Source organism: Desulfurobacterium crinifex (assembly GCF_054656775.1).
Genome location: NZ_BAAHXO010000001.1, coordinates 55,858 through 110,710, shown reverse-complemented (window position 1 = coordinate 110,710; position 54,853 = coordinate 55,858). Strand labels below are relative to the sequence as shown.

60 protein-coding genes (1 of these 60 cut by a window edge) are annotated in these 54,853 nt (G+C 38.7%); 28 read left to right on the top strand and 32 right to left on the bottom strand.

Features of this window, described 5'->3' with window-relative positions; translation table 11 throughout:
• Positions 1-179: 179 nt before the first annotated feature.
• The 4 genes from ACYQ3A_RS00635 to ACYQ3A_RS00620 all read right to left on the bottom strand — a co-directional run bounded on the left by ACYQ3A_RS00635 (position 180) and on the right by ACYQ3A_RS00620 (position 2,545).
• The gene (locus ACYQ3A_RS00635; RefSeq protein ID WP_459894542.1) at positions 180-764 is read right to left on the bottom strand and encodes a GTP-binding protein; all 585 of its coding nucleotides are present in this window, start codon (positions 762-764) and stop codon (positions 180-182) included.
• 8 nt (positions 765-772) lie between these two features.
• Positions 773-1,246, bottom strand: coding sequence for a roadblock/LC7 domain-containing protein (locus tag ACYQ3A_RS00630; RefSeq protein ID WP_459894539.1), 474 nt, complete (start codon positions 1,244-1,246; stop codon positions 773-775).
• 131 nt (positions 1,247-1,377) lie between these two features.
• Positions 1,378-2,364 carry a hypothetical protein gene (locus ACYQ3A_RS00625; protein ID WP_459894537.1) on the bottom strand — a complete coding sequence of 329 codons (987 nt, stop codon included), beginning with the start codon at positions 2,362-2,364 and terminating at the stop codon, positions 1,378-1,380.
• Positions 2,365-2,404: 40 nt separating this feature from the next.
• A complete protein-coding gene (locus ACYQ3A_RS00620; protein WP_459894535.1) occupies positions 2,405-2,545 on the bottom strand; it encodes a hypothetical protein in 141 nt (46 codons plus the stop codon).
• Positions 2,546-2,891: 346 nt separating this feature from the next.
• Between ACYQ3A_RS00620 and ACYQ3A_RS00615 the strand changes: the two genes are divergently transcribed.
• The 4 genes from ACYQ3A_RS00615 (at position 2,892) to ACYQ3A_RS00600 (ending at position 6,113) form a co-directional block, all read left to right on the top strand.
• The gene (locus ACYQ3A_RS00615; protein WP_459894533.1) at positions 2,892-3,173 is read left to right on the top strand and encodes an HU family DNA-binding protein; all 282 of its coding nucleotides are present in this window, start codon (positions 2,892-2,894) and stop codon (positions 3,171-3,173) included.
• A gap of 154 nt (positions 3,174-3,327) precedes the next feature.
• Positions 3,328-3,696 (top strand): DUF2283 domain-containing protein, encoded by a 369-nt coding sequence (locus tag ACYQ3A_RS00610; protein WP_459894531.1) that lies wholly within the window; start codon positions 3,328-3,330, stop codon positions 3,694-3,696.
• Positions 3,697-3,729: 33 nt separating this feature from the next.
• A complete protein-coding gene (locus ACYQ3A_RS00605; RefSeq protein WP_459894529.1) occupies positions 3,730-4,032 on the top strand; it encodes a hypothetical protein in 303 nt (100 codons plus the stop codon).
• A gap of 407 nt (positions 4,033-4,439) precedes the next feature.
• Positions 4,440-6,113: an oxygen-binding di-iron domain-containing protein gene (locus ACYQ3A_RS00600; RefSeq protein ID WP_459894527.1), complete on the top strand. Its 1,674-nt coding sequence runs from the start codon at positions 4,440-4,442 to the stop codon at positions 6,111-6,113.
• A 98-nt stretch (positions 6,114-6,211) separates the two neighbouring features.
• Here ACYQ3A_RS00600 and ACYQ3A_RS00595 read toward each other — a convergent pair whose 3' ends face one another.
• The 4 genes from ACYQ3A_RS00595 to ACYQ3A_RS00580 all read right to left on the bottom strand — a co-directional run bounded on the left by ACYQ3A_RS00595 (position 6,212) and on the right by ACYQ3A_RS00580 (position 9,407).
• Positions 6,212-6,739 carry a hypothetical protein gene (locus ACYQ3A_RS00595; RefSeq protein WP_459894525.1) on the bottom strand — a complete coding sequence of 176 codons (528 nt, stop codon included), beginning with the start codon at positions 6,737-6,739 and terminating at the stop codon, positions 6,212-6,214.
• Between the two features lie 454 nt (positions 6,740-7,193).
• The gene (locus ACYQ3A_RS00590; protein WP_459894523.1) at positions 7,194-7,976 is read right to left on the bottom strand and encodes a hypothetical protein; all 783 of its coding nucleotides are present in this window, start codon (positions 7,974-7,976) and stop codon (positions 7,194-7,196) included.
• On the bottom strand, positions 7,973-8,194 hold the full coding sequence (locus tag ACYQ3A_RS00585) for a hypothetical protein (protein WP_459894520.1): 222 nt from the start codon (positions 8,192-8,194) through the stop codon (positions 7,973-7,975). Before ACYQ3A_RS00585 ends, ACYQ3A_RS00590 begins: the two co-directional genes overlap by 4 nt.
• Before the next feature lie 100 nt (positions 8,195-8,294).
• Complete coding sequence (locus tag ACYQ3A_RS00580; protein WP_459894518.1) at positions 8,295-9,407, bottom strand: mechanosensitive ion channel; 1,113 nt, start codon at positions 9,405-9,407, stop codon at positions 8,295-8,297.
• A 295-nt stretch (positions 9,408-9,702) separates the two neighbouring features.
• On the opposite strand from ACYQ3A_RS00580, the gene ACYQ3A_RS00575 reads away from it, so the two are divergent.
• The 7 genes from ACYQ3A_RS00575 to ACYQ3A_RS00545 are packed head-to-tail and all read left to right on the top strand — an operon-like array spanning position 9,703 to position 14,922.
• Positions 9,703-10,395, top strand: a complete 693-nt coding sequence (locus ACYQ3A_RS00575) for a TIGR00703 family protein (RefSeq protein WP_459894516.1) — start codon at positions 9,703-9,705, stop codon at positions 10,393-10,395.
• Positions 10,396-10,410: 15 nt separating this feature from the next.
• Positions 10,411-11,130, top strand: coding sequence for a hypothetical protein (locus ACYQ3A_RS00570; RefSeq protein ID WP_459894513.1), 720 nt, complete (start codon positions 10,411-10,413; stop codon positions 11,128-11,130).
• 37 nt (positions 11,131-11,167) lie between these two features.
• Entirely contained in the window at positions 11,168-11,653 is a 486-nt protein-coding gene (pfdA, locus tag ACYQ3A_RS00565; protein ID WP_459894510.1) for a prefoldin subunit alpha, read from the top strand.
• Entirely contained in the window at positions 11,650-11,919 is a 270-nt protein-coding gene (locus ACYQ3A_RS00560) for a hypothetical protein (RefSeq protein ID WP_459894508.1), read from the top strand. Before pfdA ends, ACYQ3A_RS00560 begins: the two co-directional genes overlap by 4 nt.
• 54 nt (positions 11,920-11,973) lie before the next feature.
• Complete coding sequence (locus ACYQ3A_RS00555) at positions 11,974-12,474, top strand: hypothetical protein (protein WP_459894506.1); 501 nt, start codon at positions 11,974-11,976, stop codon at positions 12,472-12,474.
• Positions 12,467-13,006, top strand: a complete 540-nt coding sequence (locus ACYQ3A_RS00550; RefSeq protein ID WP_459894504.1) for a hypothetical protein — start codon at positions 12,467-12,469, stop codon at positions 13,004-13,006. The genes ACYQ3A_RS00555 and ACYQ3A_RS00550 overlap by 8 nt, the downstream gene beginning before the upstream one ends.
• Entirely contained in the window at positions 13,006-14,922 is a 1,917-nt protein-coding gene (locus ACYQ3A_RS00545) for a DUF505 domain-containing protein (protein ID WP_459894502.1), read from the top strand. Before ACYQ3A_RS00550 ends, ACYQ3A_RS00545 begins: the two co-directional genes overlap by 1 nt.
• 523 nt (positions 14,923-15,445) lie before the next feature.
• Here the strand turns inward: ACYQ3A_RS00545 and ACYQ3A_RS00540 are convergent.
• Positions 15,446-18,304, bottom strand: coding sequence for an EAL domain-containing protein (locus ACYQ3A_RS00540; protein ID WP_459894500.1), 2,859 nt, complete (start codon positions 18,302-18,304; stop codon positions 15,446-15,448).
• A 53-nt stretch (positions 18,305-18,357) separates the two neighbouring features.
• On the opposite strand from ACYQ3A_RS00540, the gene ACYQ3A_RS00535 reads away from it, so the two are divergent.
• Together ACYQ3A_RS00535 and ACYQ3A_RS00530 are read left to right on the top strand one after the other, a co-directional pair.
• Positions 18,358-18,939: a hypothetical protein gene (locus ACYQ3A_RS00535; RefSeq protein ID WP_459894498.1), complete on the top strand. Its 582-nt coding sequence runs from the start codon at positions 18,358-18,360 to the stop codon at positions 18,937-18,939.
• Between the two features lie 757 nt (positions 18,940-19,696).
• On the top strand, positions 19,697-19,921 hold the full coding sequence (locus ACYQ3A_RS00530; protein ID WP_459894496.1) for a hypothetical protein: 225 nt from the start codon (positions 19,697-19,699) through the stop codon (positions 19,919-19,921).
• A gap of 59 nt (positions 19,922-19,980) precedes the next feature.
• Here the strand turns inward: ACYQ3A_RS00530 and ACYQ3A_RS00525 are convergent, their stop codons facing one another.
• Both ACYQ3A_RS00525 and ACYQ3A_RS00520 read right to left on the bottom strand, forming a co-directional pair.
• A complete protein-coding gene (locus ACYQ3A_RS00525) occupies positions 19,981-21,147 on the bottom strand; it encodes an IS256 family transposase (RefSeq protein ID WP_459894494.1) in 1,167 nt (388 codons plus the stop codon).
• Between the two features lie 74 nt (positions 21,148-21,221).
• Entirely contained in the window at positions 21,222-22,919 is a 1,698-nt protein-coding gene (locus tag ACYQ3A_RS00520; protein ID WP_459894492.1) for a sensor domain-containing diguanylate cyclase, read from the bottom strand.
• A 201-nt stretch (positions 22,920-23,120) separates the two neighbouring features.
• On the opposite strand from ACYQ3A_RS00520, the gene ACYQ3A_RS00515 reads away from it, so the two are divergent.
• Entirely contained in the window at positions 23,121-23,705 is a 585-nt protein-coding gene (locus ACYQ3A_RS00515) for a GTP-binding protein (protein ID WP_459894489.1), read from the top strand.
• Positions 23,706-24,080: 375 nt separating this feature from the next.
• Here the strand turns inward: ACYQ3A_RS00515 and ACYQ3A_RS00510 are convergent, their stop codons facing one another.
• Complete coding sequence (locus ACYQ3A_RS00510; RefSeq protein ID WP_459894486.1) at positions 24,081-25,049, bottom strand: diguanylate cyclase; 969 nt, start codon at positions 25,047-25,049, stop codon at positions 24,081-24,083.
• Positions 25,050-25,248: 199 nt separating this feature from the next.
• Between ACYQ3A_RS00510 and ACYQ3A_RS00505 the strand changes: the two genes are divergently transcribed.
• Complete coding sequence (locus ACYQ3A_RS00505) at positions 25,249-26,226, top strand: c-type heme family protein (protein ID WP_459894484.1); 978 nt, start codon at positions 25,249-25,251, stop codon at positions 26,224-26,226.
• 271 nt (positions 26,227-26,497) lie between these two features.
• On the opposite strand, the gene ACYQ3A_RS00500 is transcribed toward ACYQ3A_RS00505, so the two are convergent.
• On the bottom strand, positions 26,498-27,007 hold the full coding sequence (locus tag ACYQ3A_RS00500) for a hypothetical protein (RefSeq protein ID WP_459894482.1): 510 nt from the start codon (positions 27,005-27,007) through the stop codon (positions 26,498-26,500).
• Between the two features lie 234 nt (positions 27,008-27,241).
• Here ACYQ3A_RS00500 and ACYQ3A_RS00495 point away from each other — a divergent pair, with 234 nt between their 5' ends.
• Positions 27,242-27,892: a hypothetical protein gene (locus ACYQ3A_RS00495; protein WP_459894480.1), complete on the top strand. Its 651-nt coding sequence runs from the start codon at positions 27,242-27,244 to the stop codon at positions 27,890-27,892.
• On the opposite strand, the gene ACYQ3A_RS00490 is transcribed toward ACYQ3A_RS00495, so the two are convergent.
• Positions 27,889-28,035, bottom strand: coding sequence for a hypothetical protein (locus ACYQ3A_RS00490; protein WP_459894478.1), 147 nt, complete (start codon positions 28,033-28,035; stop codon positions 27,889-27,891). The genes ACYQ3A_RS00495 and ACYQ3A_RS00490 overlap by 4 nt on opposite strands.
• Before the next feature lie 336 nt (positions 28,036-28,371).
• Here ACYQ3A_RS00490 and ACYQ3A_RS00485 point away from each other — a divergent pair, with 336 nt between their 5' ends.
• Positions 28,372-29,775, top strand: a complete 1,404-nt coding sequence (locus tag ACYQ3A_RS00485) for an endo alpha-1,4 polygalactosaminidase (protein ID WP_459894475.1) — start codon at positions 28,372-28,374, stop codon at positions 29,773-29,775.
• A 223-nt stretch (positions 29,776-29,998) separates the two neighbouring features.
• Here the strand turns inward: ACYQ3A_RS00485 and ACYQ3A_RS00480 are convergent, their stop codons facing one another.
• Genes ACYQ3A_RS00480 through ACYQ3A_RS00465 form a run of 4 tightly spaced genes read right to left on the bottom strand, consistent with a single transcriptional unit; the run spans position 29,999 to position 32,602 of the window.
• The gene (locus ACYQ3A_RS00480) at positions 29,999-30,781 is read right to left on the bottom strand and encodes a hypothetical protein (RefSeq protein WP_459894473.1); all 783 of its coding nucleotides are present in this window, start codon (positions 30,779-30,781) and stop codon (positions 29,999-30,001) included.
• A gap of 16 nt (positions 30,782-30,797) precedes the next feature.
• The gene (locus ACYQ3A_RS00475) at positions 30,798-31,355 is read right to left on the bottom strand and encodes a hypothetical protein (protein ID WP_459894471.1); all 558 of its coding nucleotides are present in this window, start codon (positions 31,353-31,355) and stop codon (positions 30,798-30,800) included.
• Between the two features lie 22 nt (positions 31,356-31,377).
• Positions 31,378-31,980: a purine nucleoside phosphorylase YfiH/LACC1 family protein gene (locus ACYQ3A_RS00470; protein ID WP_459894469.1), complete on the bottom strand. Its 603-nt coding sequence runs from the start codon at positions 31,978-31,980 to the stop codon at positions 31,378-31,380.
• A 13-nt stretch (positions 31,981-31,993) separates the two neighbouring features.
• Entirely contained in the window at positions 31,994-32,602 is a 609-nt protein-coding gene (locus tag ACYQ3A_RS00465) for a GTP-binding protein (protein WP_459894467.1), read from the bottom strand.
• Between the two features lie 120 nt (positions 32,603-32,722).
• Between ACYQ3A_RS00465 and ACYQ3A_RS00460 the strand changes: the two genes are divergently transcribed.
• On the top strand, positions 32,723-33,529 hold the full coding sequence (locus ACYQ3A_RS00460) for a motility protein A (protein ID WP_459894464.1): 807 nt from the start codon (positions 32,723-32,725) through the stop codon (positions 33,527-33,529).
• A gap of 222 nt (positions 33,530-33,751) precedes the next feature.
• On the opposite strand, the gene ACYQ3A_RS00455 is transcribed toward ACYQ3A_RS00460, so the two are convergent.
• Together ACYQ3A_RS00455 and ACYQ3A_RS00450 are read right to left on the bottom strand one after the other, a co-directional pair.
• The gene (locus ACYQ3A_RS00455; RefSeq protein ID WP_459894462.1) at positions 33,752-34,060 is read right to left on the bottom strand and encodes a hypothetical protein; all 309 of its coding nucleotides are present in this window, start codon (positions 34,058-34,060) and stop codon (positions 33,752-33,754) included.
• Between the two features lie 324 nt (positions 34,061-34,384).
• Positions 34,385-34,666, bottom strand: coding sequence for a 2TM domain-containing protein (locus tag ACYQ3A_RS00450; RefSeq protein ID WP_459894459.1), 282 nt, complete (start codon positions 34,664-34,666; stop codon positions 34,385-34,387).
• A 70-nt stretch (positions 34,667-34,736) separates the two neighbouring features.
• Here ACYQ3A_RS00450 and ACYQ3A_RS00445 point away from each other — a divergent pair, with 70 nt between their 5' ends.
• A complete protein-coding gene (locus ACYQ3A_RS00445; protein WP_459894457.1) occupies positions 34,737-34,871 on the top strand; it encodes a hypothetical protein in 135 nt (44 codons plus the stop codon).
• A gap of 194 nt (positions 34,872-35,065) precedes the next feature.
• On the opposite strand, the gene ACYQ3A_RS00440 is transcribed toward ACYQ3A_RS00445, so the two are convergent.
• From ACYQ3A_RS00440 to ACYQ3A_RS00430, 3 genes are all read right to left on the bottom strand, one after another.
• On the bottom strand, positions 35,066-35,692 hold the full coding sequence (locus tag ACYQ3A_RS00440) for a purine nucleoside phosphorylase YfiH/LACC1 family protein (RefSeq protein WP_459894455.1): 627 nt from the start codon (positions 35,690-35,692) through the stop codon (positions 35,066-35,068).
• Positions 35,692-36,327 (bottom strand): GTP-binding protein, encoded by a 636-nt coding sequence (locus tag ACYQ3A_RS00435; protein WP_459894453.1) that lies wholly within the window; start codon positions 36,325-36,327, stop codon positions 35,692-35,694. The genes ACYQ3A_RS00440 and ACYQ3A_RS00435 overlap by 1 nt, the downstream gene beginning before the upstream one ends.
• A gap of 124 nt (positions 36,328-36,451) precedes the next feature.
• The gene (locus ACYQ3A_RS00430; protein WP_459894451.1) at positions 36,452-37,372 is read right to left on the bottom strand and encodes a diguanylate cyclase; all 921 of its coding nucleotides are present in this window, start codon (positions 37,370-37,372) and stop codon (positions 36,452-36,454) included.
• Between the two features lie 248 nt (positions 37,373-37,620).
• Between ACYQ3A_RS00430 and ACYQ3A_RS00425 the strand changes: the two genes are divergently transcribed.
• Complete coding sequence (locus tag ACYQ3A_RS00425) at positions 37,621-37,992, top strand: hypothetical protein (protein ID WP_459894449.1); 372 nt, start codon at positions 37,621-37,623, stop codon at positions 37,990-37,992.
• 97 nt (positions 37,993-38,089) lie between these two features.
• On the opposite strand, the gene ACYQ3A_RS00420 is transcribed toward ACYQ3A_RS00425, so the two are convergent.
• The 3 genes from ACYQ3A_RS00420 to ACYQ3A_RS00410 all read right to left on the bottom strand — a co-directional run bounded on the left by ACYQ3A_RS00420 (position 38,090) and on the right by ACYQ3A_RS00410 (position 39,579).
• Positions 38,090-38,377 (bottom strand): hypothetical protein, encoded by a 288-nt coding sequence (locus ACYQ3A_RS00420; protein ID WP_459894447.1) that lies wholly within the window; start codon positions 38,375-38,377, stop codon positions 38,090-38,092.
• Positions 38,378-38,432: 55 nt separating this feature from the next.
• On the bottom strand, positions 38,433-38,945 hold the full coding sequence (locus tag ACYQ3A_RS00415; RefSeq protein WP_459894444.1) for a hypothetical protein: 513 nt from the start codon (positions 38,943-38,945) through the stop codon (positions 38,433-38,435).
• Between the two features lie 121 nt (positions 38,946-39,066).
• Positions 39,067-39,579 (bottom strand): hypothetical protein, encoded by a 513-nt coding sequence (locus ACYQ3A_RS00410; RefSeq protein ID WP_459894441.1) that lies wholly within the window; start codon positions 39,577-39,579, stop codon positions 39,067-39,069.
• 99 nt (positions 39,580-39,678) lie between these two features.
• Here ACYQ3A_RS00410 and ACYQ3A_RS00405 point away from each other — a divergent pair, with 99 nt between their 5' ends.
• From ACYQ3A_RS00405 to ACYQ3A_RS00390, 4 genes are all read left to right on the top strand, one after another.
• A complete protein-coding gene (locus tag ACYQ3A_RS00405; RefSeq protein WP_459894438.1) occupies positions 39,679-40,020 on the top strand; it encodes a helix-turn-helix domain-containing protein in 342 nt (113 codons plus the stop codon).
• 220 nt (positions 40,021-40,240) lie between these two features.
• Positions 40,241-40,726 (top strand): hypothetical protein, encoded by a 486-nt coding sequence (locus ACYQ3A_RS00400; protein ID WP_459894435.1) that lies wholly within the window; start codon positions 40,241-40,243, stop codon positions 40,724-40,726.
• On the top strand, positions 40,716-41,405 hold the full coding sequence (locus ACYQ3A_RS00395; protein WP_459894432.1) for a hypothetical protein: 690 nt from the start codon (positions 40,716-40,718) through the stop codon (positions 41,403-41,405). The genes ACYQ3A_RS00400 and ACYQ3A_RS00395 overlap by 11 nt, the downstream gene beginning before the upstream one ends.
• Positions 41,406-41,639: 234 nt before the next feature.
• Positions 41,640-41,915, top strand: coding sequence for a hypothetical protein (locus ACYQ3A_RS00390; protein WP_459894429.1), 276 nt, complete (start codon positions 41,640-41,642; stop codon positions 41,913-41,915).
• On the opposite strand, the gene ACYQ3A_RS00385 is transcribed toward ACYQ3A_RS00390, so the two are convergent.
• Complete coding sequence (locus tag ACYQ3A_RS00385; protein WP_459894426.1) at positions 41,905-42,111, bottom strand: hypothetical protein; 207 nt, start codon at positions 42,109-42,111, stop codon at positions 41,905-41,907. The two genes, ACYQ3A_RS00390 and ACYQ3A_RS00385, sit on opposite strands and share 11 nt — an antisense overlap.
• 107 nt (positions 42,112-42,218) lie before the next feature.
• Between ACYQ3A_RS00385 and ACYQ3A_RS00380 the strand changes: the two genes are divergently transcribed.
• The 4 genes from ACYQ3A_RS00380 to ACYQ3A_RS00365 all read left to right on the top strand — a co-directional run bounded on the left by ACYQ3A_RS00380 (position 42,219) and on the right by ACYQ3A_RS00365 (position 45,890).
• Complete coding sequence (locus ACYQ3A_RS00380; protein ID WP_459894424.1) at positions 42,219-43,043, top strand: hypothetical protein; 825 nt, start codon at positions 42,219-42,221, stop codon at positions 43,041-43,043.
• Positions 43,043-44,542, top strand: coding sequence for a hypothetical protein (locus tag ACYQ3A_RS00375; protein ID WP_459894422.1), 1,500 nt, complete (start codon positions 43,043-43,045; stop codon positions 44,540-44,542). The genes ACYQ3A_RS00380 and ACYQ3A_RS00375 overlap by 1 nt, the downstream gene beginning before the upstream one ends.
• A 37-nt stretch (positions 44,543-44,579) precedes the next feature.
• Positions 44,580-45,083: a hypothetical protein gene (locus ACYQ3A_RS00370; RefSeq protein ID WP_459894420.1), complete on the top strand. Its 504-nt coding sequence runs from the start codon at positions 44,580-44,582 to the stop codon at positions 45,081-45,083.
• 174 nt (positions 45,084-45,257) lie between these two features.
• Complete coding sequence (locus ACYQ3A_RS00365; protein ID WP_459894418.1) at positions 45,258-45,890, top strand: hypothetical protein; 633 nt, start codon at positions 45,258-45,260, stop codon at positions 45,888-45,890.
• 139 nt (positions 45,891-46,029) lie between these two features.
• On the opposite strand, the gene ACYQ3A_RS00360 is transcribed toward ACYQ3A_RS00365, so the two are convergent.
• The 5 genes in view from ACYQ3A_RS00360 to ACYQ3A_RS00340 are tightly spaced (at most 12 nt apart) and all read right to left on the bottom strand, a layout consistent with a single transcriptional unit that may run on beyond the window.
• On the bottom strand, positions 46,030-46,695 hold the full coding sequence (locus ACYQ3A_RS00360; RefSeq protein ID WP_459894415.1) for a hypothetical protein: 666 nt from the start codon (positions 46,693-46,695) through the stop codon (positions 46,030-46,032).
• Between the two features lie 9 nt (positions 46,696-46,704).
• Positions 46,705-48,192, bottom strand: a complete 1,488-nt coding sequence (locus ACYQ3A_RS00355) for a conjugal transfer protein TraH (RefSeq protein WP_459894412.1) — start codon at positions 48,190-48,192, stop codon at positions 46,705-46,707.
• Positions 48,192-49,220 carry a conjugal transfer protein TraF gene (gene traF / locus ACYQ3A_RS00350; RefSeq protein ID WP_459894409.1) on the bottom strand — a complete coding sequence of 343 codons (1,029 nt, stop codon included), beginning with the start codon at positions 49,218-49,220 and terminating at the stop codon, positions 48,192-48,194. The genes ACYQ3A_RS00355 and traF overlap by 1 nt, the downstream gene beginning before the upstream one ends.
• An 8-nt stretch (positions 49,221-49,228) precedes the next feature.
• Positions 49,229-54,370, bottom strand: a complete 5,142-nt coding sequence (gene traN, locus ACYQ3A_RS00345; protein ID WP_459894406.1) for a conjugal transfer protein TraN — start codon at positions 54,368-54,370, stop codon at positions 49,229-49,231.
• Between the two features lie 12 nt (positions 54,371-54,382).
• Positions 54,383-54,853, bottom strand: partial view of a hypothetical protein gene (locus ACYQ3A_RS00340; RefSeq protein WP_459894403.1) — the 3' portion only. Its footprint extends 1,635 nt past the window's final position; 471 of the gene's 2,106 nt are visible here — the last part of the coding sequence; its start codon lies off the right edge, out of view; it ends in the stop codon at positions 54,383-54,385.

Here is a 54,853-nt window from a genome sequence, read left to right as displayed (position 1 = left end):
AGTGGTAAAAGAAGCCAGAGTAACAGGGAACCTGAAGAGCTCTTGGGAAAGCTCCGGGAAGGAAATGGCCTTGTAATTTCAGAGCTTTCCCGTATTGGACATTCCTTGCTGTAGATAGTGGAGTATTCATTCCATCGTGTAAATGAATAAAACTCCACGTATGAAAAATAAGTGGATCCTTATTTTTCCCTAAGTTTCTTTAGAACCTGCTTTGTTATTTCTTTAAATGTTTCAAGAACACCTACACCTTTGATAGCTACAGCTTCAAACTCGGGACAGTTCCATCGGTTAAGTTCTTTCCTGAGAACTTCTACAGGTAGGGCACTCGGAAGATCCCTTTTGTTGTACTGAAATACAACAGGAATCTCCTCTATGCTTATTTTGTAGTCTTTCAGGTTTTCTATCATATCATCTAAGGTGTCAAGATTTGCATCGTGTCTTTCTTCCTGAGAATCTGCAACAAAAACAATTCCATCTACTCCTTTAAGTATGAGTTTCCTGCTTGCTTGATAAATGATCTGCCCGGGTGTGGTATATAGATGGAATCTGACCTTAAATCCATTTACGTTTGATATTTCTATTGGTGCAAAGTCAAAAAAGAGCGTTCTTTCCGTTTCTGTAGCAAGAGTTACCAATTCCCCTCTATTTTCCGGCTTAACGTGGTCATAGATCCACTTAACGTTGACTGTTTTTCCACTTAGTCCTGGTCCGTAATATACTACCTTACAGTTAATTTCCTTAGTTGCAAAGTTTATGAATGACATGACCTCTCCTATTCAAATAGAGAATCTAAGTCGACTTCTTCTACATTGATATTTTTGGGAAGAGTTGTTTCGTTTCTTGTTCTTTCTTCAATCCTCTTTATCAGCTTTTTTATTTCAGGATAAAACTTTCTAATCTTTACTCTTATTATGCCGAGATTTGAATGTTCCTTGTTGAAAATCGACACCAGTATATATTTTCCATCTAAAAGAATCATGTAAATGCCTTCTTCTTCCGTTTCCGTGAACATGTGATTTAGATCCTTGTCTCCTAACAGTTTTGAGAGTGCCTCAGAAGCTGCAACATTTCCTGCTGTTAGTGATGCAAAGGTAATGTCATCTGAAGAGAATGCTGGAGATTCACTTCGACTGATTAATTGACCGGATTTATCGATGAGTATGACTATTTTAGATTTGCTTTCTTTTGCAAGTTCAGTAAATAACCGTCGTAGTTCCTTATCTTCTTCAGGTGTGATATTCAGCATTCTTCTTCCCCCACTGTTTCATGAAACTATTAAATTAGCTTCTGAATTGTAATCTATTTTTAGTTAAAGTTGGGGGTTTTCCAGTTTTAAAATTTTTACCTCCTGAAAAAGCCTCTATTGTGGCTTTCTGTTCATCTGCTGGTTTCATTCCTTCTCATCTCCTTAAATGCTCTGAAAAGAGCTCTCTCTTCTGCTTCTTTGAATCTTCTCGTGGCATTTTTGATTACTTCATTGATTCCTTTTCTCATTACCTCTTCCTGTGGGACGAAGATACCACTGTACCACTCGTCTAAATCATTTTTTCGTGTAAAGGGAAAGGTGGAAATATCTCCGAGTTCCTCTTCAAACAACTCCATAAAATCAGCCCCAGTTTCTTCTTCAACATTGATTGGAATTACCGTCATATAACATATGATGAAAACATTCTCGCTCTTTTCGTCCAGAATTAACTGTCTCTTTTCACCATTAACCCAACCTTCCCACAGAGTTTCTTTCCATTTTCCTATCTCTATACATTTGAAACCTTCCTGGAGTAAGATTCTCTTTATAGGAGAACTGGTAAGTACCTCGTTTTCTGTTTTCAGCCTGATATTTCTGTGAATGGCGTAAAAACGGACTCCTAAAAGATGAAAAATTTTCAGTCCTTCAAAAATTTCATCAAATCTAAACCCCGAAGATAAGTACCTTTCTACTAATTCTGAGTCAAAGGCCTCAGCTAATTTCCTTTGAATGTCATCTTCAAACAGAGCGTCTGATGATGAAACTATCGGCCTTTTGAAAATTACTCCACATTTACACTTGCCAAGGGCAGCATCAAATATGTTTATTTTGGTGCCACAGAAAGGACATTTAACGAAACTTGTCTCCATAGACTTTATTATTCTTCTTACTTTCCTTTCAACTTCCTGAATACTCCTTCCATTAATAAAGCAAACTCCGAGAGGATACAGTCCGAGTTTAACAACAAGCCTTCCTGAGAAATTTGCATCGAAAAGTTCAAAATCCACATAAGGATAATTCCTTTCAAGGCGTTTCACCATATTTACTGCCAGATTCCATGCACTTATCTTTCTATTTCCTCGTTCTCTTTTTCCCTTATTACGCTTTCTTTTGCCCATTAAAGCTCCGTTTACATACTTAACAAATACTAAAGCCTCCTTAAGAATTCTCAACCTTACACTGAAAGATACTTAATATCGGGCAACTCCTGAGCTGGATTTTTGTCTTCTTTATATTTTTTGTTAACTCTTCAGAAGTCTTTTCCAGTTTCTCATCTACCTTTATGGTGAAAGTTTTCATAACTTTGCTCTTAAGGTATCGCATTCACTATAACTTAAAGTATTCTTTTCCTTAGAATAGTCAATTAATACTGGAACGGAGATGAATTTTAGTTTACGAAGGTGAACGGCACTAAAATAGAAGAAAGCTCAGAAAAATTAATAATGTCTTTGAAGCAGGCAAACCCTGTTAATTTGTTTCTCCGTTCAAAAGTTCTTTTAAAAAAGAGTTTCAGGAGGACATTGAAAAGGTTATGAATTGCGTTGAGATATAGAAGTGTACACTTGAAGTTAAGGTTCACAAAGAGATAAAATTAGTAAAGGATGAAATAATAAATGGTTGTAAACTTAATAGAGGAGGGAGTAGTATGACAAAAGCTGAACTCATTTCAGCAATTGCGGAAACAGCAGGTATTAGAAAGAAAGACGCTGAGGCTTTTCTGAACGCATTTACTGAAGTTGTTACAGAAGCTCTCAAGAAGAAAGAAAAGATAGAAATCAGGAACTTTGGAACTTTCTTTATGAAAGAGAAAGCCAAGAGAGTTGCAAGGAACCCAAGAACAGGAAAGAAAGTTAAGGTTCCTGCCAAAATTTCTCCGGCTTTTAAGCCTGGTAAAAAATTGAAGGATATTGAGAAGATTATAGAGTAGTTCTCCCCTTTACCCCATTCTTTAATCTCCAGGAAGAACCCGCCTTTGGGCGGGACTTTTTTTGTTGAATCATATTCAAAACAAGAGGTTTTGATGAGGAGAGCAATAACAGTTGAAAAAGGAATATGCATGAGAAGCCTTAAGGAGTTATGGCATGGTAAATTTCCACTATGATGAAACTTGTGATGTAGTATTTTTTTCCTGGGGAAATGAGAATGATACTTACGATGGAAGTGAAGATTTCTGGGATATAAAGATAATCCTTGACTTTTCAACTGATAACAAAGTTATCGGAATAGAAATTTTTAACTGGAGCAAATTGAAGAAATATTTCTCTTCAGAAGAAAGGAAATTAGTTGTAATCTTTGATAATGGTAAGGTAGGAAGAGTTGAAAAGTTTGAGAACGGTGTTCTTTTCTTGCAAGACGATAATCGTCCCCTAAGATTGGAGCTTTTTAAGCCAGACAATGAACTATTGAAGAAGTTAAATGTAGATAGAGTAGTCAGCAGAGAACTGGAGTAACAAAAATGAATCCAAGCTATAGAGGGAGAAAAAATGGAAAAATTTGAGGTTTTCTTGTTTCTCTTAGGAATCGTATCCATTGCGATAATCGTGTTAGCTTTCTTTGTTCCACTCTTTCTTCTCGGCATCTATAGGAACGTAAAAGAAACCAGGAAACTCATTGAAGAACTCTTAAAAGAGGTTAGAAGAGTGAGTGGTTCAGATGAAGCTAAGGGAAATGAAATTTCTATCTTGGATGAAGATCATAATTCAGCAAAGCTTCACGAGATATTTTTAAGTCTTGATGCAGCTGGATCTACTGTGACAGATGATAGAACAGAAGAGGAAAAGACTTAAAAATGTTGAAATGTTGAAAAATAGGAAAATAAAAAAACTAAAAGGTAAGAAAATAAGAAGCATCTGGCTGCCTGAGAAAATCTCAGTTATCCTACCTGTAGCCTTTCCTGTATTAAAACGCTGCATTATTCTGGATTGGCTGAGAAATTATGTTACTAAATAAACTTTTTATCTGAAATTACTGCATTACTGCTTGGAGAGAATGGAAAGTTTCTTTATGGGTTTAAAGTCTTGGTCTAAATACCTGTTCTGAGCATATATTTAAGCTATATAGTTATCTGGTTATATGGTTTTACTATTACTTTAATGCTTCTTTAAATCTGAAGAAACAATAATTTTGTTTATTGTCTTTGTTTCATATTGTAAAATTGTAAATAAAATTCGATATTGATTTGGAGAAGCGTTTGATGTCTGTAGATTTAAGTAAACCAATAGAGATAGCAGAAGATATTTTCTGGATAGGTTATGTTGTTCCCAATGACCCCTTCCAGTGCCACGTATACCTCATAAGGAATGGAGAGGAGAGCATTTTAATTGATCCGGGAAGCATGATTACTTTTCCTGTCGTTTTAGAAAAGCTGTTTCAGGTTACACCTCTTAGAAACATAAAATACATAATAGTGCATCACCAAGACCCTGATATTGTAGGCTGCTATTCAACCTTAGAATCAATATTCCCGAAAGGTGAAAGATTCATCGTTACCCATTGGAGAACAGAAACTCTTTTAAAGCATTATCAGTGGAAAACTCCTTTTTATTTGATAAATGAACATGACTGGAAGCTAAAAGCTGGAGATAGAGAATTTGAGTTTGTTTTTACTCCTTATGCCCATTTTCCGGGAGCGTTCTGCACGTTTGACAAGAATACGAAAACCCTATTTTCAAGCGACATTTTTGGAGCCATATCGGACAAATTTCTCCTTTTTGCTGAAGATGATGAAGATTATTACAGAGGAGTTGAGCTTTTCCATAAACATTACATGCCAAGCAGACTGATTCTTAACTATGCACTGGACAGGATAGAAGAGAAAAATCCAGAGTTAATAGCACCTCAGCACGGAAGCATTATCAAGAAGGAAATGATAAAACTGATAATTAATCGATTAAGGCTTCTTGACTGCGGACTTTACATGCTTGACGATAAAGAGAGTAACGTTCTCCTTCTGAATAAGCTTGATGAGATTCTTAAAAGACTGTTCAAGTCTGTTATCTCGTCTTCAGATTTTAACGTGATTGCTGAAAAGCTATACAAGAATATTAAGCGAGAAATACCGGCTGTTGAAAAAATTGTCATTACTGGAAGAGCCAAACCATTACCACAAAAAGAAATGTTGATTTTGGAAGTGGATGAGAGAGGAGTTGAAGAGGAATTCGTATCTGGAAGAGTAAATGTAAAAGGGTTTGCTTATAAAGAAGACTTAGAAACGGAAGAATCAAGAATAGGAAGTATTTACATCTTTGCTGATCGACTATCCAGAAGAGATTTAGAGTTCTTTCGTTTACTCTTCAAGCATATTAAGTATGCACTGGCAGTAAGTTTTGAAAGGGAAATAAGCTATGAAGTACTTGAAAGAGAAAAAGAGGAGCTTGAGGAACAGGTAGTCATAGATCCTTTAACCAAACTGCATAATAGAAACTATCTTTTTGACTACTTGAGAAAGATTGTGAAGAAATCCATCATACACAATTTCCCGGTTTCGCTGGCTGTCATAGATATAGACCACTATAAGAAGGTGAATGACACTTATGGACATTTGGTAGGAGATTGCGTTCTAAGAGAGCTTGCCGGCATATTAAAGAAAACGTTTAGAAGTTCGGATTGCGTAGCCAGGTACGGAGGAGAAGAATTTGTTGTAGTTTTGCCGTTCTCACGATTGAAAGACGCCTGCAGAAAGCTGGAAGAACTCAGGAGGAAAGTGGAAAAACATAGGTTCTGTAAAGAGAGGAAACTTAAGCTAACAATTAGTGCAGGAGTTGCAGAGTATAAGAAAGGAATGTCAATAAAGGACTTCCTGAGAAAGGCAGATGAGAACCTTTATAGAGCGAAGAATACTGGTAGGAATAGGGTGGTTTGTGGATAACTTTTGTGGATAACTATGTCGATATTTGTCAGCGGAAATAGTGTCTGTACAGATAACCATTTCTTTTTGCTGTGCAGTAATAGAAATGATAGTTTCTTTTACAAGTCCTTCTGTTTGAATTTGAAAGTGAGGAAGTTGGAAGTGCTTTCCAGCTTTTGGTAATCAATAAGGAGTTTTGTTCCCCTGAGCTTTGCGAGTTCTGTGTAATCTTCTATCTTCGAAGGTGATTTGTGGTCATTTAGGACTGACTGGTAGTAGAAAATACCTTTATTCTTTGCCGCAATCACGAGAATTTCCAGTAGTTCTTTATTTGTTCTGAAAAATGTGTAGATACCAGCCTCGGCTTTCCTTCTTGCATCTGGAAGTCTTCTTTCATCAGCAAGGTTTAGCTCTACGAGTTCAGGTTCAGAAATGAATCTAATAAGGTTAAAAGTTTTGAAAGCCTTTTTTGTTTCTGGAGAATTTTTATCTGTAACGGCTATTATTAGTTTGGAAAATAACGGCAAAACGCCGTGCTTGTATTGAACTGATACTGAAAAGTTATCATCCGACAATTCAAGCAGTTTCCCTTGAAAGAGTTCCTTGATTCTTTCTATCTCATTCATTTCTATTTTCTCAACAGTCATTTCTCTAACTCTAAATACTGGCCGAATAACTAAGTATAATACATTTAGCGGTGGTGAAAGCCAGAAAGTCGCCCTGGCTGGCTGGGTGATTCCTCCCAAAGTGGGGGATTCATTCTATGGAGGGGGTGGGCGTCCTCCCACCACCGCTCCTTTATTATTTCTTTAACGTTCAGAAAAGAACGGATCCTCTATAGCGTTTATAACGTTTTATTACCCCATCATAAAGGGACAGGAAAAAAGTTTCTCTCCCCTCTCTCGAGGAGAGGATACGGAGTCTATAAGAGTAACTATGAGTCTACAGATTCTCCCTGAAGGGAACAGACTTAAGGTATTGTAAAAAAATCTCCTTCCCCGAAAGAAAAGAAGGAGGTACTATGAGGAAGGGGGGAAGGAGAAAGAAAAGAGAGAGATGGAATGTATTGGAAATTCCTGTCTATTTGTTCTCATCTTTTTGCTATGCCTCCCATAAATCGTCAATTGCGTGTTTGTAAATGCTGATGCTCTCCTTGTATTCTGGATCGTGGGGTGCGAACAATCTGTAAATGAATTTGATGTTCCAGGATTTATTTCGATTGAAGACTCCTGTTATTTCTCTTCCGTCTTTCAGGGCGAAAGTGATGAGCTTTTCTTTTTCTTTTCCCATGATTTCTTTTAAGAGTTTTCCAATCTCCTTTGCTTCTTTTCTCCATTCTCCAGCTACTATCTGGTCATAGAGTTCTTCTGTCTCTTTTATAAATTTTTCCGGGTACGGGTTAAATAGACTGAAAGCAGAAGTAAAGAGCTTGTATTTTATGATAAAGGAGTGGAATGTCTTCCTGGTTCTCCCAAACTTTTTTGTGATTGTTTTGTGGAGAATGAAAAAGTAAGGATAATCTCTTACTAATTTAGCTTTAAGGAATCCTCTTTCTCCAAAAGGATAGATAACTATGTTTTTGCCTTTAAAGAGTTGAAGAGAGCTGCTTTCTGGTAAGTACGGAACTACTTCCTTGAAGAACCTGACCGCATTTTTCCCTGTAATTTCAATCTGATTAATTTCCGGTAGTTTGACTTCTTTTAGACCGTTAAGAACAATTCTTCTATCCGGTATAGAATAGGAAAGAAGCGTAACGTTTTTCCTTTTTTCTCCTAAACCAATTTTGATGTCGAAAGGTATTTTTAGCTTGCGTAGGAGTTTACAGGTAATTTCATCTGGCTGGATTTCTTGATTTAAAGCGTTGATCTGCATTTCCTGATTCATAATCCCCCTCCTTTAATAATTGGATTTTTAAAGAACTTCACAGCTGTAACCTGATGCTCCACTTGCATTACAAAAAATTCCTCTCCCCTCGGAAGAGGGGAGGAGCTGAGGGAATTTGTATTATTGGGGAGGAGGTAAAAGAACGGAAAGCTTGCAGATAAGGAATGGCCATGCTCTTTCATATGCAGAACTTTCCTGATTTTTTTGTGAGTTTCCATGTTCTCTATATTCTGGAAGCGGGAAGAATTTGTCTGGTCAGTTTTCCCTTTGATACCGAGATGATAAGTACCGCTGTGCACAGCATTTGCCTCTCTTTCTTCAATGTTTCTCAGAATTGGTGAATATGAACTTTCTTAGAATTTCAGAAGCAACCTCTTTTCCACCTATTCCAAAGGCAAGGGCAAAAGCAAGTCCAGCTCCGAGGGAGATTGATAGAACAACAATTTCAATAATCTTAGGGGATATTCCTATATATGGAAGGGAAAGGAAAACAGAAGCTGAAATGAATGCTGCTTTTGCAACCTTTCCAAGATTCCGATTTTCTACTCTTCTCTCAATAAGATTTCCAAAGTAAATACCTGCAAAAACAATGGAAGAAGCGACTACTAATTTAAAGGCTATGTGAATAAACTGGTAGGTAACCTCATAGAGAGCTTTCGCTTCAAGATAGTTAAAAGCCTGGGCAAGTCCAAGAAGAACGGCAAAAGAGAGAATTAGATATTTAATTAGTTCTCCAAATTTAAGCTTCTCAGAAGATATTCCTACTTCCCTGGTAAATTCTTCAATGTTGAGTTCACTGACAACTTTTGCTGCTATCTCTGCAGCTATCTTTCCAATGTAGTAAATGCTTCCAAACACAATAACTGCAGCAACTACCTTGGGAATTGCAATTAGAATTGAATTTATCATGTTGATGGCAGGTTCAGTTATCACCTTAATTTGGAGAGCATTTAAAGAAGCAACCGTTACAAAAAGAAGAACTATGAGATAAACAATATTTGCTCCTGTATCTCCCATGTTTTCAATTCCATACTTTCTACCTAAGCCTTCAACCTGAAAGGTTTCAAGAAGTGACCTGGTAAATTCCCTTGCAACTCTTGCGAAGAAGAAACCAACAAGGAATATTACTCCAGCTCCGATAATGTTCGGTATGTAGATAGCTATTTTGTTGAGAAGATCTACGAAAGGTTGGGTCACATATTTCAATCCAAGAGCTTCAAGAACGGCTACAATTGTTACAAGGAGAATAAAGTAATAAACAAGATTCCCTGCACTTTCAGAAAGTTCCTTGTGCTTCTCTAATACTTTAAACTTCCTGCATATACTTGTTACTGCTGCTCTGGATATTTTCGATACTATCCAGCCTATTATAAAGATAGCGGTAGCTTTCACTACCATTGCAGCATACGGTATCAAAGCCGTGCTTCCCATGTTCCACCTCCTTTTTCTTATTGTTTTTTCACTATTATAAAAAAACACAATAAGGAAACTAAATTTAGTCTAAAATTCCGGTAAAGCAACTCCTTTACTGTTCCGGTTTCATCATTTGATTAATCTCGAGTTCACTGTACCTAAAGTGTTTATAGAAGTTTCTTTCGATGCAGGATGCTGTTTGTTATCCTCTAAGTTAAAATATTACTTTAGATTACTTGACATAATATTTTATCAAATATAAATTACTTTACTAATAGATTATTTAGATTACTAATCTTGATTAGGAGGATAAGTGAATTCATTAGAACTAAGAGAGATACAGGCACTCAACACCTTGGTTTTTGAAACCTTAGGAGAACCAGAAAGTGAACGGCAGTTCAAGTTTAAGGCTTTCAAGAAATGGGGATTGGATCTGCTCCTTGGTAGAAAGGACGGAAAAGAAACTTTCTTCGTTGCAGAGTATGGTAAACGAAAGGAAGGAGAGGTTTACAGAGAAGAGGGTATCGAGTATGAGGTTAGTAAGGTTTTTCATGAAATGCCCAAAAATAAAAAGCTTTTTGCTCACATAGAAATGGAAGAGGGTAGAGCATATCTGGTCGGAGAACTCCGTGAGGAAAATCAGAACATAGAAATCTTGAGACTTCCTGCAGCGTCTTTATTACTGGCTTACTTCAAAAAGCACAAACTCTTTCACCTTATAGAAGCTCTCAGAAATGTAGGAACAGCTGCAGAACTTGTTAAGCAGAGAGGACAGGAGGGTAAGCCATATCCCTTTGAAAAGCTGCCAAATACAGCAAGAAGGTTTCTAAGAGAAGCCAAAAAGATTGAAAAGAAAGCTGGTTTTGGGAGGGTCGCCCTCGCCTACTTCGGGGAAAACAAAGATGGTGATGCCCGCTTCAGGGTATCGTGGCTTCTGCCAACGATAGCCCTTTTCGAAATCGATATTGCCGAGAAGGCTGATAAAACACTCGCAGCCTTTAAGTAAGTAGGGAGGGAGGAAATGGAGCTTTTAATGTGGACGCCGGTCATATTTACCAAAAACGGTTTTCCCCGTGACGAGGAGGGCAGACCCTTCCTTCCCGGCAATGCCATAAAAGAAGCAATAACAAGTGCAGTTATCTACTACTACGTTAAGAAAGACAGGGAAATAGAGAGCAAAGTTAAAAGCTACCTTCTGAAAAAAGAGCTGAAGCCAGATAAGCTCGTAGAGGATATAAAAGCAATCATTCAGGATAAGTATCCTGTCCTAAAAGAGCTGGAAGTACCTGAAAGGATAGCTCTTTCAAACGGTGAAGTTCACGAAACAACGGCAGAAGTCTTTGATCTCAAAAGGCGAGAAATTGTTGAAACCTTTAGAGTTGAAGTTTTCAAAGGAACAGTAGAACTGGCAATTCGCTCTCCTAATCTGGATAAGTTGCGAGCTGCCGGACATTCCTTCTGCGGGGCTCTGTGCCGCATGGAGATGTCCATGTTGAGAGATCATCCTCTTACTGAGAATTTCTACAAACCTCTGCTCAATGAGATGAAGAAGTGGGAAATACCCTTGAGAATAGGAATGTGGACAGAAGTCAAATTCAGGGGGAATCTCCTCTTTTTCTGGAGAATAAAGGAAGTAAGAAAAAAGCTAATGAACGAACTGAAAGCGGACATAAGACCCAGAAGGGTCATTTACCTGCCGGGAGAGAATTGTACAGCTGGATGGTGTGAACTGAAAGTTTAGTTCTTTTAAAGAAAAACTAAAACGAAGGAGGTGGGAAATGCTGAAGAAGCTGCTCAAGAAGGATGACAAAAAGATGGCTGAGCTTAACAGGGAACTGAGAAGTTACATTACTCAGATTGAGGCTCTGAGGGTAGAAATTGCAAACATTGACGTCCTGGTATCCGAGTACAGGACAACAATAACGACTCTCAAGAACCTTAAAGGTCTTGGAGCTGGAAAGGAAGTGCTTCTTCCTGTTGGAAGAATTGCCCAGGTTGGAGCAAAGCTTGAAGAGGTGGACAAGATTGTCATCAACATTGGAAGTGGTATTTCTGTTGAACTTCCATTCGATGAAGCTATACAGCAAATAGAAAAGGAAATTACTGTCCTGCTGGTTCTCAGAGAAGCTCTTGAGAAAGCGATGGTTAACCTTTATGCAAAAGTTGAGGAGCTGACTGAAAGGATTAGAGAACACGGCCACTCAGAAGTTTCTCAGGATATGGACGAAGAAAATGAGTCCGGGGATGAGGGAGAAAAGAAGTGAGAAAGGAGCTACATAGGGGAATAGAGAGTGTAGTTAAGTTGAGAGAAAAATCTGCGAATAGAAGAGAAACGTTTATGAAAAGAGAAGCAAGGAGTATTCCCAACAAAACGGAATTATTCAGCGAAGAGCAATTGATGAACTTTCTTCAGAAGCTTCCTGCTGAAAGGAAGATTTTTTATCAATTTGGAAACTTAATGGTTGAGGTTACGAAAGAAGAAGCTATTGAGTTGCTTAAGCTGGAACTTCTAAAGAAAGGAGAGAAGTGAACAATTCAAGGAGGGAGGGGGGAAACAAATCCAGAAGAAAGGAGGAAATTCCCGATGAAAAAACCCGGATTGGTAGTTCTTTCAGTAACCATAGTTGCCATTTTGTTGGGATGGAGCATAGGAGCGTTTTTCACGGAGAGAACCGTTGCAAAAGTGGTTGCTTCAATTCCTGCTTCACCAATTATAGTTGATGCAAAGTATGACAGGGACAAACATGCAATTACCTATTCCATTCTTAACCCCGGCGGGACGGAGCTAACCGTAGTTCAGGAATCTTTTGTGTTTACTCCTGGTAAAAATTCCAGAGAAAAAGGATACATAGTTTCAAATCTTCCTGTTCATGTAACTCTTCCTCCAGGAATCATAACAGCTGTCGAGCTGAAACTCAAAGCAGGAACAGAGAAGCTCCAGATAGGCGATGCAGTTCTTGCCACCTTTACTTACCTTCATCCGCTTTCACCGGATCTCTATACAGTGGTTCATCCGTTCAAACTTGGAGTGAAGACTACTGTAAAAGCCTCTAAGGGTGGCAGGGAGGTAAAGAAGAATGAATAAAGAGAGAATCCTCTGGTGGTTTGTCTTTGTAATTCTTGCAGGAATGCTAACTCTTTCTTTTCTTGGCTTTTTCTCGCTGGCAACAATTATTGTAGTGAATCCAGAAGCAGCTGCATTCTTCATAGGTTTTGCTGGATTCTGGCTCTTTGCAAACAGATTGATTTTTGGATACGGACTTCTGGCTAACACTGCAAAAGCATTCCTTGACGGTAGAGAACTCAACAAAGAGAAGATAGCTCAAAAAGCCAATCAACCTATTGAAAAACTCGAGGAGATAGGAATTGTTTCTCTTCTTGTTATGTGGAAGAACCACCTTGAACCTTTTAAATATGCTTACTATCTGGGATTCTTTCTGGTATTCACAATTGCTCTTCTTTTTGAACTCAATATCATCGCTTCCATTACAGTTGCTCCAATTGCAAAGGGATTAATGTTCGGCTCTGCCATTCCAACTGTCATTGTCTGGGGTCTTGAGCTGACAGCCGACTGTTACTTAACCGAATCGTTAAATAGAAGTGTGGAGGATAGATAATGATTATTAAAAAAGAACATGCAACAGCTTTGCTGAGCGTAAAGAAAAACGGAATTGAGAACAGTGAAGAAAGTCCTTTTCTGGAACTGGAAAGAATGAATCTTTTAAGAATGGAAAAGCCGTTTACTTATTCTTTCACTTATTGGGGAAATATTCTTGCAGGTATTTTAGATGAGATGGTAAGGGAAGAAATAATTGAGCATCCTGAAAACTGGGATGAAGAATTTAGATGGCTGGGTTCTGAAGTTATCATGATGATTGAAACTGCTGTGAAAAGTGAAGACATACCTGGAGAACTTACACTGGAAGAACTGAAGAAAAGAGGCTTCATAGAAGAAAGAAAAATAGAGAAAAAGGGAAGTTTCCCTGCTTTAAATAGTTATGCAAAAGATATTTACCGAGTTTTTTCCGATGCCCGTCCGAGACTCATAGTTGATAGAGAACTGTACGAATACATCAGGAGAACGCCATCAGGACCTGCTAAAACCTCTTTGCTTCCAGCAGGCGGGAGATTCCCTATCCTATTGGAATCAATGAGGTTGTTGGCTTTTTCAGTCCCGACTTCAGATGTCTATTCTCTAACGGCTTTAGGAAAAGAGATAAAAAGTGCATGTGAGGTAATAGCTCCTTCACTGGAGACACTCATATCAGAAGACATTATGGACAGTCTTTCAAGAGCTGCTTATGAAGGATTGGACAGCGTTTCGTCTGAAGAAAAAGAAACTCTTTTTGCATTAGCTTTAATTGACCATGACGGTTATCTCTTGCCAGCTGGGGAACATCTTCTTGAAGCTTATAGAATCTGGAAAGAAAGAAGTTTTAAACCTGTTAAGACTATTAACATTGAGTCCCTTGATGCAGAACTGCTAAAAGCGATACAAAAAGTATGGGAACATCATAACGATGATCCTTCAGTAATACCAACAGTTGAAGAACTTGTTCACTACATGTTCTACAAACCTTTGAAAGAGTATAAGCACCTAATCAAACATTACGGAAGAAGACTATATCAGGATTTAGGGTACCGCAAGAAAGAAGAAATAATGAAAAAATTTTCCGAAGCAAAGACTGCAGAAGAAGTTTTTAAGAGTTTCTACGAAAAAGGCAACAAGTGGCAGGAAAAGATGAAAGACGTTATCCAGGAGTCTCTATATACCTTAGAGTCCTTTAACCTGATTCACTCTGAAGAATTGAATGGGAAGAAAGTGCATCTCCTTTCCGAATACGGAGCAAAAGTATTAGAGGAAATGGTTAATAAAGAAGTCAGAAACATTCCATCAACGGCTGTAAAGGCTATTACGGTAAGCAACAAAGAATTTGCTTCTCCTAACGTTGAGTGGTACGAAAAAGGCATCGAAACGAATCTTCTTGGCGGTGGTGAGCCAACCAAAGCAGGTAAAATGTACGCAGAGATGGCTTATCGGATTAAGAGATTGCCTCACATTACTCGTTTTGAACTTCAAATACTACATAAGCTTCCAGAGAAAGGGTTTTTCATTCAGGATGTCTATAATCAGTTTGATGAAACCTGGCAGGAAGAAGTTGAGTATGCTCTTAATAAACTTGAAGCACGAGGCTATATAGACATTCTGCAAAACGAAGCGATTGTTTTGACGGAAGTTGGAAAGTTAATCAAACGTGCTCTTGCAGGAACTCCAGAAGGAGTTGCTAATCCAATTACACCTATTGCTGTAAGGGTTCTTAAAGCATTGAAAAAGGTAGGTACGCTTTATGAAAAGGAGAAGAAAGTAAGAGTTCTACCGAAAAACTTTAAAGAAGCGCTGAAGCTTTCAGGCCTTGATGCAGAGACCTTTGAGAAAGAACTTACAGTTCTCAGAGTTTCTAACCTTATCGGGAAGAACAGTATAAATGAAGCTGGGTTGCTCATATTAGAGGCTTTTAAGAAGCTTAACTAATAAAGAAGTGTCATTTCTATCCAAAGAGGAGGCATTTCTGGTCTCCTCTTTGTTTTAAGATTTCATCTTTCTGATTATGCTCCTGCAAGATTGCTTTTCATACTTGAGGCTACTAAAGAGGATCAAGGTAAATAAGAAAGTCTTTTCCTTAAGTATTTTTTATTGAGCTTTCTAATTCTGTCTCTCTTTACTCGGTCAGGTAGAGACAAAAAAAAGTAGATAGCGGCAGAAATGGTGGCCAGAAAAATTAAAGAAGCAAGAATAGTCATGAAAGAAATTATTAAAAGAGTAGCTGTTACTTCCACCATAGTATTATTGAATTTAGAGATAACGTTCTTGAATTTAAAGGGTCTATCAACATGAATTTGCGGTAATTTTTTCGCTTGTTTTAAGAATTTTGTGTAAGTCATCAGGAGTACTTTCTGGGAATTTTAGTGTTTGGAAAGTGTTTCGCAGAAAGATACTCTTTTTTCCAGCTTATACAAAATATAGTGCACTACCGAACAGAATTCCAACTACTAACTTATAACTTCTCTACTGGTTTCCCGAATAGATATCCTTGAAACAGGTTACAACCGAGATTTAAAAGAGTTTGCAGTTCTTTTTGTGTTTCTACGCCTTCGGCTACAATGTCTAATTGAAGGGCGTTTCCAAGAGAAATTATTGCTTTAACTAATCGTTGTTTTTTGAAGTCTGTGTCTAAGTCGGTAACGAAAGATCTATCTATTTTTATCTCGTCTATTGGTAGTTTTTGAAGATAAGATAACCAAGAATAGCCGGTTCCAAAATCGTCTATGGAAATGGAAAAGCCAATTGATTTAAGAGCATTTAAAACATCCACTACAATCTCTATGTCTTTAATTAAAACGTTTTCAGTAATTTCAAACTGCAGTTTTGAAGGTGGAATGGAAAATTCCTTGACTAATTTTTTAACTTCTTTCAGGAAGTTTTCTTTTAATAGTTGATAATAGCTTACATTAACACTGAGACGCCAATTCCTTCTTCTACTATCTCTTTGCCAATTTCTTAAACAGTTACATACTCTTTCTAAAACAAAGTAACCAACCTCCTCTATTATTCCTGCTTCTTCAGCTATAGGAATAAAGATGCTTGGAGAAATATCACCAAGCTCACTGTCGATCCATCTAACTAACGCTTCTGCTCCTATGATTTTTGGTTCCTGGCCAAGTTTTTCTACATAAACTTGAGGTTGATAAAACACTTTTAACCCATTTTCTGCAAGTCTTTTCCTCAGGTGACTTTCTATTTTTTCCTGAAATTCCACCCGTGATTTTAAAGAACAGTTAAAAAAGTAAGTTCTGTTTCTCCCAGAGTGTTTTGCTGCATACATGGCAGTATCAGCATACCTAAGAAGTTCCGAAAAAGAATATTCTGAGGAAAATACAACTACTCCTATACTGCATGTAAGTAAAAATTCTTTTTCTCTGCCGTTTATCTTTATTTTAATTGGTTGCGAGATTTTCTGAAGAAGCCTTTGTGTTATGCTCTTGGTTTTTTGGTAAGCTTCTGCTTTATTACCTAAGTCCAGAATTAATACTAAAAACTCGTCTCCTCCGAGCCTGCATGCAATATCCATTTCTCTTATCGTGGTTCGGATTCTCTCTCCTATTTTCTTTAAGACCTCGTCACCTATATCGTGTCCGTAAACATCGTTGATAAGTTTAAAGTTGTCTAAGTCTATAAATAGGATAGCTGAGTATGTGCTTTTTCGTTGATTTTGAGCAATTATCTTTGGGATAATCTCACGAATGAAATTCTTGCTGTAGAGACCTGTTAGTGAGTCATGAAATGCTAAGTATTCACTCTTCTTCTTTTCCTCTTTAAGTTTTTTCTCTGCAGTAATGTCGGAGAAAGAAATAACTATTTCCTTTCCCTGTTGGAGGACTTTTACAAAGGATCTAATCCATTTTTCTTCACCATTTGGTAAGAGGATTCTGTATTCAACCTTTAAAGAGGTGATTTCTCCTTTTAAGAGCTTATCTTTTAGTATTTCTATCTTCTTCCTGTCCTCAGGATGAATTATTGAGTGGTCAATTCTCCCTAAGACGAAATCTTCAACTCTGTATCCTGTGATTTCTGACAGACCTTTTGAAGCAAAAATACAAACTTTCTTCCCATTTACTTCATTTAATATAAGTAGTCCGAACTTGCTGTGGTCTATGGCTTCATTTAACAGTTCGTATTCATTGGTAATTTCAGAAACTAAATTGGTAAGTACAGATAGTAAACTTTTTTCCTGTTTGTTTGTTTTCTTTCTTCTTTTTCTCTTTCTTTTTCTTTCTTTTCCGTTACTTTCTAATCCAATAACTGTTGTAGTTTCATTAAGGAGATGATTAGAAAAGTACTCGCCAAATGTAAAGAAACCACAGTTAAGAGATGAGGAGAAAAGTCTTAACTCTTCGTTTATAGCTTTTCCTAAGAATTTTCTTCTTGCATAGCAGGAAAAGATGAAAAAGAAATCGTATCGTAGAGAGAGAGAATGAAACCTATTTATATGTTTGTCTCTTTCTCTTAAAGAGCCAAATGCAAGCCTAACTTTTTCTCCCTCTGGAATCGTGCCTGAAAAAGAGAGAGAACCATCTTTGTGCTTTTTTATACATGCTCTTGCTAATTTCAGATTATCTCTGGTAAACACTAATGGATATTCTATTCCCGACAGTGGAAGTTCTTTTGCTACTTCCTTTCCCAGGTACTTTTCGTAGAACTCTACAGCGGACAAGTGATTGATAGAAAATACCCTATTTCCCTGAGAATGGGTAACCAAAAAATCCGTTCCTATTTCTCTCCAATCAAAGAGATATTCCATTTCGAAGTTTCTCTTGTTACTGGCTATGAAAACACCTACAGCTCCTTTGTAAATCAATTTATTGCCTACAAGTACTGCTGTTTTTAATGAAAAATCCTTTGTGGAAGCTTTTCCCCCAATTAGTGGGACGTTTCTTATTTCAAAAATTCCCTTTAACAGTTCTTCTCCTATTGTGAAAGTGCCGTCAGATAATAGGATTAAGAATCCTTCTTCTTCCAGTGGGATTTTCTCTGCAATTTCTTTTCCAATTAAAAATTCACTTTTTTCTTCAGCAAATGCTATGTAAACATTGGAATCTTGAAAGTGTACAATGGCTATTGTAATTCCAGAGTCGTATATCTTAGAGTTGACGATAGTGCCTGCCGTTGTTGTTCCAACTATTTTTGCGTTTGGTAAAGCGTTGGATAAAAATTCTCCGCATTTTACAAGTTCTTGTGGTCCTGAAGTGCAAAATACGAAGGCAAGGGTTCTGGAGTATTTTCTGTACTTATCAATTGGAAAATCTTTTATAATTTCTTCTATGTTTTTGAAGTGGAATATATTTGCTTCTGGCATTATTCTTCCCCTCTCTTATTTTCAGATGAAACTTTTTGAAATGTATTTTTAGAATGACTGTAAATAACAACTTTAGAATTCCCAATAAAGAAACTTTACACTATTTTAACATAGTCTGTCTTGACAAGAGGGGTAAAAGGTGTTTAAAAGTTTCTAAGAGAAATAAAAAAGGTTTATTCTTTCTTCCTTATGAGACTGAAAAAACTAAACCCCAGGAAGATACTCAAAATAGTCAAAGCATAACTCAAGGAGAGAGGATAGGTACTAATAAATTTATGTTCAAAACCCCAAAGCATGGGAAGACAAAGGAATATCCAAGTGAAAGCACCCCAATAATGTCATTTCTCCAGAAAGCCTGGAAACTTTTATTAAGAGAGACTAAAGAGTTTATCGCTCTTGTTGTTGAAGTTGATTTTAAACATTACGCGAAAACCAGGAACCAAGGAATTGTAAGGAGCTATCACAGGAAGCTTGTTTCCGAGCCTGCAAGTTCAGATAAGCTCTACAAAAAAAGAGAGAGAATTGAGTGGTTATTTGGAGAAGCTAAACAAGCACTGGGAAGCTATGAGAACACAAGTAGCTTTATATTGCTCTACTTTTTATTCTCACGAAGTTTGTACTTTTCATCTCTATAAAGTGGGTTTCTTATCCTGGAGTTTCTTCAGTTTTATGAGAGTTTTTAAGGTAGATAATTACACGTAGGGATTTAATACTATAAGCCTCAGAATATCAATAAAAATGGCTGCATAGGAAAAAGTACGATTACGAATGAATTTATTACAATTTGCCGTAACGATTCTTTACAAGAATTTAAAATTTTTTTAACTTTAATTTAACTTTGCTATAATTGCCACTGCTGATAAGTACTATCATCTGTTGCCGTCGGGTAGAAGAAGACGCTTGCCGGCAAAGGAACTTCCTTTGCCGGCGAATTTTATCTTGTTTTTTCTTACGGTTTCTCTTTCAAGCTTAGTTGAAATTTTCAGAATTTGCCTGTTTCTACTGAATATTAACCGGAACTCGTAGTTAAGCTCTCATTACTACTTAGAGCATGGAGGATAAACAACTTCTTTTCCTACCCAAAGTTTCCAGGAAATCATCACAGAAACTTACCAAACAGTACTGTTTTCACAACTATAAGACTTTTGTTCAGAAGATGTAAAGTATTGCTAATACGTTTACATGTAGTGAATTTATATAATGCAAATAGTTGAAACTTGGTAAAATTGGGTTAATTATTACTGGTAAGCGGTAGTGAAAGCCAGAAAGTCGCCCTGGCTGGCTGGTGGCACTCCCCCTTCGGGAGTGGCATCTATGGAGGGGGTGGGCGTCCTCCCACTACCGCTTTCTCCGTTGAGAAACGGAGTACTACTTAATATACTGGGAGGAAAAATGAAGATTTATCTCGTAGTCTTTTCCCCAACATGTTCAGAGGGAACTTACATGTTTGCAGAAAACTTGGAGTTTATTAATAATGCTTACATAAGGGTTTCAGGTTACTTCAGTTTTAAGGAAGATATAGAAGAATACCTGAGACTTAAAAAAGAAAAGGCAAAGCAGAGAACACTCATTATTCCTCAAAATTCTTTCCAGTTCATAGAGGAACTGGAAGTGTAAAATACAACTATTCCAAGAGCATAAAATATGGGAGTGTCCATAGAACTGTGTAAATTCTATCATGCCTCTAACCTCTCCTCGAAAATTATTGACAGCTGCCCGTAAATAATACCCCAATCCTTGATAACACTTCTGTTCCATTTTTTCGCAAGTTCCAAAGCAGCTAAATAGAGGTTCTTAAGAACTGACATATCACTCGGAAATACCCTCTTTCCATCTGTTACCTTCCTGAACTTACTATTAACACTCTCTATGATGTTCGTCGTGTACATAAGTTTCCTGAGTTCAAGCGGATACTTAAAGTAAGCCATAAGCTCTTCCCAATTAGCTCTCCAACTCCTTACTACGTGTGGGTATTTACTTCCCCATTTCTCTTCAAACTCGTTCATCCTAAGTTCTGCTTCCTCAAGTGTAGCTGCTCCATAAACCCTCTTGAGATCCGATGATAATTCTTTTTTGTCTTTCCACGATACATATCTTAATGAGTTCCTTATCTGGTGAACTACACATTTTTGTATCTCTGCTTGAGGATATACTCCTTTTATGGCTTTTTCTATACCTGACAGATTATCCACGCTAAATATCAGAACGTCTTTGACTCCTCTACTTTTTAGGTCATTTAGTACCTTGAACCAGAAACTGGCACTTTCGCTCTCATTTATCCAGAAACCAAGGAGTTCCTTTCGTCCTTCTTTATTTACGCCTATAACTACGTAAACTGCTTTATCTACTACCTTGCCATCTTGTCGTACTTTGCAAAAGATGCAATCTATGTAGAGGATAACGTAAATTCTTTCAAGTGGTCTTGACTGCCATTCTTCTATTCTCGGAGTTAGTCTGTCGGTAATCTTTGAAATCAAAGAAGGACTTATGTCCATTCCATACATGTCGGAGAGTAATTCCTGAATGTCTCTTACTGTCATTCCCTTTGAATATAGGGCTATTATCTTGTTCTCCAGGTCTTCAAGGACTGTCTGGCGTTTTTTGACTATTTTGGGTTCAAAATCTCCCTTTCTATCTCTTGGAGTTTCAATCTCTACTTCTCCAGCTGCGGTTTTAACAGTCTTGGAGATATAGCCGTTTCTGGAGTTGTTAGAATTAGTACGCTCATACTTTGAATAGCCAAGGAACTCTTCAAGCTCTGCTTCTAAGGCTTCTTTTAATGTTTGTTGGATGAGCTTCCTAAGATCATCCTTAATGAGTTCTGGATCATATTTCTTTTTCATGTGTCCACCCTCCTTTAGGTTTAATTTTTACACACTTGGGTGGACACTCCCTAAAATATTTTGTGGAAGAGTGTTTAAGCATTTAAACAGACTTTGTTTTTCCCTTTTCTCTTGGCCATATACATGGCGTTGTCCGCTTTTGAGAGGAGAAAATCAACTGTATCTTTCAGAAGATCAAGTTCTGTTACCCCAATACTTATGGTTACTTTCAAAGAATGCGTGAACTTTCGCTTTTCCACTCTCTTTCTTATTTTCTCAGCAACTTCTCTTGCTTCTCTTAATCCGATTTCCGGAAGCACTACAACAAACTCTTCTCCGCCATAACGTCCTAACATATCCACTTTTCTTATGTTTTTCCTTATCTCTTCAACCAATTCTTTGAGAACTTTATCTCCTACAAGATGCCCTTGAGTGTCATTTATATGTTTGAAGTCATCTATGTCCAAGAGCAGAACCGATAGAGGTTTCTTGTACTTTTTAGCTCTCTCCACCTCTCTTTCTAAAAATTCCATCAGCGCCAAGCGATTATAAACTCCTGTGAGGTAATCTATTCGGGATATTCTTTCCAGTTCTTTATTTTTCTCGTTCAGTTCTATCGATAAACGATCAACAAGGTTTATTAATCCAATGGTTAAGATTGTTTTGAAATCTTTAACATAAAAGCTTCTGTCTTTTCCATTCTCTTTTATTAAGAAAGGTTTTTCTTTTGTATCATCACCGGACTCTTCAGATTCGGATAAGAACAGAATTGTTGCTGTTTGGTTCAGAAACTCTTTCTTTCCATTATGGGAAAAGAACTCTCCGTAAGTGAAAAATCCTGCTACAGGGTATGGAGAAAAGAGGTTAATCTCTTTTTTTATGTAGGAAGACATAATACTTTTTCTCGCTGCACAGGAGAAAACGAATATACACTGCGGTTTAAACATATCTTTTATTTTCAGCTTATCCTTACACTCCTTTAAAATTTGAGGAGGCAAACCTATTCCAAATCTTACCTGTTCTCCCTGTGAAAAGTTTCCTCCAAAAGACAGTGATTTGTCTTTATTGACTCTAATACAAGCTCTTGCTACAGGAATTCCGTTTTTTTCTATTATCAATGGAAAAGCAAGGGATATATTTGGCATAAAAGACACAACTTCTTTCCCCAGATAGCTGGCATAAAAGTCTAAAGCTGGAACACCCTCTATCTCATAAACTCTGTTATCTTCCACCTTTGTGATAGTAAACGTTCTCCCTATCGGCTTCCAACCAAAGCAGTAATCGGTTTCATATTTTAGATTCTCACCCTCCAGAATTGCACAGACAGTTCCCCTGTCTAAGATCTCTTTGTCAGTAAAAACGTAAGTCTTCTCAAACTTGAGATTATCTCCGGCCATTCCTCCGGTCACAGTAATATCAGAATCAACTGATTGAATTCCTTTTAAGAAGTCCTCTCCGTTCGTGAAAATTCCATCGGTGAAGGAAATCATTAGTTTTGCCTTAGGGAACGAGGAGTTCACATATTTTGCTATTTCAACTCCTCTTTGAAAAGAATCCTCCTCTGCTGATAAAGCTATCTTAACGTTTGTTCTATCAAACTGTGTCACAGAAAGGACACAACCTTTTTCAACTATTTCTCCATTAGCTATTGCTCCGGCCGTTGAAACTCCTATTATTGAAGCTTCAGGAAATACTCTGGTTATTTCTTTCTGAATGGACCGAATCTCCTCCTTATCTACGTGGGAAGTGAAAACCTGAATTAGAGTAGAACTTTCGGGAGATACTTTGTTCATCTCTTCCCTTATGGAGAGAAGCCTCTGTCTCAGAATACGTAGATTTCTAATTGATCTATTATAACTCCGCATATTGATAATATATCACAAATTACTATATTTTACAATTGGAAATTGATACTTGTAAAAAGAACGAAAGTAAATAAACTTAAATAGTGATAAGGAGCAATAATTGGAAGATATGGATAAAAGAGAGGTACTATGAATCTAAGTCAGGAAATCCATTTAAGGATTATCTACTGGGGACCTGAAGGAGCAGGGAAAACAACCAATATTTTGAAGCTTGGGAATCTTCTCAAAAAAGAAGGAAGGATTGTAACTCTCTTAGGAGAAGACGGAAGCACTATTTATTTTGAGTTTTACAATCCAGTCTTAACTCTTCCGGGTGGCTTAAACGTTAAATACGTTCTTTATGCTTCTCCTGGAAAAGATGCCCCACGTCTTGCGAGAGAACTTGTTCTTGCTGGGATGAATGGTGTTGTCTTTGTTGTTAACTCGGAAAAAGAAGCATTAGAGGACAACAAGAAATCCCTGCACGAACTTCAGGGACTTTTAGGAATAGGAGGATTTGAAGACATTCCTATTGTTTTTCAGTACAACAAGAGAGATCTGAAAACAGCTCTTCCTGTGGAAGAACTCAGGAAAGAGTTAAACTTTAACAGCTATCCAGAAGTTGAAGCTGTGGCAGTTAAAGGCATTGGAGTTGTAGAAACTTTCAAGGAAATTGCCAAGCAGAGTCTTAAAAACTTTTTAAAGAGGAAAAAAGAGGAAATAAAAGGCATTTAATCAACCTTAAACTGGATATCTGGGGCTTTCCATTTTTTAACTGCTTGGTGTGCTCTTTGCTTTTCTTTCCAGTACATTATTCACTGCTCACTTTCAGCTATCCATCAAGATAAAAGATTCCTCTCCGTTTTACACGGGGAGGGGTTGAGTGGAGGTCTCATGGAGGATTAGCATAACAGGGGAAGAAGTAGGTCTTACTCTTACAAAAATAACAAAATTCCGTACTCTTTACTTAAAAAAGTCTCTCCCCTCTTTCGAGGGGAGGATCTCCCAAAACCGAGGAGGAAGAGGGGAATAAAAGGGATGTGGAAATAATTACAAAATATCAGGTTCTCCCCCGACACCCAACCATTATTTTCCTAATCATAAAGCATTTTACAAAAAGCTTTTTTTATCTTCAGTAAGGGAAGAAACTGAAATTGGAAAGGATTTAAAGCGCAAACATGGAAAGAATACAGTTCTATTCTTTCCGGCATTTTTTGCTTCATATAAAGCTTTATCGGCTGTTTCAATACACGTTTCAAATCGGACAGACGAAGTACACAGAGTTGCTCCTATACTAACTGTTACCTTTAGCTCCGGATAATCCTCAAACTTTAAGCTTTCCACATTCTTCCGTATTCTTTCGGCAACTCTGTTTATTACCTTTTCAGAAGCTTTGAACAAGATAACAAGAAACTCTTCTCCTCCATAGCGAATAACCTCATCAACTACTCGAGTGTTCTTGACAAGAACATTTGCAATCTCTTTTAAAACTATATCACCGAAAAAGTGTCCGTAAGTGTCATTGAGTTTTTTGAAGTTATCTACATCTATCATGAGAATACCAATAGGTGCCTTTTCTTTGTACCTGATAATCTTGAGCTTTATAGAATCAAGATAATGTCTATTGCCAAGCTCTGTAAGGTTGTCTGTAAAGAACAAAATAGAAGCTTTTTGTATTACGTCGCTTACGGAAATTATCCCAACAAGCTTGTTGCTTTTGCTAATAACAGGAAGATGCTTTATTCTTCTTGAAAAGAAAAGTTTCATACAATCCAGAATAGGAGTTTCATCTTTAACGGTAATTAGCTCTCTTGTTTCTATCTTTAGAATTTTGAGAGCTTCTCCAACGTTGATATCGGTGTAATTAAGTATCATTAGCTTAAGGATATCTGATTTAGTCAGTATATTGACCGGATAGTTCTCTTCATTCACCACGATAGCACTACCGATCTTGCTGAAACCCATAGTATCAATAACTTTTTTTACACTGTCTGAAAGCTTCACAGTAAATGGATCTGGAGTCATAAATTCTTTAATGGGTTTATCTGATCTCGTATCCGGACTTAGGTAAATCTTCATTTCCCCTCCCCGGATGTTTTAGTATCCCAACAAGTAAAAGCACCCTTTAGCCATCTCCTCAAGTTTTTCTGCAGCAGGATTATATCTGTTCGGGAAATTTTAACGTTTTTTGCCGTTGTTGTGCTATAAAGACCCCGGAGTAATGCTACAATTAACAGAGATGGAGATGGAAAATAATGAAAACACGGGAGGGAACGGAATGCTAAAAAATCTGAGCATTACTCAAAAAGTCCTCATAGTATTTGTGATTGTTCTGCTTCTATCAACACTATCATTTATCCATCTTCTGAACAAGACTTACGAGAAGAGTCTTGTCGCTCAGGGTAGAAGTATTGCTCAACAAATTTTGATTTTCCGTAAGTGGTCAGCCAGTTTTGGGGGAATATGGACCAAAAATAAGTATACTTCCGATATTGGTTATCTCATGGAGTTTGAAACAAAAAACGGAACAGCAAAGGCTTACGGAACTGGTGAAGCTCTAATGGATTTTGGAGAGACTCACTTCTACCTCCACAACCCTGCCCTTGCTACAAGAGAGCTTTCACAGCTTTCAAAGGCAGAGTATGGTTGGACATTTAGAGTTGTCTCTGACAGATACATGGCACCTCAGGATAAGCCTGATAAGTGGGAAAGCGTGGCGATTAAAGAGATTGTGAAAAGCAAAGAAAGAAAAAGAGAGTTCTGGAGCTGGGATGGAGATAAATTCAGGTTTGCGAAGGCAATTTATGTTAAGGAAGGTTGTCTGAAGTGTCATGGTTCACCTGAACAGATACCATCTGCTATCATGAAAGCTCTCAGGGCCAAGTATGGAGACAACGTTGACAGGGCTATTAATTATAGGGTAGGCGACCTAAGAGGTATTATAAGTGTTACGATTCTTCCTCCAAGTGTTCTATCAACAGCTGCATCTCTTATTGACATTTGGAACGTAGGAGCTTTAATCATTGCATTCCTCATTTTCTGGTTCTTTGCCAAGAAAGAAATTATTGTTCCTATAGAAAGACTCACAAAGGCAGCTCACGATATTAGCCTCGGCAAGCTTAACATTGATTTAGGAGTTAAAGGACTTAAGGAAGAAAATGTAAAGGATGAAATTACAAAGCTTGCTATTGCTATCGAAAGACTAAGAGCCAGCGTGCAAATTGCAATGGAAAGACTGAAGAGGAAAAGGCAGTAAAAACTGTATGGGCTACCTGTCGGGTAGCTCTCTATTTTTACTATTTCTCTTTAATCCATTTTCTACTCTTCAACTGTGGTTCCCTCGGTTCTTTACCGGGCTTAGGGTTTGGAATCAGCATAAGAGGTTTCTTTTATCATGTCTGAATCTGAAAAAGGTTTCTCTCCCCTCTTTCGAGGGGAGGAGACGAGGGAGAACTCAAAAAGGAAGGCTATTCATAAATTCTAAAAACATCGGGATTCTATTCTATCTCTTTTTGCCCAAAATTTGCTCATGGGTTGCCTTCCAGCCTTTTAAATTTTTTCTTTTTTTCTCTCTCTATTTGCTTGTTCTTTTTCTTCCAGAAATCTTTAGTAATGTAGGTTACCTTGATATAAAGAATTCCCTCTCTTTCAATGAGTATTAATGAGTCTGAAGATTCAAATCTTGCTGTATAAAACCATTTATCAATTGGAGCTAAAGACTTGTATTTTCTGGATAAAACAAGAGTAACCTCATCAAACTTATACTTTGGAAATAAGAGATCTATTGATACTAACTTACCTTTCTTGTCAAAGATAGCATGGGCTTTTGATAACTCTTCTATGCTTGTTTGTTCCGGATCTATGGAGAAAACAGTTTCATCGCTGTATTCATCCAGCTTAACAGGTTTAACCCTGTACTTGGCTTTTAGCTCTTTAATGGTAGTCTTCCCGAGAATAAGTCCTAATGGAGAAGTATCTGCTAAAGCCATAGAGAAAACGAGAAAAATATTGGCAAGAAGTAAAAGAACCCTCTTCATTTTCATTTCCCGAGGTTATCATTTAAGTTCATCATCAGGAGTATACATTACAAAGCTTTGGTGTTTGATATATGCTTTATCAAGATTCCAGGCTTCTCTTACATACTGGTTTATAATAGTGAATATTTTCAAATACCCAGTGCATTTACTATTTCCTCTTTTGCTTTCATAGTAAAAACCTTTCTTGATTGTTATATTCTTAATAACTCTACGTAATAAGTACAGGAAGACTTAATGATCAAGCAAAGTTTAAGCGAGGAAAGAATTCTGACAGGTAAAGAAAAAATTCTAAACTGGAACTACATTACAGCTGTATCAGTAACTTCTTTATTCTTGTTAGCTATCTATCTTTCCACCAGAAATGATTACCTCCTTGTACTGCTTATATTTAACTTTTGGAAGGAAATTTTTAAATGGAAAGAGAAGTTGTTTATATCCAAATGCAAACTTGATACTTTAATCGACTCAAGCAATTTTAAAGTTGTACCTTCCAAGCCGATAGAATTACTTAATTTTTCCTTTAAAGTTGCCATTGATAACTTTGTAGTTGCAGGAATTGATTTTTTTAAGAAACAGAATAGAAAGAGAATAGTTGGTTATTTTTTATTTCCTGTAGTCGTAATAAGCATTCTTTTTGTTCCTATATTCCTGCTAATAATACTGGTAGGAAACTCTTTTATATTAGTTTTGACGTACTTTAAGAACTATGTAATTCTCTATTCAGAGGAAGTAAATAAAGAATATACGAGAGAACTTAAGAAACCAAGAGAATTTTTATGGTATTGGATACCAGGCATGCTCATTATTCCAAGTAAAGATTTTGGGAAGCTAAAAAAAGAAACCAAAGAGAGTTTAGCCTTGAATAGAAAGTCAGCAAGATACTAAATAGTCTCACAAGTACTTGATATTAGATTTATAAAAAGTTCATGAAAGGGAAACTGATTTAACCACAGAAGATACTGAAGCAGGAGAAATCCACCGTATTGAATCTCAACAGCTCCATGATTTATCACAACTATAACCTTCATGGTGTCTCCAATAAAAATTACAAGTCATTGTTACACAATGGTTTAAAGCCACCTAATTATATTAACGCTCTTAATGCTCGTACAGCCTTTGTATCACAAAGGCTTGCTTGACATAAAAGCCTATCATTATTGGACACAACATAACCTTCATCCCAAGCGGTATCTCATTCACATTTGAAAGGAGAATGTGACGATAAAAAGATATCGATTGTTCAAAGCTATTAGAAAGCTCCAGTCCTCACGACCGAGTTCTTTCAGTCTTTTGCAGGGTGAACGAAGAGAAAAAACAGTTAGGTTAAAATAGACAGTACCATACCTGAATAGGGAATGGAAACTATGAGAAAACTGCTAACCTTTTCAACCGTGGTTTTTATTCTTCTCTCCTGTGGAGGGGGAGGCGGAGGAGGAACAGTCCAATCAGGATATCCCATTCATAAAAATATAAAAACCACATGGTTCTATGTTGGAGAACAAGGAAGCGAGGAAAACGAATACATTCCCAACATCAGCAGTGCCTGGGATGATATCTGGCTCTGGCACTATGGAGGTACCGACGATCCATTCAACAGGTTGGATTACTATCCGGCAAAGTTTGTACCTTCAGAAAATCCATTCTACTTTGCACTCCCTTTCAATGACTTTGACGAAAACGGAAACTTCAAAGAGATAGCCAAACAGATCCCATGGTACAAACCAGAACTACTTGAAACAAACGGCTCAATCCTTAAAAACCGCTGGATAAAAATTATTAAAGGAGATAAAGTTGCTTATGCCCAGTGGGAAGATGTAGGACCCTTCGGAGAAGATGACTTTGACTACGTTTTTGGTAATGCTCAACCTTCCAACCCTATTAACGGAGCTGGGCTTGACGTAAGTCCTGCGGTCAGAGATTATCTTGGACTTGAAGATGTGGATTACGTTGACTGGCAGTTCGTTGACGAAAACGAGGTTCCACCTGGACCATGGAAAGAGATAATTACAACTACACCTGTCACATGGCTTGCATTTGCTCAGATAAACACAGAAACAACATGGTACTGGCAACTTCATGGTGATTTAAGAACTGACATCCCAGCCAAGCTCTACGATGTTGATCTTTTTGATACTCCAGAAGAGACTATACAGCAGCTTAAAGAAAATGGAAAAGTTGTAATTTGCTATTTTAGTGCCGGAACGTACGAGAACTGGCGTCCCGATGCAAATAGGTTTAAAGAAGAAGAATTGGGAAATCCCCTTGAAGATTGGGAAGGAGAAAGATGGATTGATATAAGGAGTGAAAACGTTAGAGAAATAATGAAGTCCCGCCTTGATTTGGCAAAAGAGAAAGGATGTGATGGAATAGAACCTGATAACGTTGACGGATACCTGAACAACTCGGGTTTTCCGCTGACTTATGAAGACCAGCTTAACTATAATAGGTTTCTTGCTATAGAGGCAAAGAAAAGGGTACTGTTAGTTGGTCTGAAAAATGACCTGGAGCAGATTGAGGATTTAGTTACTTACTTTGACTTTGCTCTCAACGAACAGTGTCATGAATTCAACGAGTGTGATACGTTAATGCCTTTTATAGAACAGGGAAAACCTGTTTTCAACGCAGAATACAGTGAAGTTTATGTGGAAAACGAAACGGCTTTTGAAGAGCTCTGCAGTGATGCGATGAACAGAAACTTTAAAACTATAGTTTTCCCCATTGAGCTTGACGGCAGCTTTGTAAAGAGTTGCGACTACGGAAATTACTAAGAAAACGAATGATCGAAAGAGAACACAATAGATTTAGAAACCCCTTGTATCAGGTTAAAGCTTTTAATCTTAAAACAAAACAAACTGTACCGATAAAAAAAGCGTCTCTCCCCTCCGGAGAGGGGAGGAAACTCCACGCCCTTATTCTGGGAGGAGAGGCAGATTTACCAGGAGGACAGAGCAGGAACCCATGAACAAGTCAATTACTGTATTCATTTCTATTTCAGTTTTCCCACAAATCATCAATGGCATGCTTAAATATCGTAATTCCTTCCTTGGGATTATCAGGATTAAAAACCCTGTAGCTAAAAGGATCGTTCATTGACCTGTATTTCTCAAAAACTCCCATTATTTCTCTTCCGTCTTTGAGGGCAAAAGTAAGGAACTTTGATTTTTCTTTACCAAGGATTTCTTTCAAGTAACCTGCAAGTTCTGTAAATTCTTCTCTCCACTTACCTGCTTTTACTGTGTCGTAGAGCACCCCTTCTTCTGTAAGGTCTTCCGGGTACGGTCTGAAAAGTGAATAGGCAGAAGTAAATAATTTGTATTTGATGATGTAAGCATGTGAATTTCCTGCTCTCTTTCCTGATCGCTTTAGTATTTCAGTATGAAGAACAAAGAAGTATGGATATGCTTTCACAAGACGGGCTTTAATGTATCCTTTTCTTCCAAAGGGATAAATGATTATTTTCTTTCCTTCAAACTGCTGAAGTTCACTGCTTTCTGGAAGATTGCAAAGCACTTTTTTGAAGAAATCAGCAGCATGTCTTCCTGTAACTTCAATCTGATTTATGTCTGGTAGCCTGACTTCCTTTAGATTACTTAAGACAATTTCCCTGTTGGCAATGGAATAAGCAAGAAGCCTTACGTTGTCTTCCTTTCCGTCAAGTCCAATTCTAATGCTAAATGGTATTTGCAGTTGATAAAGGAAATTGAAAAGAACCTTATCAGGATAAGACTTTGCAGATCGCTGACTGTTGTTAACTTTTTGCTCCTGATTTTTCATCGCTATCCTCACCTTTTTACCTGCTGAACTGCGTTCTGGATTTCACTTTCTTTGAGTAGCTTTTGAGGAGCTTTTTCGTATACATGGTTACAAGCTTCTTCAAATCTTTCTTCAACTTCTCTCTTTCTTTTTTCTCCAGAACAGAGTGAAGTCTTTCAAACTCTTCTTTTAGATCTGATGGTAGTATTACAAATACCTCACTGCGTAGTTGAAGAGCGTAGAGTAAAAGGATATTTACAGCCTCACTAAAGGGAACGTTTTGTTCGTCAGCATATTTTCTAACTCTGGCTTCAACTTCATCAGAAAGTAATACTCCAGGTTCAGGAAGACGTATAGGAACCTGCATCTCACACTTAATTGGTACTTCCTCCAATTGTGGTATTTTTACCAGAACTTCCGGTGATAATAATGAAACTCCCTGATCTCCCGAAGTAGAGATTTCTCCACTAATCAGATATTTAAGTAGCTGACTGTAGGTTATTTTTTCTCCTTTCTCCTTCTGGAGTTCCTCTTTTTTAGTTCTAAGCAGTTCATAAACTTCCTGATCTATTCTTAGGTTTCTGTAGTTTTTCATCTCTCTTCTTGTCCTCCTTTTGTTACCTTAATATTCTGATAGCTGAAAGAATCCTTTTTTCTGTTTTCTCTTTGCTGAAGGAATGGTAAATATCGTTATTGCATACGGTGCACCCATCTATTATTCCTATGTTCTCTACTCCAGCAGCCGATAACTGGATGGTTGCAGCTTTTTTTAGATCAAAGAAATACTTTCCGCTTGGTGTCTGCCTGAAACAGTTCCTGTATCTGGGAAGAAACTTACTGTAAACCTCTTTTTCTACAAGGTAGCATTTTTCACAGATGGAAATTCCAAGAATTGCAGAAGATACTTTCGAAAATCGTTCTATATATTTAACTGTTTTGAAAAGACTTCCCTTCAAAATGTTTTCCCAGCTTCCGTAAACCACTCCAACTGCTTCCTTTCCTATAATGAACACAGGCAGAGAATCGGCTGTTAGAACACCAATCCAGTGATCTGTTTTGTCCGTAACGATTGCATCAGCACTACAGTTTGTTTCTATTACCGTAGAAAAAACAATTTTCCCTTCTCCTAGAGGAGAAGTGGTCAATACGGGAAGTCCCTCCAGTCTCTTTATCAGCCTTCCATCAACAGGCTTTCTGGATATAAATATCTTGTATTTCATTCTTCATTCCTGATCAGGAAATGAGATCAGAAAATCCTGCTTCCTTAATGAAGGTTTTTAGACTTTCCCTTGCAATAAGCTCAAATGTTTCAAGAGTTCCTTCCCCGTTGATGGCCGTGGCTTCTACTTCCGGATACGATTCAAGATTCAGTTCTTTACGAAGCTTTTCCACCGGTAAAGCGGTAGGCAGATCTCTCTTATTGTATTGAACTACAATGGGTACCTTCCCAAAAATTTTTTCATGTTTTTCAAGGAGACTTAACAACTCTGAAAAAGATTTTTTATTATCATCCAGCCGTTTTATGTCTGAATCAACAACAAATACAACACCATCTGTACCTTGGAGGACAAGTTCTCTGGAAAGCTTAAAAGCGTCTCTACCGGGAGCTGCAAACACCAGATACTTCACTTTATAACCGTTTTTTAAAGTGACCACAGGATTGAGAAAATCAAAGCACACAGTAAATCCATCCTCTCCAACGAGGGTTACAAGACGTCCGGATTTGGTGAACAACCTACTCAACTGGACAATGTTTTTTGTTTTACCTGACTGTTCCGGACCCCAGTAGACGATTTTAAGAAAGATTTCGTTTCCATCTATGGTTTTCCTATCTGTTCCCATAGGTTGATTTTCCCCTCCTTTTTCCTTTCTACAGGGATTGATAGAGGTTATAGATATATCGAAAATTTGGACATAAATTATATAATTTTTTGCCAGATTTTCAAACCACAAGGAGGGGAAATGTTCGGAGCCTTTTCTGCGCTTGTTCTTATCTCTCCTTTTATTGTTCTTTTGGCTACTTTAGCAATGGGAGGAAGTCCTGAATTATTTTTCGAATCTTCCTCAGTTCTCTTTGTTATTGTTGGAACATTTGCAGCCGGTTTAGCTTCCCTTCCTCTTGACGTAATTAGAAGAGTCCTTACACCTGTTTTAAGGGTTATTGTCGATAAGAGGATAAATATGATGGAATTCATTAGCTTCTTGAGTGAGCTAAGCATCAGCTTCAGGAGAGACGGATTATTTGGACTTGAAAGAGTTGTTAATTCAAGGAAGGTACCATATCCAGGGATAAAAAGGGCTGTTCAGCTTGCAATGGAAATATCTGACATTAAGCAAATAAGAGAAGTCCTTGAAATCGAGAAGAAAACATATCTTGAGGACATAGACAATGCCATAAACTTTATGGAAATTCTTGGAACGTATGCCCCGGCTTTTGGACTTCTTGGAACAGTTATAGGACTGGTATATATGCTTGCAAATCTTAAGGATCCATCGACAATAGGACAGGGACTTGCCCTGGCTTTGTTAACAACCTTTTACGGGTTGATAATCTCGAACATGATATTCACTCCTCTGGCCTCCAGGCTTCGATATCTGAGATCTAAAGAGGAAGTCCTACTTAATCTCACGGAAAAAGCCATCATTTTCATGTTGGATGGACTTTCTCCGAGAATTATCAGAGATTCGCTTGTAGAATCCTTAATAGGTAAAAACAACAGCATTACTATTAAAGAGACTAAAGAGGAATCGAATGAAGGAAGAGAATAGGCATCCGTGTGTATTTTCTACACTGGGTCTTCTTTTAAAGAAATCCTAAACTCGATGACTTAGAATCAATATTATATTGGTGCTCCAACATCCCGTTTTCATCTTCTTTCCTTTCCTCCTGTAGGAGGAGAGAGAAAGGCTTTTTTAAAGGCATAAACTGAGGCTCGTGAGAACAGTTGGACAAACAACCCAAAGTAGCAAGTCGGACTGTTACAGAGAGAATTAACTGTGTTTCAATTTTTTCTTTCTATACACATTTAAACTTCTATAGCTTTTTTCTACTTCCTGGCGCATAGAAGACACTTTCTTAAGTAGATTGTCTTTCTGAAGCTTGTTAATGATTTCATCAACAAGTTCTATAGGAACTTTCAGGGTTTTAGCTATTTGCTCAGGAGAAAGATTAAGTTCTATATAAGCATTTCTTATGTCTTCTTCTCTGAATCTTTTTTCCTTACCTTCCTTGAATAGTGAATACTTTTCAGAAACCATGAATATCTTACATCCTTTGGCTTGAGAACTTATTCTTTTCAAGTCTACCTTTTACTTTTTGTTGTTTGCTTGTTATTCCCTTCCTTTCCTTACTATTAGGTGGCTCTTTCGAAAATTTGTTAGCTCTTAAACTTCTTACGGTCCTTCTTTTTCCTTCTTCTATAAAGAACGATGCAAAACCTCCAATTTCACTTATCTCCGTTAGATTTGTTAAGTAGCTCCTACGAATCTGGTAGATAGCTTTTTGAACTGTCTTATTGAAAAAGAGTTCTCTCCCCTCAAGATGAGGGGAGGAAAGAGGACTCCTACGGGTGAAGAATTTAAAATTTGCGGAGGAGGCAAGAAATATTTGATTTCTCATCATTTCTATTTCTCCCACATTCTACTCTCTGCTATTTCTTCCTCTTTTGAAAGCTCCTTATCCAACCATCTGATAGCAAAGAGATAGTGGGGGACTATGCCGGTAACTCCCCATATTATTAACGGATAGAAAAACCATAAGACCTCAGGGGTGTATAAAATGTTGGCAATTACAAGAATACTATTAACTACCACGTACACAATTAGATGAATAATGAAAGCTTTCCTCTCTTTTTCTTTTCTAACCTCTCTGTACGCTTTTTTATATTCCTCCAGTAGGTTCTTCATTTCTATATCCTCTTAAATAAGGGTTTCTTCCTAAAGAAGATCCCTCCCACAAGGGAGGGGAGGAGGCACTATGAGGAAGGAGAATGGGGAGAGGAAAATTTCTGTATTCTTGCTTGTTCATTTTTCATACTCCTGTCATGTCCTCTACAGATTCATCTATTGCATGTTTAAAAGCTGTGTGAAGAAGGTTACTGTTCTTAATTAACGTCAAATGACTCAGGATAGTTTCTTTACCAGGCAAAGTATGCACAGACAATTTACACGTTGAAAAAAATGTTCTCTCCCCTCTTACGAGGGGAGGAATGCTGAGAGTCACGGAAGAGGCGGTATGATGGTGGTAACTCCCGAGGGAGGAAGAAAAATCCATTATCTTTTCACAGTTTATAGAGCTTCTAATCATTATAGTGATTCCTCTGTTTTCTGCTCTTTCAATATCCTTACAGCTGAAAGAATTCTTTTTTCGGTCTTTTCTTTGATATGGGAGTGATAAAGGTCGTTGTTGCATACGGTACACCCCTCTATTATTCCTATGCTTTCCACTCCAGCAACTGACAGCTGGATTGTGGCAGCTTTCTTCAGGTCGAAGAAATATCTTCCGCTCGGAGTTTGCTTAAAGCAGGTTTTATATTCGACTGGAAACTTATCGTAAACTTCCTTCTCCACAAGATAGCAGTCTTCACAGATTGAAATTCCAAGTATTGCAGAAGACACTTTCGAAAATCGTTCTATGTACTTGACAGTTTTAAAGAGTGTTCCTTTCAGGATATTTCTCCAGCTTCCGTAAACAATTCCAACTGCTTCTTTCCCTATGATGAATACAGGTAGAGAGTCCGCTGTTAAAACCCCAATCCAGTGATTTGCTTTATCTGTAACGATTGCGTCGGCTTTGCGGTTCATTTCTATCAAAGTAGAAAAAACAATTTGTCCTTCACCTATGGGAACGGCAGTTAATACGGGAAATCCCTCAAGCTCTTTTACCTGTCTTCCATCAACAGGTTTCTTTGAAATGAATATCTTGTATTTCATTATTCATTCCTGGATTTAGTTGGAAAAAAGTCACAAAGTCCAGAAGTTTTGGCTTTTACAATAAAAGTCTTTAGACTTTCCTTTGCAGCAAGTTTAAAAGTCTCAACTACCCCTTTTCCATTAATGGCCTCAGCTTCTACTTCTGGATATCCCTCAAGTTTAAGCTCTTTTCGAAGATCCTCTACCGGAAGAGCAGTAGGTAGGTCTCTTTTATTGTATTGGACAATAATGGGTACTTCTCCAAAAGCTTTTTTGTGTTCTTCTAAAAGGCCTAACAGCTCTGAGAAGGATTTTTTGTTATCTTCCAATCGGTTTCTGTCTGAATCAACAACAAATACAACACCATCTGTACCCTGAAGAACAAGCTCTCTGGAAAGCTTAAAAGCTTCTTTTCCAGGAGCTGCAAGCAGTAGATATTTCACTCTGTAGCCATTCTTTAAGTTGATTACGGGATTGAGAAAATCAAAGTATATTGTAAATCCGTCCTCTCCTACGAGAGTTACAAGTCGTCCGGAATCTCTAAATAACCTGCTTAACTGAACAATGTTTTCTGTTTTTCCTGAATCTTCAGGTCCCCAGTAAACAATTTTGAGAGAAATTTCGTTGCCGTTTATGGTTCTTCTTTCTATTCCCATGATCTATTCCTCACGAAGGAATTGAAAACTATCACTGAAGACACTGATACCGGAATTTTGGAAAGAAACGGGTAGAGAAATTATTTGGCGTTCTGATTTGGATATCCCGTCAAGCTCTTGTGTTTCAAGGTCTTGGGTCGGGGGGGGGTAGATATACCACTTTATTTTTTCCATTTTCCTTAGCTTCCCTTAAAGCTTTGTCTGCCAATTCAATGCAATCTTCAAGTTTTGTATAGAAGTTACACAAAGTGGCACCTATGCTTATAGTTACTTTAACTTCTGGGTTCTCTTTAAACTTAATATTTTCAACGGCCTTTCTAATTCTTTCAGCTACTTTCATAGTAACTCTTTCAGATCCTTTGAATAAGATGACTAAAAACTCTTCTCCCCCATATCTGACTATGTCATCAACAAGTCTAATATTATTACTAATGACTTCTGCTACTCTTTGCAACACTTTATCACCAAAAGCATGTCCGTAAGCATCATTCAGTTTCTTAAAGTTATCTATATCCATCATTAAAACGCCTACAGCGTTTCTTTTCTTGTATCTATTAATCCTGAATTTAATCGATTCCAGATAATATCTGTTACCAAAACCTGTAAGGTTATCGACAAAAATAAGCATAGAAAATTTTTGAAGAATGTCTGTGGCTGAAATTATGCCTATCAGCTTTTTATCCTTATTAACTACTGGAAGGTGCTTAATGTTTTTTGAAACGAACAGTTTTATACATTCAGAAATAGGAGTACTTTCACGAATTGTTATCAAGTCTGTACCATCTTTCTCAAGAACTCTAATAGCTTCGAGTATACTGAGATCTGTGTAGTTACAGAGGATAAGCCTTATTATGTCCGATTTAGTTAGTATGTTAACTGGAATATTTTCATCGTTTACGACTACTGCACTACCTATTTTGTTGCAGACCATGAGGTCTATGACTTTCTTAGTGTTGTCGGAAAAAGTAACCGTAAACGGTTCATTGGTCATGAAATATCTAACTGGCCTGTCTATCCTGATATTTTGGTTCAGAAAAATCTTCATTCTTACTTCTACTTCCCCCTAATTCAACTTGTTAAATAAATAGATGATTATTAGTTTATCACAAGTTAATGATATTTTCTATTCCCTAAATATTCAATATACGTGATGCATACAAATACCTAAAACATACTCCTTCCTCTCTTTCTCTCTTTTTACTTCTTTTGGCTTAAAACTGTTGGTAGAGCTATCCTACCGACAAGGCTTCCATTATTACTTTCTTGCTTTCTTTTAGTCCGTAGCGATACTTTATGGAGTCAACGTGGAATAGCTCCTTAGTAAGGGAGGAAGCAGTAGGCCAGCGCATTACCTGTGAAAGTGTTTCCCTTGAAAAGTATGAAAAACTTTACGGAAAGGTGGTAGAGTTAGAGAAGGATAACGCTGGCAGATGGAAGCTCCTGCAGGCGGCAGAAAGGCTCGTAGATACGCTTGAAAAAGAAAGGGCTGAACTCAGTAAGGGAAAAGAGAAACTCCTAAGGGAGAACGAGGAACTCAAGAGAGAACAAGAGAGCTTAGAGCCTACTCGCAGGATTGAAAGGCTTCTAAGGCTGGCAGAAAAACTACCGGCAGAAGAAAAGGAAGAAGTTAAGAGACTGGTTAAAGAACTCCGGGAGAGTTCATAATGGAAGTAGGGTTCCGGAAAATTAGAGGAAATTGGTTTTTGCATTTTCTCCCAGTAAGAATCTCAGAGAGGCTGTTGGGAGAGTTTTGTAGGTCAACCTATGCCAGCTTATTCAGCTTCTCTGAAACTTCTTTTAGTTCCTCAATAGGCTCTCTTATAAGTTCCCTTCTGTAGTTTCTAACCTGTTCGTATATCTTGATGAAGTCTGATTTTTGGGCTTTTCCCTTTACTATTGAAAGGACATTATCCAGAACAGGTCCCATCATTCTTTGGTGTACCAAAGCTTTTTCTAAAGTTTTCAAACAACGAGACTTAAACTTGATGATGTTTAGTGCTTTAGAGAAAGACTCTCTTAAGCTGTATCCTCCAAACCGTTCTTTTCTCATTTCCCTTAGAAACTTAAGAGGTAGGGTTGAGAGTTTTAAAAACCGTTTGTATTCCTCAACTCTTTTTTTTTACCAACCTTTTATCGAGATGCTCAATTGTAAGTTTACAAGGTATTGTCTTCAACGGATATTTCCCTATCAGGTATGAAAAGTAAGCTGCTCCAAATCTCCTTGAACCCTCGGCAAGTCCAAGCATGAGATGACAGCCACACTTACCAGGAAGGTAAGTATAGAGGTAACAGTTTATGAAGCCTTGTTCTCCGTTGTCTCGTCTTATTTTGTAGCTATCATTGCTTTTTAGAAAATCCGAAATGTAGTCTGACTTTTCCTCACAGTTAGTGTGTCCAAAATCTTCCTTGCATTTCTTGTAAAGATATCCTTTTGCTAAAAGGCCAAAAAAGCCCAGATTTTCTGGGTTTCCAACATAATCTTCAAGACAATCAAACCTGGAATCTCCAACGCTGTCAAAGAGCGTCATAGGAACTTCTATTATTTCTTTCAGGGTTTTCCATTGAGTAATACCGTTATCGCAAATGGGATTGTTAAAAACAGAGTTTGTCTTTAGCATAGAATCCTCCCTAAATTGCTTTTTCTCCACCACTACTGGATTTATGAACTTTGCGAGAGATAAAGAACTTACTGTAAAAGTTTCTCCGCTGACTACGCATGTTCTATCCTCCCAGCGGAACCTAAAAGACTTTTACTCTTAGCTTATTAGCTCTGGCCAGTTCTAAAAGTTTGTGGTGGTGTAGATCCCAATAATTCCCGTATTCTATTATTGTTCCGTCTAAAACTACTATTTCAAACTCTTCTGCGAGGAAATCTGCCGTTTCAAATCCACAGCTGTGAAGCGTATAGATGTGTTTTCTTTGAAGATACTGTATAACTCCACCCTCAGGGTTTCTGATAACGGATTCTTCAAATCTTACTGTCCAATTTCTTGTTGAGATTGGTTCAATCCGTAGACATCGAGGACAGCCTATGAGTTTTTGCCTTCCATCGGATATACTTATAAAGTCCTGTGCTACAGAAATTTCCAGTTCATCTATCAATTTGGTTTCTCGTAGCTGCTGGGGTAAAAGGAGTATGGCTTTAAGTAGAGCTTTTGGCTGGGTTAAAAGTTTACCGTCTTTGTATGAGGCTTCTTCACCAAGCTTTCGACAATTTATAAACAGGTTTTCAAGCAGTTCTGCTTTTTTCATCAGATTTCTTTTGTCGAGTATATGGCTACTTGGTTAATTTTATATAATTAAGTATTCCGATTGGTTATAGTCAAGTATTGAAGTTAAAGGGAGCAAGAATTGTTATCTAAACGATTAAAGAAATTAAGGAATGTTTTAGGATTTACTCAAGAACAGTTTGCTGAGGAGCTTGGAATAAGTTTTGCTACTGTTAATAGATACGAAAAAGGAAAAAGAACTCCGGACGCAGAATTTTTTCAGAGGCTGGTAGACAAGTATCGAGTGAACTTGAACTGGCTTTTTACTGGCAAAGGACCAATGTTTTTGTCCAATTCTTATAAAGACATTGAATCCGAACTTTTTGAAATTCTAATGTCTCTATCCCCGGAACATCAGAAAAAACTTGTAGAGGTAATAAAAGAGCTTTCAAACATTCTATGTAAAAGGGACAGAAATGGATAACGACCGTATCTTTTTGTTTTCTCTTAAAAGCCCTTTTGTTCTTTTACCGTCTATTGTTTTTGATTTGAGTAGGATCCCTGGGGCTACCAGATATTCTATAGCTCGTTTAGTTGTTGCTTTTGCTCATCTTTATGCTTTGTCAAGCTCATCCAAAGGAGGAAGAATTTCTCTGTCTTACCAAGAACTCCAGAAAGTTCTGTCCTTGGAAAGTAAAGCTAAAGTGCATTCAATTCTGGCCTTTTTAAAAGAAAGGAAAGTCTTAGGTGGAAAGTTGGCAGATGGTTTTCTCACTTATGTTTATCTTCCTCCATTGCCTTTATTACCAAAGGTTTTATCCAAAGCGTTACCGTCTTCAGATATGGCTAACTGTTTTTTCGCTTATCCTGTTTTTACTACTATCTTGCCTATAGAAGTTTATGCAAAGGCTGTTTACCTTTACCTACTGTCCCTCTGGCAATCCAGTTGTGTCCCTTTGGAACTCTCTTTTCAGAGAGTAAAAGAAATTCTGAAAGTAAGGAAGAGACAGCTTACAGAGAGCCTTAAGCTACTCAATGAATGGAATCTTGTGAAGGTTCAAATTCTGGATTCCGGTTTTCTACTTTCAGATTTAAGTTTTCGATGGTCCAAGGAGCTGATAAAGAAAAGCTACGAGATGTATCCTGGACACATTTTCTTTCAGGCGTTTGGAGGGAGAAATGCAAGTTGACAGGGATTTTGAGAACTCTCTCTTGAACACGATTGCTGCACGGAAATTATCCTTTGACATTTTCATAGGTCTTGGAAGAGTTAAACGTAATGTAAGGATAAAGGCATTAGACATTGAAGAAAGACAGCTTATTCTTTCAGATCAAACGAAAGTTAAGCTTTCGGATATAAGAGCTCTACGATTTAGGAAGGGGGTGAAAAAGAAGTTTCTCTCGTTGCTTCCCAAACCTCTTAGAGAGTCCCGTTTTGAAGTTTTTCTGTATCCTCATTCTAAAGAAGGAATGGAGAAGTTCCGCTGGCATGGTTCCCTGGTGCATTATTTGGTTGTATCTGATTCAGAAAACGTTGTTATGTACACAAAACTTTACATTACAGCTTTTTCGTTTGTTAAACCGTATCCAGAACATTTGATTTCAGGAGATCTTCAATCTGTACCAGTTCTTCCCGGTAGATGGAGAGAGGATTTCAGAGAAATCCGGCGTCTTCTTTTAAAGAGCTCGAAGTCTCCGGCACTCTGCACGTTTGTTATGAGAGATGGTCGGGAGTTTACAGGAGTTCCTTCTCTGAGTGACTTCAGGAAGAACAAATATACGTTAAGGCTGTTTCTTCCTGATGAAAAAAATTCTCCCCATAAAATATTCCTTCTTGCTAACGCTATAGAAGATTTTTGGGAAGTTTGAGTTCTTTTCTAACAAGAGAAAAGAAAAACTTCTTTGTGTAATTCACTATGTTTTTTACTCAAGTTTATACGAGCTGTTGTATAAAACAGAAACCCTCCCTCACAAAAACAAACAACCCCAGCTCAAATAAACACCTTACATAATCCGATTTCTTTTTTAGAACTTGTGTTGTATAAAATTAAACAAACCAAATTGTTTAGGGGGTAACACTTGAAGAGTAACCGAGAAAAGCGAGTGGGCAGGAGAATCAGACCCGAAAGCCTTCGACTGGAGGAACTCCTTAAAGAGGAGATAAAGAAAGAATTCGCCAAGCACAATGTTATTCGCATCCTATGCGATGAAAAAGGGTGGTCCCGCTCTGACTACGACAGAATTTTTAAGTGGCTTGATAACTACAATAGGCGGGTGGAGATAGGACTTCTCATCGATGCTCTATGTGCAGTTGGAGCCGACTGGGAAGAAGTCTTCAAAAGAGCCTTCAAGAGAAGAGAGAAAGAAGTTAAAACTTAACAGCTTCTTCTATAAGCTCATTAGCTATTTCAAGGGCCTTCTGTTTTGCAAGTTCTACGATCTCCTTCTGATTAAATTGCTTCCTTATAGAGGCAACAAACGTTAGCGTTTCTTTTAAGATTAGCTCCCTTTCTGTTTCCATATACGTTAATCGGTCTATGAACCTCTTTATGTCAGGGGTTAACCCGTTAAGCACCTTGCCCCCGGTGAGCTGAGCTAATGCTAATTATATGCTGGCTTTTACGAGAATACTTGCAATCCTGTTTTACAGAAGTATCTTATTTTGGAAAGAGAGGTAAGGAAATGGACTTTTCAGTAGCTCAAGGCAAAACTGTATTAGTAGCCAAAAATTTTAAAAATTACTTAGCTAATTTGGAACTCCTTAAAACCCTGGAAAAAAAGTTTGGCATTAAAGCAAAGCCCTACAGTCCAGAAGCAGCCTTCAGAATAGTGAGAGGAAGGAAGCTACTGAACAGAGAGTATAGGCCGTTGGGAAAAGTTACTTTTATGGGGGACAAGGATGTTGGCTATGCTATTTATGCTGGAGGGAAAAGAATTGGCAGAGCAGTACTTATCGAAGGTGAACTATTGCTACACAGAGAAAAAGATTTAGAACCTGAAGAGTCCAGAGCAGTTGATAAGCTATTTGAGGATATTCAAAGCTTATATCACAGAACGCTGAACTTCGTGGTGACAGAAAAAATCACTGAAGTTACAAATCACTACTTTAAAAAGCTTGGAATGCTTCCGCTAAGACCGGAAAGGGGAGATTTCTATCTTTTGGAAGATTCTGAGAAGTTGCGGGACTTTATGAAAACAGTTGAGGACATGAACCTATCTACCGGAGCTCCCCCGTGCTTCATACTCCTCAAGCTTGAACCTTCTGCCATTGAGGTTATCAGACTATCCGTACAGGAGCGTCTACGCTCTTTATGGAAACGTCTGGAATCACCGGGAGAAAGCGTGTGTTTCTTCAACAACATCCTTATAGAGGCTAAGAGTCTTCTTAAAGGATTATCTACTGTTGGAAGGTATATTTTCACTGATGAAGAAAGAGAAATCTTCCAAAATGAACTTAAACTGCTTACAAAAACAGCTGAAGAGAAATCGAAGAGGGGAGGAGAATAGTGAAGAAGATTTTAGCATTAGCTACTGTAATCCTTCTCTCCTCTTGTAGCAGTGAGATAGTCAAAGAAATTAAAGCTTTACCAAGAGGCGGTAAACCAGCTCCTGAAGTTTCAACTGAGGAACTGAGCAAGATAAGGCAGAGCAACAGTATCAGGAAATATTTAAAGGCCCTCGGTTTCGACAGATTTGCATCAGTAGGCGATAACCTTACGATTATTACGGCCAGAGAGATTGATTCAGGAGTTGATGCAGTTTGGAATTACATCCCTGAGTTCTACAGCTTCTGTAAAGCTCACGGAGGAGATCTCGTTTCAGGAAAAGGCGTAGAAAGAGTTTCCTACTCCTCGGTAGAGAATAGCAGCACAAGGTTTCGTTATTTCGGACCCGGTAAGACCTTTAGATGTGAAGGTGGGAATTATCCGTTTCAGGTAGAGCACATCAAAGGTAGAGCCTGGAATTCAAGTAGTGTGTTGGGGACTATCTACGAGGCCATCCTTGTAGTAAAACATAAACCGGAACCTCTTGTAAAGACGGATTTTGGATTTTTCAGCAAGGACGTAGAACTTTTCCCGAAACTTAACCTTTCTGAGTTTATGGACAGGGAAAAAAGGGAGACTTACATAGTGGGTTACCTAAAACTCGGCTCTCAACGATGGAGAGCAAGGTTAGGAGCTAACAACCCAATGCCTTTCAGCATTCCCAAAGAGATGATTTACAGAATTGGTTTCCTCTGGCATGCGGTAGAGTACTGTCAACTCCACGGAGGGGAGCTCCAAAAGGACGGAAAACCGTTGGAAGTGTGGTTCGGCGAACTGGCTGAAAAAGACGGACTTTATGGATATCCCTATGAAACTTACGACGGAGCTGGAAGAAAAGTCATGAGATATCCTCTTAAAGGTTTCTATAGGTGCGTAGGAGGTGACCAGCCATTTGAAATGAAAATTAAGCCATACAGATTTGTAAATGACCAGTTCCAGTACGAATTTTTCCTGCAAGCTGGCAATAGTAATCTCTCACCTGGAACTTCGGAGAATGAGGAACCAACACCTCAAGTACCTCAGAGTCCTTTAATGGTTGGCGGATTGTTTACGAAGCTGTTTGCAGTTCAAGCAGCAAATGAGAAAATGGATCTTGTGAGAAAAAAAGGAGCTGTTTTATACAAAGCGTTCTACAACGGGGAAGATTCTCTGGGCTGTGAACTCGTCAGTGTTGCAGTCAACAACGCAGGCAGTGTTGAGGTGTATAACTACAAAATCTGTGATGGGAAACCTGTTCCTCTCGGCAATTCAGAACTCAACCTATTTGTGCCACCGGAAGTAGAAAAAGCAGAGAAAGCAGTAGCAAAACAAGCAGCAGATTATGGTAAGTTTTCAATGGAAATTAACGGTTATAAACTTATTGGAAAGGCTTTAAGAGACGAGCTTTTTTGTAAAGTTGAAGTAAGGGTGCTTCAGAACGGAAAATTAGTAAGGATAGACAAAATAGATGCTTGCAGGTAGGGAAAGTTCCCCTGCCCGCCCTTAAACGGAGGACAACGTGCTCTGGAAGGAAAAGATAGTTAAACGATTGGAAGAAGCTAAGGGAGATAAAACGGTAAAAGATTACATAGAAGAGCTTCGCAAGCAGGGCAAGGACGTATACAGCTATGGAAAATTTTGTGCCGTTGTATATGGTGAAAACATTACCCTCACCGAGAAGTTTTTAAACCTTCTTCGTGAACTCGGGTTTACCAAAGAAGAAATAAAAGGCATAGTAGTTGATGCCATCAAGTATCGTTACGGACTTAAAGAGAGTAAAAAAGAAATTAAAAAAGCTCTTGAGGAGGCCGCTTCAGTAGACCCCAATCAATTTATAAGAGAAAACGTTACAGCTCTGAGGCGTTTTTTCGACTCAGGGCAGCTCCATAGAATGAAAACAGAGAAGAAAAGGATGAGGATATCGGCCGCAATGAGAATTCATAAAGCATTGGGTAGAAAAGCTTTGCCTACGATTTTCAAAATGACCTTACCTGACGAGTATATAAGTCTATTTGCCAGTTAGGGTTAAAGCCTATAATGGGCTCGCTGATAGATTCAAAAGGGGATTTTTCTCATTGAAGGAAGGCTCCAGAAGAGGTTTGGGAATCTGAGGATGGCCAAAGAAGGAGCAGATTGTTATCGGAAACATTTACTTAAACCTCCCCAACCAGAAAAAAGAGGAAAAGGGAGGAGAGGAATGAAAAGGTTGTTAACTCTGTTAACGACTGCTTTTCTTTTTTCTTGTGGAAGTTCAGGTTACATTGCCTCTGAATACTCATCAAGAAGTGTTTTAGCCGGTAAGCCTACTGTAAAGCCTATTCAAGCTCCTATCGCAAAGCAAACTACTACCCAATTAGGAGCTTCTGTTGCAGTAAGCCTTGTAGGAGGAGCTCTCCTTGGTAAGTGGGCCAATGCTAAAAAGCAGGAACTTCTGAGGAAGTATTACGCCATATGCATGATAGAGCATAACCTTTCCCCAGAGTGGGAAGAAGGGTGTTCTTTGTGGGCTTCCGACGAACTGAGGGAGGTTATAGGTTTTCTCCATCGACTTAAACATGGTAAGTGCACTGAAAAGTGGTTTGGCATATTCAAAGGCTTTAGGAAGTGCTATGCAGAAGCTGTTAACGGTGTTAAGGACCTTCATGTTGATTGGAAGAACGAAGTCAAGAAGATTTTATATTACGACAAGCTCTCAGATTGTTTACCTGATCCAGCTGACGTGAAGACGGATGAGGAGCTCCTTGACAAGTACTCGTCATGCAAGGTAGAGGCTGAAAGGTATGTGAAAGAAGAATACCCAAAGATTATGGAAAAGGCAGGATATAAATAATAACAGTGACGGCAAAGGAAAAAGTCAACTAATGGCCGAGCAGACCTATGATTTTGGGATTAGTTTTTTAAAGTTCTTTCCAAGAATAGTTTGTATTTTATTTGCTTCCGTGGGAAATTCTACAACCAATAATACCACGTCAGCACACACTCAAAATAGATACAAGAACCTGTTTCGTTAGAGGAGTTTTGAACTTTCCGAAGCTAACTGTAATATCACTCAAACGGGTGGCATTCTCAAAAGATACCACTTCAAAATCACCCTCTCTAAAAGCTATGTTTATAGCTTTCTTAATCAAAACTCTCAACAGAACTTCTCTGAGCAGGAAAACTCCTGCCAAGTCAAAATGCTGCTTCTGGCTACCGTCAGACATCAACAGATGGTCTATATCCGGCTTAAGTATCAAAGCTGCTGTTCCATCTAAGGAAAAAATCTCTTCTGTATATCTCGCTGACGGTTTTAGAGCCTGATAGAGTGGAATTACTCTGCTGTAAGGAACAACAAAGGAAGAACCTTTCTTCTCTTCTCCGTTAAAGAGGCGAATCTTAACTCCTCTTTGATTTGGAGTCAGAGAAATGGTACATCCAGCAGAAGGAATCTGAGGTGCCTCTAAACCTACAAGAGCCGATATCAAAGCTTTTCTTACAAGAAAGACAGAAAAGGAGTGGATAGAAAGCCTTAAAGACAGAGGAGCAACTTCTTCCATAGTAAGACCGGAATCAAGGGGGAGAAAGACGTTATCTTTATTAGGAAGAAAACAAAGAAATTCTTTATCAACCCTAATTTCTCCCCCTGGAACAAACATCTGCTCTCCTTACAGCGAAGTAAATATATCTTTGTTGGCAAGTAACGTAACTACAGCCTTCTCGTAGTGACTGACAAAATTGGCAAATTGGTTGAACGTCTTTATCGGGAATTTACCTTTATCCCTGATATCCTGCAGTTCCTTAATCCTTCTACCGGCCATACTATAGAGTACTTTTATAAAGTCTCTTTGTTCTTCACTCATGTCTTTCCAAGGCAGTCCGCTAATTCCATACAGGCCATCTCTTATTAAAGCCTCAACATAGTAAGAAGCTATGTAATCCTTACTTCCTTCAATAAAGGTCTCTCCCACTCCCGGGAAATAGGCAAGAGTATTGAGCCATTTTAGAATGGGCAGAGGAGTGGCTCCTATAAATTGTTTTTCCTTATCGCTTAAAGGAGTATGGGTTTCTATCTTGTGCAAAATGCTATACATGTATGCCCTCACAAGTCCTGCAAATCCGGGGTCACTGGTGCAATAGGACTGGTAAGAAGAAGGAGCAGCAGAACAAAGATTCTTCATTACCGTGTATAGGTCTTCTTTTCCAGACTCATCTACTCCTCTAAACTCGCCAAGAGCATCCTTGTAATCCTTAATCCCGTATACGTACCTGATACCGGGACCATTTATGTGAAGGAGGTCAGCTATGTTAAGCACGGGGTAAACATATCCCACATCGTAAAGTTGACTGCTTCCAGGATCGCTTCCGGCTTCATCCGTCTTTTTACGAGAGATAACAACATCACCCACCAATGAGGAAATCAGACGAAACTGGGTCGCAGCCCACGAGTTACTCTTATCAAAGTCCTTTCCAAATTTCTTCTCAAATTGTTTGTAAAGCAGGTCTCCTCTTATCTTTGCTATCTCCTGCTGATACGCTTTCCCCTCGGACGTAGACAACCAGTCCTTCAAAGACTGGTTGAAACTTTTCAGAGCCTTATTGAGCGATGCGAAGAAATCATCAGCATTACCTGATTTAGCATTGTCATTCGTACTCTTCTGCTGCTCTGCTTCAGTCATTTTAGAGGAAAAACCAAATAAGTGAGAGACGAGAGCTTTACTGGCCTGGCAGGAGTCAACCCCCATTTGGTTAACAAGTTGAGCAGTAGTTGAAAGCTCATTCAGTACATTAGCAACTCCCGGAAGGAACTTCTTCAGGGCAATCTCAAAAGCAACCCCAGGAGCTGCCTGAAGAATCTGTTTCAGCCACTGAACTATCTGGTCCAGATTGAGATAAGACAATGAACCAAAAGTAAGGTCTATTCCGGAACATCCTGCCCTAATTTTTGGAGGTTGAAAGGTGATAAGGTTTAAGGTTGAGTGAGGCACTCTATAATACACAGAACCAAGCGTGATGTATCCCCTTTCCTGTCCTTGAACGACTTTCGGATTAGTCGTGTTTTTAAGAATGTCATCATAAGTCCCCTTTAAATCCAGAGCAGAAGCATTAGAACTGAAAAGGAAAAGAGCTGTTAAAGCAGTCAACAATTTTTTCATCACTTATCCCATAGTTGGTTTTCAATAGCTCGGCTAATTTCCTGCTCTTTCCTTTTCTCTCTAACCTTATTGAGAAGAGAAGCTATCTTCTCCAGCTTTTTAGGTATTGAAACTTCCCTTAGCTCAGGTTTCGCTTCAAGCTTCCAATCTGTGCTCTTTACGTCCGGCGGATGGCCGTTCTCAATCGTGTAGAGAATCTCGTAAATCGTCTTCTTAAGTGAGTCAAGCGTTATAAGACCATAAGAAACTGGCTGAATTAAGGGTTTGCCGTCCTTGAAGTTTGGAATACCCAGGAAAATGGCCGGGAAAACAGAAACCCCAAGCTTTTCCGCAAGGTGACCGTAATCTAAGCTACAGTCGGGAAACTCCTTTAAGCAGCCCCCAGAATCGGATAAAGCCAGAACTTTCCAGCCGAAAAAGTTCTGAAATCTCTTTAAAATCGGAGCTTGAGCTCTGCAGAAAGCACAATTCTCTTCAAAGAAAAAGTACAACCCTGCTTTATCCTTCCACTTTCGGAGCATCTTGGAAATCTTTTCTTCTCTTGCCCAAAAATCTACACGGCGGCCAAATGTTGACGGAGGATGAGAGACTGCAGGATTCCATTCTGGATGTTCTCTGAGGACCTTTTGCAAAGCTACCGTATAAGCTACTGACTTCCTCATTGCGTAGTTCTGTATAAGCAGGATGGTCTCGTAATCAGCAATGTTGGGTTTATAGAGAGCTCTTTCTACATATAAACTATAGAGCTCCCCTATTTGGGCTGGTGTCAGCTTTTCCAAGTCCTTCTCGGTCAGCCTGACCGGTAAAGACGCTAAGAGTTCAGCGTCTTTGTTTTTCAGCTCCTTGGGCTGTCTATTTTCTGCATGCATGAATTTCTGGACTTCTTTCTTCTCTTCTACCTTCTTCTCCGTTTCCTGGCCTTCCCTCTTCCAGAACCAGCCTGTCTCCTTATCTGAACCAAAAAAGCCACCGGCAAAAGAAGTTATTGGAAATATGAGAAAAAGGAGAAAAAGCAACCCCCTTCCCATAGTGTCCTCTAATACTTCTGGAGGTTTTCGTAATAGTTCTTAATTTTCTCAGGCATTTCATTCTTAAAGACGTTAAGGTCGTCCTTTATACGCTTCTGAAGATCCTCGTACCACTCAGAAAAGTCAATCTTTGAGAAGTCAATTCTCTGGAATTCCTCAGGCGTAAATCCCCGACAGTTTGGAGTCTTCGGCTCACCCCAATCAATACCAAGTTGTTTGCGTCCCTGCTCCTGAACGATTCTTGCAAGCACAGAGTTGAAGCAGCAGTAAGTTTTCTTTTTCTGCAGACATATTCCAAACACTTTCACCGCACAATACGAACCTATATAGTGACATTGACCATCCAATTTGCCCCATGACCTCAAAGCTGCGAGTTGCTTCTCGCTCTCTTTACAATATCCCAAACCGAACCAGGTCTTCGTTTTCTTACAGCAGTCACTAAAACCGGTCTGGAAGCCAGGTGGACGGCATCTCAAGTCTCTTCCATTAAATATGTAAACAGTTCCTTTACAACCTTCCCCAGTTACTTCTCCATCGTTCTTTTTATCGTTGGCTCCCTGAACGGTATCAAGATTCTGATAGCCATACTGCTCATCGGAAAGGTTCCTACACGAGTCAGAATACCTGGAACAGTAGTATTTACCCTTATAAGGCTGACACTTAATAGCAGCTCCGGCATTCCCTTCAACCTCATTGACATCATAGGGGCACTGGAGACGGCCTTTACTATCTCTGTAACACTCAACCATGTCAGCCGTGCAGAGTCCGTCTCCGTTATCGTCAACTACACACTGTCCAAGGAAACCAGCATCCTGATAGTTACTCCACACTATGCCGATGAACTTCTTGACTTCAGGATCCTCAAGATCAGGATCATCCTGATACCATATCTGCTGTTCAGGATTTGACAAACTAAAAAGCTGAAAGAACTTCTCAAGTTCATCCTTTTTAGGAAGTCTGCCGTTGGCTGTTTCCACTATCTGACCTACATAAGTAGGGGGAACATCGTACCAGCTCATACCATAAGCCTTATCCCCTTCATACCTCACGTACTTAAAAATGGAATAACCCGGGTATTCCGTTAGCTTGGCAAACTCTCCACAACCTATGCAAATCTTGTCTGTACCACACATAAAAATCTCTCCACCAACGCTGACACAAGCAGACTTGGAATCTATAGGACACTTAGGCTCCGCCTTTACATTACTGAGAGCATAGATGTCGTGTTTCTGGGACGAATTCCAAGAAATGTTGCAGCCAACACCAAAGTTTGCAGAAGACAGGTAAGAACACATTTTCTCTGCAAACTCTTTAGGTTCAGGATACGCAACACTACTTGTAAGTTTTTTCTTTATTTTCAAACAATGGAGGTCATCACTAAATTCTCCTCTCAGAGGATAAGCATCACTTCCCTTGCACCTGTCTTTTATCTTCTTCCAGCAAGTACCTATCCACTCAGATAAACTGTTACCCTGACCTATAATTACAAGCTCATGGGAGTTCTTTAAAGAGAAGTAACTTCCATCGCAGGCAGTACCTTCCAGTTTATAACACCTATCTTTCCAGTAATAATATCCGTTACGGCAGTAAATTCGCCCTTTGTCACTCTTTGAGGCTGAGGGATAATAAACTGTAGTATCCTCAAGTGTATAGCAGGCACTCCAGCCAGAGTCCGGATCACGTTTTCTCTCACCAGAAGAACACTTCGCCTCCGTACGGTAATAACAAACATCCCTACTACTGTCGTAACTCCAATCCGAGAAGCTACTGCCGTTCCTACAGGCATTTTCCTTATACTTAAGACACCTGCCCGACAAGGAATCATAAGAGTACCCGTACCTACCAATAGCCTCGTAGGAGCAAGCATCTATCGTCCTTTCACATCTATTGGTGTAACTGTTGTAAGAGTAACCATAAGAACACGACGGATATACAGTTTTTATACAAGAACCATAACTGTAGCTGTATGAGTATCCAGAAGGACAGGCACTCGTAGCATATTTCCTGCATATACTTCCGTAAGAGTAATAGCCTGACGGACATGTCTTAGAAGTGAAACAGTAAGAAGCATTACTGTCCTCACTACACCAATTCTTTTTGCATCTTCCATCCGGCTGCTCTGTAGTACCGGAAGGACAAACCTTATCAGCAGTATAGTAACAGGATCCGCCGTACCTTACTGTTCCTGCAGGGCAGTAAGGAGAAACCGTCTTAACGCATCTATCAAGTGAGGTGTTCAAACTATAACCACTGGGACAGCTGGCTTCCAACCAACCCTTACAGGTTCCCCCAGAAAGCTGACCGTGAGGAAGCGGACAGTTAGGTAGTACCTGATAATAGCACCTGTCTCCCCTCCTATAGTCACCACTATCACAAAGAGGAGCTCTTGTAGTTTCACACACATAATCAGCTTTTGGCGGCTTTAAAACTACGTAACTCCTACCATCTGAAGGACAAACATCAGGAGTTATTTTTAACTGTAAGTAGCAGTAATCACCAAACCTGTCTTCATCTAATCCATTAACAGAACCTTTATAACAATCAGCTTTTTCTTTGTAAGTAAAGCACTTACCCTCAAAGTCCTTTCCATCTCCCTGATATAGCTCTACCCAGCCCTCAGGACAGAGAGGAGAAAACTCCTTGAAAATCCCATCATCTGTTATCTTTATGTCTTCGGGAATCTTCGGTAGAGAGTATTTGGGAAAACCCACACATTTGCCTGAACTCAAATCAAGATACGCACCCGTGGGACATTGAGGTTTCTTTACACAGGCACTACCATCTGAAGACACTTCATAACCAGCAGGGCAGGAGTACCCCAAATCCTTCTTGCATTTTTTGTCTGAAGAATCGTAAAAATAACCAGAAGGACATCTGTTGGGTTCTGCTTTACAGTAATCAATACTGCTATCATACACGTAACCTTTTGGACAGATTATCTTCTCCGCTTTAGCCTGACAGTACAAGCCATTTTCCATCCAACCAGTGGGACAGTATCTTACCGTTCTGTATAAGTCAACATAACCGTATGTAGCGAAAATATTACAACCGTCCCTGTCATTACATCCTATATGGTAAACAACCTTTACCTGCGTCCCTTTGGGAAGCTTTCCAGAATGAAAAGACTTCCAGGAACTATCCCCGGGTTTTTTGACCTCTATAGTAGCATAGGCATAAGAAGGTTTGTCATGCCCATAAGATTTCTCACAAAGATAATATCCCGCATGAACATCAAACCAAGCGCTTTCTATATCAAACGGAACAGTGTAAACAACCTTCTCATAAGTATGTTCTCCGTAAGGTACCCACTTTCCCCCTTCAAAATACCATCCACTTGAACCACTATAGCTCCCTCCATATCCTCCGTTAGAGTTACATTCACCTACCCTCGTTTGGGTTAGATTAATCTTCTGAACAAGTTCATCCCTACTGGACTTATAGGTTTTACAGACCTCCTCCCTCTTGTCGTACCAGACATATCCGGGAGCATCTGGGCAGGTAATTTCTGCCTTGGAGATACAAGTGTCATAAGAGCCGTCGTAACTACCACCCTTAGGACAAGTATTTGATGGATTAACAATGCAGATTCCGTTCTTTATTTCTGCTCCCGGAATTCCACACTTCTCAACCAGATTTATTTCACAGAGGCCTGAAGAATTTATTTTTGCTTCAGAAGAACCACAGTCAGGATTATAGTAACACTTACCGTCCGCCCCAACAGTAACGCCTCCGGACCACTCCTGACATGACGAGTTGGCCTTATCTAATTCGTAGTAAAGCCCTTCGTCTTCCCAAAGAGCAGGATAAGGTATCGTATCTCCAATCCAATCACTTTTTCTGTTTGATTCAAAACCCTTAAAGTAAGGAGGGTAATCTTCTTTTGACCTGAAAAATCCAACCTCTCCGGGAGTAAGAGTTGAGTAATCTATCCTGAAACCCTTTATCTCCTCAAAACTACCCCTGTAATCACGCTGATAAACCCCAAAAGCATCATCGGACGAAATCCAATAACCTATTATGCCTGTCTTTACAGGGTCGTTACCTACGTACAAATCACCGGTATTAAATACCGTCTCATAACTGCCCTCCCTTCTATAAAGGGAAGATGAAGCCTGAATCTGGTCAATGTTTCTGGCCACAAAGGCACCATAGTAAATCTTGCCGTTCTCCTCTGTCCAAGCATGCACTCCCAAAGCATTGTAAGAGCAAAGAGCTATCTGTTCAGAACAGAACGGCTGTTCTGCTTTCCCACTCTCTATCGTGAATTCAACCCACTCATAAGGATCAGTTGAAATCCTATGGAACGAAACTTTAACGTCGTATTCATAACCAATCTTATCCTGGTCCACAGGTTTATAGCCGAGGTCAACATACTTAAAACTAACCTTGTCGGTACCATGCTGCCTGACAAGCAAAGCAATAACATTGGGATTTATCGTGGCTCTGAAACTATTCCAGTACTTCATCTGTAACGGAGCAGAAACCGAGTAAACTCTACCATCAGGATAGGCAAAGGAAATCTCAAGCTCTCCCGAACGAACACATAATTTCAGACTACCATCTATAAAACAACCATCCCCATACGGACGCAAATAGCCGGAGATCACAAGTCCTTTCTTAATCCTCAGTTCTACACCATTTCTATCCTCTTGTGAGTAATCCCAACTTATAGGTGCGTTGTATATTAAAGCTCTTGCATCGTAGCATCTCTTCTTACAGAAAGGTACGTCAACGTTAAGATCCTCACTTTCGTTCTTTCCAATAAGAAGCACCTTAAACCTTTTGTCCATGGGAAGAATTTTTCCGTCACATTCCCATGCTTTTCCAACACCAGCATAGGTACACAGCTGGCCAGTATAGACACTTACAGGACCCTCTTTAACAAGGATATAGTCAAAAGTAAACAATTCTCTTAACCTTGACGCATCTATCTCGTCATAGCTTGCCACGTGGAAATTTTCACCCTCTTTCTTCAGGTAGTTTTCAATACCTTCAAGGTCATCATAAGAGTAATAACCATCCGTCAGAGCATATAACTGGTCTCCCACGTTCTGGATATAGGAAGTAGTAACTAAAATTTCTTCGGAATAAACAGGAGAAAGTCCCAGAATAAATACTGCTGTTGCGACAGAAGCCAACCTACGAAACATTGTTCCCCTCTCTTATTCTTTAGAACAAATAATGTCGTGAGCCATGTTATCCATCATTTCTATGGTAGAAGCTGCCCTCCAGGCCTCATCTGAGGTGTCGCAGTAGCAGTCCTTCACTATTTTTTCTCCCGCACCAACAGGACATACGAGCTTCAAGCTGCCGTCTCCATTCACCTGCTGTTCACAGGCCCTAAACTCATAGGTAACTTTTTCTTCTGAGCTGGTGTCCACTTTATTAGGTTCAGACTCTCCTCCACTCTCATAACTATAGGTATCCCCATGGGATTCCATCCTGGCATCTCCCTTAAGAACACGAATCTGCCTGCCCGTTATGGCAACCTTACAGATATAAACACCTTCCGAGTCATTGACAGAACAGACTTTATAAGGTGCATTGGGGACTGTTGCAGAAGCTTCCATCTGACATTCCGACTCACATTCCTGCATGGAGGAATACATCTTGTTATTCGCATAGCAAACCCA

What these genes read in the sequence shown, in the direction of transcription:
- ACYQ3A_RS00485 (WP_459894475.1), top strand. Translation starts at nt 28,372, where the DNA reads ATGAGAAAACTGCTAACCTTTTCAACCGTGGTTTTTATTCTTCTCTCC.
- ACYQ3A_RS00415 (WP_459894444.1), bottom strand. Translation starts at nt 38,945, where the DNA reads ATGCTAAAGACAAACTCTGTTTTTAACAATCCCATTTGCGATAACGGT.
- ACYQ3A_RS00600 (WP_459894527.1), top strand. Translation starts at nt 4,440, where the DNA reads ATGTCTGTAGATTTAAGTAAACCAATAGAGATAGCAGAAGATATTTTC.
- ACYQ3A_RS00380 (WP_459894424.1), top strand. Translation starts at nt 42,219, where the DNA reads ATGGACTTTTCAGTAGCTCAAGGCAAAACTGTATTAGTAGCCAAAAAT.
- ACYQ3A_RS00610 (WP_459894531.1), top strand. Translation starts at nt 3,328, where the DNA reads ATGGTAAATTTCCACTATGATGAAACTTGTGATGTAGTATTTTTTTCC.
- ACYQ3A_RS00440 (WP_459894455.1), bottom strand. Translation starts at nt 35,692, where the DNA reads ATGAAATACAAGATATTCATTTCAAAGAAACCTGTTGATGGAAGACAG.
- ACYQ3A_RS00585 (WP_459894520.1), bottom strand. Translation starts at nt 8,194, where the DNA reads ATGGAAACTCACAAAAAAATCAGGAAAGTTCTGCATATGAAAGAGCAT.
- ACYQ3A_RS00420 (WP_459894447.1), bottom strand. Translation starts at nt 38,377, where the DNA reads ATGAGAAAAGAACGGTTTGGAGGATACAGCTTAAGAGAGTCTTTCTCT.
- ACYQ3A_RS00410 (WP_459894441.1), bottom strand. Translation starts at nt 39,579, where the DNA reads ATGAAAAAAGCAGAACTGCTTGAAAACCTGTTTATAAATTGTCGAAAG.
- ACYQ3A_RS00625 (WP_459894537.1), bottom strand. Translation starts at nt 2,364, where the DNA reads ATGGGCAAAAGAAAGCGTAATAAGGGAAAAAGAGAACGAGGAAATAGA.
- ACYQ3A_RS00615 (WP_459894533.1), top strand. Translation starts at nt 2,892, where the DNA reads ATGACAAAAGCTGAACTCATTTCAGCAATTGCGGAAACAGCAGGTATT.
- ACYQ3A_RS00355 (WP_459894412.1), bottom strand. Translation starts at nt 48,192, where the DNA reads ATGAAAAAATTGTTGACTGCTTTAACAGCTCTTTTCCTTTTCAGTTCT.
- ACYQ3A_RS00570 (WP_459894513.1), top strand. Translation starts at nt 10,411, where the DNA reads ATGGAGCTTTTAATGTGGACGCCGGTCATATTTACCAAAAACGGTTTT.
- ACYQ3A_RS00505 (WP_459894484.1), top strand. Translation starts at nt 25,249, where the DNA reads ATGCTAAAAAATCTGAGCATTACTCAAAAAGTCCTCATAGTATTTGTG.
- ACYQ3A_RS00545 (WP_459894502.1), top strand. Translation starts at nt 13,006, where the DNA reads ATGATTATTAAAAAAGAACATGCAACAGCTTTGCTGAGCGTAAAGAAA.
- ACYQ3A_RS00460 (WP_459894464.1), top strand. Translation starts at nt 32,723, where the DNA reads ATGTTCGGAGCCTTTTCTGCGCTTGTTCTTATCTCTCCTTTTATTGTT.
- ACYQ3A_RS00360 (WP_459894415.1), bottom strand. Translation starts at nt 46,695, where the DNA reads ATGTTTGTTCCAGGGGGAGAAATTAGGGTTGATAAAGAATTTCTTTGT.
- ACYQ3A_RS00620 (WP_459894535.1), bottom strand. Translation starts at nt 2,545, where the DNA reads ATGAAAACTTTCACCATAAAGGTAGATGAGAAACTGGAAAAGACTTCT.
- ACYQ3A_RS00450 (WP_459894459.1), bottom strand. Translation starts at nt 34,666, where the DNA reads ATGAAGAACCTACTGGAGGAATATAAAAAAGCGTACAGAGAGGTTAGA.
- ACYQ3A_RS00475 (WP_459894471.1), bottom strand. Translation starts at nt 31,355, where the DNA reads ATGAAAAACTACAGAAACCTAAGAATAGATCAGGAAGTTTATGAACTG.
- ACYQ3A_RS00515 (WP_459894489.1), top strand. Translation starts at nt 23,121, where the DNA reads ATGAATCTAAGTCAGGAAATCCATTTAAGGATTATCTACTGGGGACCT.
- ACYQ3A_RS00540 (WP_459894500.1), bottom strand. Translation starts at nt 18,304, where the DNA reads ATGCCAGAAGCAAATATATTCCACTTCAAAAACATAGAAGAAATTATA.
- traN (WP_459894406.1), bottom strand. Translation starts at nt 54,370, where the DNA reads ATGTTTCGTAGGTTGGCTTCTGTCGCAACAGCAGTATTTATTCTGGGA.
- ACYQ3A_RS00550 (WP_459894504.1), top strand. Translation starts at nt 12,467, where the DNA reads ATGAATAAAGAGAGAATCCTCTGGTGGTTTGTCTTTGTAATTCTTGCA.
- ACYQ3A_RS00490 (WP_459894478.1), bottom strand. Translation starts at nt 28,035, where the DNA reads ATGAAGGTTATAGTTGTGATAAATCATGGAGCTGTTGAGATTCAATAC.
- ACYQ3A_RS00425 (WP_459894449.1), top strand. Translation starts at nt 37,621, where the DNA reads ATGGAGTCAACGTGGAATAGCTCCTTAGTAAGGGAGGAAGCAGTAGGC.
- pfdA (WP_459894510.1), top strand. Translation starts at nt 11,168, where the DNA reads ATGCTGAAGAAGCTGCTCAAGAAGGATGACAAAAAGATGGCTGAGCTT.
- ACYQ3A_RS00465 (WP_459894467.1), bottom strand. Translation starts at nt 32,602, where the DNA reads ATGGGAACAGATAGGAAAACCATAGATGGAAACGAAATCTTTCTTAAA.
- ACYQ3A_RS00530 (WP_459894496.1), top strand. Translation starts at nt 19,697, where the DNA reads ATGAAGATTTATCTCGTAGTCTTTTCCCCAACATGTTCAGAGGGAACT.
- ACYQ3A_RS00435 (WP_459894453.1), bottom strand. Translation starts at nt 36,327, where the DNA reads ATGGGAATAGAAAGAAGAACCATAAACGGCAACGAAATTTCTCTCAAA.
- ACYQ3A_RS00590 (WP_459894523.1), bottom strand. Translation starts at nt 7,976, where the DNA reads ATGAATCAGGAAATGCAGATCAACGCTTTAAATCAAGAAATCCAGCCA.
- ACYQ3A_RS00445 (WP_459894457.1), top strand. Translation starts at nt 34,737, where the DNA reads ATGAGGAAGGAGAATGGGGAGAGGAAAATTTCTGTATTCTTGCTTGTT.
- traF (WP_459894409.1), bottom strand. Translation starts at nt 49,220, where the DNA reads ATGGGAAGGGGGTTGCTTTTTCTCCTTTTTCTCATATTTCCAATAACT.
- ACYQ3A_RS00630 (WP_459894539.1), bottom strand. Translation starts at nt 1,246, where the DNA reads ATGCTGAATATCACACCTGAAGAAGATAAGGAACTACGACGGTTATTT.
- ACYQ3A_RS00495 (WP_459894480.1), top strand. Translation starts at nt 27,242, where the DNA reads ATGATCAAGCAAAGTTTAAGCGAGGAAAGAATTCTGACAGGTAAAGAA.
- ACYQ3A_RS00595 (WP_459894525.1), bottom strand. Translation starts at nt 6,739, where the DNA reads ATGACTGTTGAGAAAATAGAAATGAATGAGATAGAAAGAATCAAGGAA.
- ACYQ3A_RS00635 (WP_459894542.1), bottom strand. Translation starts at nt 764, where the DNA reads ATGTCATTCATAAACTTTGCAACTAAGGAAATTAACTGTAAGGTAGTA.
- ACYQ3A_RS00580 (WP_459894518.1), bottom strand. Translation starts at nt 9,407, where the DNA reads ATGGGAAGCACGGCTTTGATACCGTATGCTGCAATGGTAGTGAAAGCT.
- ACYQ3A_RS00605 (WP_459894529.1), top strand. Translation starts at nt 3,730, where the DNA reads ATGGAAAAATTTGAGGTTTTCTTGTTTCTCTTAGGAATCGTATCCATT.
- ACYQ3A_RS00535 (WP_459894498.1), top strand. Translation starts at nt 18,358, where the DNA reads ATGACTGTAAATAACAACTTTAGAATTCCCAATAAAGAAACTTTACAC.
- ACYQ3A_RS00480 (WP_459894473.1), bottom strand. Translation starts at nt 30,781, where the DNA reads ATGAAAAATCAGGAGCAAAAAGTTAACAACAGTCAGCGATCTGCAAAG.
- ACYQ3A_RS00520 (WP_459894492.1), bottom strand. Translation starts at nt 22,919, where the DNA reads ATGAACAAAGTATCTCCCGAAAGTTCTACTCTAATTCAGGTTTTCACT.
- ACYQ3A_RS00470 (WP_459894469.1), bottom strand. Translation starts at nt 31,980, where the DNA reads ATGAAATACAAGATATTTATATCCAGAAAGCCTGTTGATGGAAGGCTG.
- ACYQ3A_RS00510 (WP_459894486.1), bottom strand. Translation starts at nt 25,049, where the DNA reads ATGAAGATTTACCTAAGTCCGGATACGAGATCAGATAAACCCATTAAA.
- ACYQ3A_RS00365 (WP_459894418.1), top strand. Translation starts at nt 45,258, where the DNA reads ATGAAAAGGTTGTTAACTCTGTTAACGACTGCTTTTCTTTTTTCTTGT.
- ACYQ3A_RS00430 (WP_459894451.1), bottom strand. Translation starts at nt 37,372, where the DNA reads ATGAAGATTTTTCTGAACCAAAATATCAGGATAGACAGGCCAGTTAGA.
- ACYQ3A_RS00500 (WP_459894482.1), bottom strand. Translation starts at nt 27,007, where the DNA reads ATGAAGAGGGTTCTTTTACTTCTTGCCAATATTTTTCTCGTTTTCTCT.
- ACYQ3A_RS00525 (WP_459894494.1), bottom strand. Translation starts at nt 21,147, where the DNA reads ATGAAAAAGAAATATGATCCAGAACTCATTAAGGATGATCTTAGGAAG.
- ACYQ3A_RS00395 (WP_459894432.1), top strand. Translation starts at nt 40,716, where the DNA reads ATGCAAGTTGACAGGGATTTTGAGAACTCTCTCTTGAACACGATTGCT.
- ACYQ3A_RS00555 (WP_459894506.1), top strand. Translation starts at nt 11,974, where the DNA reads ATGAAAAAACCCGGATTGGTAGTTCTTTCAGTAACCATAGTTGCCATT.